General features: G+C 69.7%; 51 protein-coding genes and 3 pseudogenes (1 of these 54 running past the window's edge). 30 read left to right on the top strand and 24 right to left on the bottom strand.

Annotation, left to right across the window (positions count from 1 at the left end):
• Positions 1 to 399, bottom strand: the 5' portion of a protein-coding gene (locus tag ACFV7R_RS35440; protein ID WP_385271088.1) for a CoA transferase subunit A. The gene continues 516 nt to the left of window position 1, outside the view; 399 of the gene's 915 nt are visible here — the first part of the coding sequence; its start codon is at positions 397 to 399; its stop codon lies beyond the left edge, outside the window.
• A gap of 108 nt (positions 400 to 507) precedes the next feature.
• Positions 508 to 1305: an enoyl-CoA hydratase/isomerase family protein gene (locus ACFV7R_RS35435; protein WP_385271085.1), complete on the bottom strand. Its 798-nt coding sequence runs from the start codon at positions 1303 to 1305 to the stop codon at positions 508 to 510.
• A gap of 194 nt (positions 1306 to 1499) precedes the next feature.
• Between ACFV7R_RS35435 and meaB the strand changes: the two genes are divergently transcribed.
• The 11 genes and pseudogenes from meaB (at position 1500) to ACFV7R_RS35380 (ending at position 12393) form a co-directional block, all read left to right on the top strand.
• Positions 1500 to 2498: a methylmalonyl Co-A mutase-associated GTPase MeaB gene (gene meaB / locus ACFV7R_RS35430; protein WP_385271082.1), complete on the top strand. Its 999-nt coding sequence runs from the start codon at positions 1500 to 1502 to the stop codon at positions 2496 to 2498.
• Positions 2495 to 4162 (top strand): acyl-CoA mutase large subunit family protein, encoded by a 1668-nt coding sequence (locus ACFV7R_RS35425; RefSeq protein ID WP_385271079.1) that lies wholly within the window; start codon positions 2495 to 2497, stop codon positions 4160 to 4162. The genes meaB and ACFV7R_RS35425 overlap by 4 nt, the downstream gene beginning before the upstream one ends.
• A gap of 47 nt (positions 4163 to 4209) precedes the next feature.
• On the top strand, positions 4210 to 4617 hold the full coding sequence (locus ACFV7R_RS35420; protein ID WP_385271076.1) for a cobalamin B12-binding domain-containing protein: 408 nt from the start codon (positions 4210 to 4212) through the stop codon (positions 4615 to 4617).
• Between the two features lie 146 nt (positions 4618 to 4763).
• On the top strand, positions 4764 to 5573 hold the full coding sequence (locus tag ACFV7R_RS35415; RefSeq protein ID WP_385271073.1) for an SDR family oxidoreductase: 810 nt from the start codon (positions 4764 to 4766) through the stop codon (positions 5571 to 5573).
• Positions 5574 to 5584: 11 nt separating this feature from the next.
• Positions 5585 to 6567: pseudogene (locus ACFV7R_RS35410) on the top strand (formylglycine-generating enzyme family protein).
• Between the two features lie 120 nt (positions 6568 to 6687).
• Positions 6688 to 6969, top strand: a complete 282-nt coding sequence (locus ACFV7R_RS35405) for a sulfatase-like hydrolase/transferase (protein ID WP_385271070.1) — start codon at positions 6688 to 6690, stop codon at positions 6967 to 6969.
• On the top strand, positions 6899 to 8053 hold the full coding sequence (locus ACFV7R_RS35400) for a sulfatase-like hydrolase/transferase (protein WP_385271067.1): 1155 nt from the start codon (positions 6899 to 6901) through the stop codon (positions 8051 to 8053). Before ACFV7R_RS35405 ends, ACFV7R_RS35400 begins: the two co-directional genes overlap by 71 nt.
• Before the next feature lie 414 nt (positions 8054 to 8467).
• Complete coding sequence (locus ACFV7R_RS35395; protein ID WP_385271064.1) at positions 8468 to 9031, top strand: hypothetical protein; 564 nt, start codon at positions 8468 to 8470, stop codon at positions 9029 to 9031.
• 136 nt (positions 9032 to 9167) lie between these two features.
• A complete protein-coding gene (locus ACFV7R_RS35390) occupies positions 9168 to 10202 on the top strand; it encodes an ABC transporter substrate-binding protein (RefSeq protein ID WP_385271061.1) in 1035 nt (344 codons plus the stop codon).
• A 2-nt stretch (positions 10203 to 10204) separates the two neighbouring features.
• Positions 10205 to 11431 carry an RNA-guided endonuclease InsQ/TnpB family protein gene (locus tag ACFV7R_RS35385; protein WP_385271058.1) on the top strand — a complete coding sequence of 409 codons (1227 nt, stop codon included), beginning with the start codon at positions 10205 to 10207 and terminating at the stop codon, positions 11429 to 11431.
• A gap of 197 nt (positions 11432 to 11628) precedes the next feature.
• Positions 11629 to 12393 (top strand): SDR family NAD(P)-dependent oxidoreductase, encoded by a 765-nt coding sequence (locus ACFV7R_RS35380; RefSeq protein ID WP_385271055.1) that lies wholly within the window; start codon positions 11629 to 11631, stop codon positions 12391 to 12393.
• 81 nt (positions 12394 to 12474) lie between these two features.
• Here the strand turns inward: ACFV7R_RS35380 and ACFV7R_RS35375 are convergent, their stop codons facing one another.
• From ACFV7R_RS35375 to ACFV7R_RS35360, 4 genes are all read right to left on the bottom strand, one after another.
• Positions 12475 to 12927, bottom strand: coding sequence for a nuclear transport factor 2 family protein (locus ACFV7R_RS35375; RefSeq protein ID WP_385271052.1), 453 nt, complete (start codon positions 12925 to 12927; stop codon positions 12475 to 12477).
• 92 nt (positions 12928 to 13019) lie between these two features.
• Positions 13020 to 13559: a VOC family protein gene (locus ACFV7R_RS35370; protein ID WP_385271049.1), complete on the bottom strand. Its 540-nt coding sequence runs from the start codon at positions 13557 to 13559 to the stop codon at positions 13020 to 13022.
• Positions 13556 to 14707, bottom strand: a complete 1152-nt coding sequence (locus ACFV7R_RS35365; RefSeq protein ID WP_385271046.1) for an acyl-CoA dehydrogenase family protein — start codon at positions 14705 to 14707, stop codon at positions 13556 to 13558. The genes ACFV7R_RS35370 and ACFV7R_RS35365 overlap by 4 nt, the downstream gene beginning before the upstream one ends.
• A gap of 51 nt (positions 14708 to 14758) precedes the next feature.
• Positions 14759 to 16312 carry a class I adenylate-forming enzyme family protein gene (locus ACFV7R_RS35360; protein WP_385271044.1) on the bottom strand — a complete coding sequence of 518 codons (1554 nt, stop codon included), beginning with the start codon at positions 16310 to 16312 and terminating at the stop codon, positions 14759 to 14761.
• A gap of 119 nt (positions 16313 to 16431) precedes the next feature.
• On the opposite strand from ACFV7R_RS35360, the gene ACFV7R_RS35355 reads away from it, so the two are divergent.
• The gene (locus ACFV7R_RS35355; protein ID WP_385271041.1) at positions 16432 to 17937 is read left to right on the top strand and encodes a class I adenylate-forming enzyme family protein; all 1506 of its coding nucleotides are present in this window, start codon (positions 16432 to 16434) and stop codon (positions 17935 to 17937) included.
• Between the two features lie 173 nt (positions 17938 to 18110).
• On the opposite strand, the gene ACFV7R_RS35350 is transcribed toward ACFV7R_RS35355, so the two are convergent.
• From ACFV7R_RS35350 to ACFV7R_RS35340, 3 genes are read right to left on the bottom strand one after another with little or no spacing between them, the layout of a single operon-like run.
• Positions 18111 to 18890, bottom strand: a complete 780-nt coding sequence (locus tag ACFV7R_RS35350) for an enoyl-CoA hydratase/isomerase family protein (protein WP_385271038.1) — start codon at positions 18888 to 18890, stop codon at positions 18111 to 18113.
• 9 nt (positions 18891 to 18899) lie between these two features.
• Entirely contained in the window at positions 18900 to 19922 is a 1023-nt protein-coding gene (locus ACFV7R_RS35345) for a phosphotransferase family protein (RefSeq protein ID WP_385271035.1), read from the bottom strand.
• Positions 19919 to 20395, bottom strand: coding sequence for a hypothetical protein (locus ACFV7R_RS35340; RefSeq protein WP_385271032.1), 477 nt, complete (start codon positions 20393 to 20395; stop codon positions 19919 to 19921). The genes ACFV7R_RS35345 and ACFV7R_RS35340 overlap by 4 nt, the downstream gene beginning before the upstream one ends.
• Before the next feature lie 153 nt (positions 20396 to 20548).
• Between ACFV7R_RS35340 and ACFV7R_RS35335 the strand changes: the two genes are divergently transcribed.
• Positions 20549 to 21289 carry a hypothetical protein gene (locus tag ACFV7R_RS35335; protein ID WP_385271029.1) on the top strand — a complete coding sequence of 247 codons (741 nt, stop codon included), beginning with the start codon at positions 20549 to 20551 and terminating at the stop codon, positions 21287 to 21289.
• 5 nt (positions 21290 to 21294) lie between these two features.
• Here ACFV7R_RS35335 and ACFV7R_RS35330 read toward each other — a convergent pair whose 3' ends face one another.
• Both ACFV7R_RS35330 and ACFV7R_RS35325 read right to left on the bottom strand, forming a co-directional pair.
• Positions 21295 to 21747 carry a nuclear transport factor 2 family protein gene (locus ACFV7R_RS35330; RefSeq protein WP_385271026.1) on the bottom strand — a complete coding sequence of 151 codons (453 nt, stop codon included), beginning with the start codon at positions 21745 to 21747 and terminating at the stop codon, positions 21295 to 21297.
• A gap of 1 nt (position 21748) precedes the next feature.
• Positions 21749 to 22843, bottom strand: coding sequence for an LLM class flavin-dependent oxidoreductase (locus tag ACFV7R_RS35325; RefSeq protein WP_385271023.1), 1095 nt, complete (start codon positions 22841 to 22843; stop codon positions 21749 to 21751).
• A 92-nt stretch (positions 22844 to 22935) separates the two neighbouring features.
• On the opposite strand from ACFV7R_RS35325, the gene ACFV7R_RS35320 reads away from it, so the two are divergent.
• From ACFV7R_RS35320 to ACFV7R_RS35255, 14 genes are all read left to right on the top strand, one after another.
• A complete protein-coding gene (locus ACFV7R_RS35320; RefSeq protein ID WP_385271020.1) occupies positions 22936 to 23928 on the top strand; it encodes a hypothetical protein in 993 nt (330 codons plus the stop codon).
• Complete coding sequence (locus tag ACFV7R_RS35315) at positions 23925 to 24971, top strand: zinc-binding alcohol dehydrogenase family protein (RefSeq protein ID WP_385271017.1); 1047 nt, start codon at positions 23925 to 23927, stop codon at positions 24969 to 24971. The genes ACFV7R_RS35320 and ACFV7R_RS35315 overlap by 4 nt, the downstream gene beginning before the upstream one ends.
• A 26-nt stretch (positions 24972 to 24997) precedes the next feature.
• Positions 24998 to 26146, top strand: coding sequence for an acetyl-CoA C-acetyltransferase (locus ACFV7R_RS35310; protein ID WP_385271014.1), 1149 nt, complete (start codon positions 24998 to 25000; stop codon positions 26144 to 26146).
• Positions 26147 to 26244: 98 nt separating this feature from the next.
• Positions 26245 to 27036 (top strand): enoyl-CoA hydratase/isomerase family protein, encoded by a 792-nt coding sequence (locus tag ACFV7R_RS35305; protein WP_385271011.1) that lies wholly within the window; start codon positions 26245 to 26247, stop codon positions 27034 to 27036.
• Between the two features lie 43 nt (positions 27037 to 27079).
• Complete coding sequence (locus ACFV7R_RS35300) at positions 27080 to 27856, top strand: SDR family NAD(P)-dependent oxidoreductase (protein WP_385271008.1); 777 nt, start codon at positions 27080 to 27082, stop codon at positions 27854 to 27856.
• A 175-nt stretch (positions 27857 to 28031) separates the two neighbouring features.
• Positions 28032 to 29069, top strand: a complete 1038-nt coding sequence (locus ACFV7R_RS35295) for an ABC transporter substrate-binding protein (protein ID WP_385271005.1) — start codon at positions 28032 to 28034, stop codon at positions 29067 to 29069.
• Positions 29070 to 29109: 40 nt separating this feature from the next.
• The gene (locus ACFV7R_RS35290) at positions 29110 to 30792 is read left to right on the top strand and encodes an FAD-dependent oxidoreductase (RefSeq protein ID WP_385271002.1); all 1683 of its coding nucleotides are present in this window, start codon (positions 29110 to 29112) and stop codon (positions 30790 to 30792) included.
• Between the two features lie 79 nt (positions 30793 to 30871).
• Positions 30872 to 31915, top strand: a complete 1044-nt coding sequence (locus tag ACFV7R_RS35285) for an ABC transporter substrate-binding protein (RefSeq protein WP_385270999.1) — start codon at positions 30872 to 30874, stop codon at positions 31913 to 31915.
• Positions 31916 to 31997: 82 nt separating this feature from the next.
• Positions 31998 to 32873, top strand: coding sequence for an ABC transporter ATP-binding protein (locus ACFV7R_RS35280; RefSeq protein ID WP_385270996.1), 876 nt, complete (start codon positions 31998 to 32000; stop codon positions 32871 to 32873).
• Between the two features lie 23 nt (positions 32874 to 32896).
• Entirely contained in the window at positions 32897 to 33727 is an 831-nt protein-coding gene (locus tag ACFV7R_RS35275) for an ABC transporter permease (protein WP_385270993.1), read from the top strand.
• Between the two features lie 19 nt (positions 33728 to 33746).
• On the top strand, positions 33747 to 34919 hold the full coding sequence (locus tag ACFV7R_RS35270) for an alpha-hydroxy acid oxidase (protein WP_385270990.1): 1173 nt from the start codon (positions 33747 to 33749) through the stop codon (positions 34917 to 34919).
• Positions 34920 to 34991: 72 nt separating this feature from the next.
• On the top strand, positions 34992 to 35753 hold the full coding sequence (locus tag ACFV7R_RS35265) for an SDR family NAD(P)-dependent oxidoreductase (RefSeq protein WP_385270987.1): 762 nt from the start codon (positions 34992 to 34994) through the stop codon (positions 35751 to 35753).
• Positions 35754 to 35985: 232 nt separating this feature from the next.
• Positions 35986 to 38100 (top strand): hydantoinase/oxoprolinase family protein, encoded by a 2115-nt coding sequence (locus ACFV7R_RS35260; protein ID WP_385270985.1) that lies wholly within the window; start codon positions 35986 to 35988, stop codon positions 38098 to 38100.
• Between the two features lie 3 nt (positions 38101 to 38103).
• A complete protein-coding gene (locus tag ACFV7R_RS35255; RefSeq protein WP_385270982.1) occupies positions 38104 to 40389 on the top strand; it encodes a hydantoinase B/oxoprolinase family protein in 2286 nt (761 codons plus the stop codon).
• A gap of 40 nt (positions 40390 to 40429) precedes the next feature.
• On the opposite strand, the gene ACFV7R_RS35250 is transcribed toward ACFV7R_RS35255, so the two are convergent.
• From ACFV7R_RS35250 to ACFV7R_RS35220, 7 genes are all read right to left on the bottom strand, one after another.
• Positions 40430 to 40600: a transposase gene (locus ACFV7R_RS35250; protein WP_385271168.1), complete on the bottom strand. Its 171-nt coding sequence runs from the start codon at positions 40598 to 40600 to the stop codon at positions 40430 to 40432.
• Positions 40601 to 40754: 154 nt separating this feature from the next.
• Positions 40755 to 41225, bottom strand: a complete 471-nt coding sequence (locus tag ACFV7R_RS35245) for a hypothetical protein (protein ID WP_385270979.1) — start codon at positions 41223 to 41225, stop codon at positions 40755 to 40757.
• Between the two features lie 311 nt (positions 41226 to 41536).
• Positions 41537 to 42856: an MFS transporter gene (locus ACFV7R_RS35240; RefSeq protein WP_385270976.1), complete on the bottom strand. Its 1320-nt coding sequence runs from the start codon at positions 42854 to 42856 to the stop codon at positions 41537 to 41539.
• A gap of 87 nt (positions 42857 to 42943) precedes the next feature.
• Complete coding sequence (locus ACFV7R_RS35235; RefSeq protein WP_385270973.1) at positions 42944 to 44029, bottom strand: phosphotransferase family protein; 1086 nt, start codon at positions 44027 to 44029, stop codon at positions 42944 to 42946.
• Positions 44029 to 45264, bottom strand: a complete 1236-nt coding sequence (locus ACFV7R_RS35230) for an acyl-CoA dehydrogenase family protein (RefSeq protein WP_385270970.1) — start codon at positions 45262 to 45264, stop codon at positions 44029 to 44031. Before ACFV7R_RS35230 ends, ACFV7R_RS35235 begins: the two co-directional genes overlap by 1 nt.
• Before the next feature lie 33 nt (positions 45265 to 45297).
• Positions 45298 to 46104 (bottom strand): SDR family oxidoreductase, encoded by an 807-nt coding sequence (locus ACFV7R_RS35225; protein ID WP_385270967.1) that lies wholly within the window; start codon positions 46102 to 46104, stop codon positions 45298 to 45300.
• A 3-nt stretch (positions 46105 to 46107) separates the two neighbouring features.
• Positions 46108 to 47790 carry a class I adenylate-forming enzyme family protein gene (locus ACFV7R_RS35220; protein ID WP_385270964.1) on the bottom strand — a complete coding sequence of 561 codons (1683 nt, stop codon included), beginning with the start codon at positions 47788 to 47790 and terminating at the stop codon, positions 46108 to 46110.
• 212 nt (positions 47791 to 48002) lie between these two features.
• Between ACFV7R_RS35220 and ACFV7R_RS35215 the strand changes: the two genes are divergently transcribed.
• A complete protein-coding gene (locus tag ACFV7R_RS35215; protein ID WP_385270961.1) occupies positions 48003 to 48659 on the top strand; it encodes a TetR/AcrR family transcriptional regulator in 657 nt (218 codons plus the stop codon).
• A 281-nt stretch (positions 48660 to 48940) separates the two neighbouring features.
• On the opposite strand, the gene ACFV7R_RS35210 is transcribed toward ACFV7R_RS35215, so the two are convergent.
• Positions 48941 to 49663, bottom strand: a complete 723-nt coding sequence (locus ACFV7R_RS35210; protein ID WP_385270958.1) for an IS6 family transposase — start codon at positions 49661 to 49663, stop codon at positions 48941 to 48943.
• Positions 49664 to 49992: 329 nt separating this feature from the next.
• Positions 49993 to 51297 (bottom strand): hypothetical protein, encoded by a 1305-nt coding sequence (locus ACFV7R_RS35205; protein ID WP_385270955.1) that lies wholly within the window; start codon positions 51295 to 51297, stop codon positions 49993 to 49995.
• Between the two features lie 1247 nt (positions 51298 to 52544).
• Between ACFV7R_RS35205 and ACFV7R_RS35200 the strand changes: the two genes are divergently transcribed.
• A complete protein-coding gene (locus ACFV7R_RS35200) occupies positions 52545 to 53627 on the top strand; it encodes an IS110 family transposase (protein ID WP_385270952.1) in 1083 nt (360 codons plus the stop codon).
• A gap of 71 nt (positions 53628 to 53698) precedes the next feature.
• On the top strand, positions 53699 to 54817 hold the full coding sequence (locus ACFV7R_RS35195; protein WP_385270949.1) for a hypothetical protein: 1119 nt from the start codon (positions 53699 to 53701) through the stop codon (positions 54815 to 54817).
• Between the two features lie 62 nt (positions 54818 to 54879).
• On the opposite strand, the gene ACFV7R_RS35190 is transcribed toward ACFV7R_RS35195, so the two are convergent.
• The 4 genes and pseudogenes from ACFV7R_RS35190 to ACFV7R_RS35175 all read right to left on the bottom strand — a co-directional run.
• Entirely contained in the window at positions 54880 to 55275 is a 396-nt protein-coding gene (locus tag ACFV7R_RS35190) for a VOC family protein (RefSeq protein WP_385270946.1), read from the bottom strand.
• Between the two features lie 304 nt (positions 55276 to 55579).
• A pseudogene (locus ACFV7R_RS35185) lies at positions 55580 to 56014 on the bottom strand (LuxR C-terminal-related transcriptional regulator); the annotation flags it as partial.
• 171 nt (positions 56015 to 56185) lie between these two features.
• Complete coding sequence (locus ACFV7R_RS35180) at positions 56186 to 56755, bottom strand: YrhB domain-containing protein (protein WP_385270943.1); 570 nt, start codon at positions 56753 to 56755, stop codon at positions 56186 to 56188.
• Between the two features lie 120 nt (positions 56756 to 56875).
• Positions 56876 to 57256, bottom strand: a pseudogene (locus ACFV7R_RS35175) (transposase); the annotation flags it as partial.
• Positions 57257 to 57347 lie beyond the last annotated feature (91 nt).

The following is a 57347-nucleotide window of genomic DNA, read 5'->3' as shown; positions in this document are numbered from 1 at the left end:
GTCCGAGCCGAACGGGCCGCGGTAGGGCAGGTACGGCACGCCGCGGCCCTGCGCCTCCAGGCCGATCAGCAGGCCCAGACCGGTGTACTCGGTGAACGGCAGCGAGCCGGACTCGATCGCCTTGCGCACGTTGGGGGCCAGCCCGAACGCCTCCAAGGTGACCATGGAGAAGGACAGATGGCCCAGCGTCCCCGCGGCGGCCATCAGGTCCATGTCGGCCGAGCCGACGACGGTGATGGCGTGGATGTCCTTGCGCCCGGCGCGGATCAGCTCGCGGACGGCCGCCATCGGGTGGTTGGCGAACCAGCCGCCGCCGAAGGCCACGGAGTCGCCGTCACGGACGAGGTCTCCCAGGGCCTCAAGGGGCCTGACCTTGTCGGGCATGCTGCTCTCGTTCATGGCTTCCCCACAGCTTCTCGGTAGGACACGGTTCCTCCTCTGCGGAATGCACTCGGCAATCTACCGTTTAACGTCAAATTCGTAAAGCGCTTCGGATGGCCGGGCAGTTCAGTGCTTCAGGCCGCGGAGGCCCTTGCCCTCCATGAACCGGGAGATGCGCGTCCACACCTCGTCCTGACGGAGCATCACCTGGTCGGCGACGGCCTCGATGTCGGCGGCGCGCCGGGGGTCCAGGCGGGGGCCGCAGTCGATGGCGAGCCCCGCGAAGTACGCCGCGGGCCAGGGGAGGTCTTCGATCGCGGCGGCGACGGTCTCCAGTTCCTCGGCGAGCCGGTCGTGCTCCACCAGCCGGCTGACGATGCCGGCGCGCAGCGCCTCCTCGGCGTCCACGATGCGGGAGGTGAGGATCATGTCCTTGGCGAAGGCCTCCCCGGTCGCCCGCGCCAGCCGGCTGGTGCCCCCGACGTCGGGCACGATCCCCATGCGCATCTGCGGCATGGCGAAGACCGCCCGGTCGCTGGCGATACGGATGTCGCAGGCCAGCGCCATCTCCAGACCCGCGCCGATGGCGGGGCCGTTGATCGCGGCGACGCTCGGCTGCGGGACGCGCTCGAAGCGGTCCACGATGTTCGCCCAGCGGCGGATGAAGGACGGGTAGCGGCCCTTCTCGACCTCGAGTGAGGCGCCGATGGCGCCGAAGTCGACCCCCGCGCAGAAGGCGGGGTCTTCACCGGTGAGCGTCACGACGCGGAGGTCGTCGCGGACCTCGACGCCGGCCATGACGTGGTCGAGGTCGTCCCAGGCGGCGAAGGTGAGGGCGTTGCGTTCGGCGGGCCGGTTCAGCGTGATGGCGAGGCGGGTTCCGGAATCTGTGACCTTCAGCGTCTCGAGGTCTGCGTTCGGCATGGTCGCTCCTGGGTCGAGCCCTGCGTGTGCGAGCGGGGGCGGGTGTCGGGCGGTACTCCTCAAGCATTGCTATGTGACGTACAACGTAAGTGAACACGAGTCATGGCTGCGCCTTCGGTGGGTCTGGCATTCTCACCTACGATATGCAATGCTTACGTTCAACGTAAACAAACAACATCGTGGTGGAGTTGCCCGTGGAAGCTGTGACCGACCCGGCCGCCCACGTGGTCGCCGGCAGCGTGCTGCACGCGGGGCGGCTGATCACCCGAATCGAGAACGGGCACGCCGAGGCGCGCGCGGCCCTGCGCGAACTGGCGCCCCACTGCGGGAAGGCGCAGCTCATCGGGGTGACCGGACCGCCCGGCGCCGGCAAGAGCACACTCGTCGCGGCGCTCATCCGCGAGCTGCGCGGCCAGGGGCGGACCGTGGGCGTGATCGCCGTCGACCCGTCCAGCCCGTTCAGCGGCGGCGCGCTGCTCGGTGACCGGGACCGGATGCTCGAGGCGTCCAGCGGGGACCGCGGGGTCTTCATCAGGTCCATCGCCTCCCGGGGCGCCTCCGGCGGGCTCGCCGCCGCCGTGAACGACGCGGTCGACGTCCTGGACGCGATGGGCAAGGACATCGTCATCGTCGAGACCGTCGGCGTCGGCCAGGGCGAGTTCGACATCGCCAAGATCGCGCACACCGTCGTCCTGGTCCTGGTGCCGGGCTACGGCGACTCCCTGCAGGCGATGAAGGCCGGAATCACCGAGATCGCCGACGTCGTCGTGGTCAACAAGGGTGACACACCCGGCGCCGAGCAGACCGCCAAGGAGCTCGCCGCGCAGGGCTTCGAGCGGACCGGACCGCCCGGCACCAAGCCGTGGCAGGTCCCCGTCCTGCGGGCCTCAGCGCTGCGCGACGAGGGTGTCGCCGAGCTGGTGGCGGCCGTGGACGAGCACTACGAGTTCACCGGCTCGACCCAGTGGCGGGCCGCCGGTGAACGCGCCCGCCGCCACGCCCAGTTCGTCGCCTTCGTCGGAGACCGGCTCCGCGAGGAGCTGCTCGCCCCTGCCGGCGCCGCCCTCGACGACGAGCTGCTCGCCGACCCGTACGGAGCGGCCGAACGCTACGTCCAGGCACTCCTCAGCGCCCACCGCCGGATGGCCACCCGGCCTCGCATCGGTACGGAACCAGGATTGGAGAAGTCGTGACATCCCTGCTGAGCGCAAAGTTCGAGGCCGCGAAGGAGGCATGGGCCGCCCGCCGCGCCCGCTACGCCGACAAGCTGCGCCCCGCCAGGACGATCTCCGGCCTGCCCGTGAAGACGGTCTACACCCCCGAGGACGTGGCCGACTCCGACCTCCAGGAGATGCCCGGCGTCTACCCCTTCACCCGCGGCCTGCACCCCGACGGCTACGCGCTGACGCCGTGGATGCAGCAGATGGTCTTCGGCTACGGGACCATCGAGGAGACCCGCCAGAAGATGGAGAAGATGGTCGCCGAAGGGATGGAGGGCTACTTCGGCCACAAGGTCTTCAACACCGTCTACGACGTCCCGTGCATGTACGGCATCGACGCCGACCACCCCGAGGCCGCGGGCAATATCGGCCAGTGCGGTGTGCACATGTCCACCGGTGACGACTACGACGAGCTGGTCCGCGACTGGGACCTGAAATCCACCAACTTCTCCATGATCACCGGCGACAACTGCCTGCCCGCGCTGGCCCTGCTCGCCGCCGCCGTCGAGCGCCGCGGCGAGCCGACCGCGCTGATGCACGGCAACTCCATGAACTGGTACCCGCGCATCGCCGTCCAGGACGTCCCGTCCTGGGAGCCCAAGTGGGGCTACGCCCTGATGATCGACCTGATCAAGTGGGCCAAGGACAACGCGCCCGACTGGAACCCGGTCAACATCTTCATGTACGGCCTGTCCGAGGCAGGCGCGACCCCGGTCCAGGAACTGGCGTACGGCCTGTCCTGGGGCAAGTCGATCATCGATGCCGGACTTGAGGCGGGCCTGGGGCCCGATGACTTCATCGGCCGCCTGTCCTTCCAGATCGGCTGCACGGTGAACGTCTTCGAAGAGGTCGCCAAGTTCCGGGCGCACCGCCGGATGTGGGCCAAGCTCTGCAAGGACGCGGGTGTGAAGAAGCCGTCCAACATGTTCGCGCGCGTGCACGTCCACACCAGCGGCTACGTGCTCACCCAGCAGCAGCTGATGAACAACAACGCCCGCATCACGCTGCAGACCCTGGCCGCGGTCCTCGGCGGCGTCCAGTCGATCCACACCTGCTCGTACGACGAGGCCGTCGGGGTGCCGACCGAGGAGTCGCACCGCACCGCGCTGCGCACCCAGCAGATCCTCATGTGGGAGAGCGGCCTGCGCGACGTCGCCGACCCGCTCGGCGGCTCGTACTTCATCGAAAAGCTCACCGACGAGATGGAGGCCGAGGCCTGGAAGATCTTCGACGAGCTCGAGGCCGCCGGCGGCTTCCGCAGGGGTATCGAGACCGGCGAGATCAAGCGGAACATCGACAACGCCTCGTACGAGATGAAGAAGCTCATCAACAGCGGCGAGCTGCCGGTCGTCGGTGTCAACCGCTACGTCTCGAAGGAGCAGGAGAACTACGAGCCGTTCCGCATCGACGAGTCGATCGAGGAGAAAGCCAAGGCCCGCCTGGACGTCTACCGCGCGAAGCGCGACCAGGCCGCCGTCGACGCCGCCCTCAAGGATGTCCGGGTCGCCTGCCAGGCTCTCAAGGACGGTACGGGTCCGCTGATGCCTGCACTGGTGGAGGCGGCCCGCAAGGGCGTCACGAACGGCGAGATGATGGTGCCGATGCGCGAAGTGTTCGGCTGGTACGTCAGCGAGTGAGCCCGCACGCCGGAGCGAATCGCACATCACACAAGGAGTAGTGGACCGTGTCCGAAGAGCACATCAAGGTCCTGCTGGCCAAGAAGAAGATCGACGTCCACGGGCGCGGTTCGAAGCTGATCGCGCGGGAGCTGCGCGACGCGGGCATGGAGGTCGTCTACTTCCGCTTCGGCGTCCCGGAGGAGATCGCCGAGGCGGCGCTCCAGGAGGACGCCGACGTGGTCGCGGTCAGCATCATGACCAGCGGGCAGATGCAGATCGCCCGCGAACTCATCCCGGCGCTCAAGGAGCGCGGGATGGACCGGGTTCTGGTGATCATGGGCGGCATCATCCCGGAGGTCGACTTCGAGCCGCTGAAGGAGATCGGGGTGCACCGCAGCTTCCCGCCCGGCCTGCCGGGTGGTGTGGTGGCCGAGTACATCCGGGAGAACGTGGGCACGGCCACGCTGGCCTGACCGCGCCACCCGGCCATGAGTGCGGCATGGCCGGTCCGGGGCGGGGCAGGCCGTTGTGCGGCGGCCTGCCCCGAATTCCGCGCAGACACCAGAACGTGACAGCTGACCTCGAGCAGCAGCGAGAGGCGATCACCAGGAGGGCCAGGATGGCTGCGTTGGCGGGAGTGGACGGCAAGGGCGTCGTTGTCACCGGAGGCGGCGGCGGGCTCGGCTCCGCCATGGCCGCCGAACTGTGCCGGCTCGGCGCCCGCGTGGTCGTGAGCGGCCGCACCAAGGAGACGCTGGGCGCCACGGTCGAGGCGATCGACGCCGAGCTCGGCCCGGGCAGGGCTTTCGCGGTCACCGCGGACGTCCGCGACCCCGCATCCGTCGCGGCGATGATCGACGAGGCCACGGAGCTGCTCGGCGCGGTCGACGGCCTGGTGAACAACGCCTCCGGCCTCTTCCCGGTGCAGGCGGAGGATCTGACGCCCAACGGCTTCGACGCCGTCATCAAGATCGTGCTCAACGGGACGTGGCACTGCACCTCCGAGGCGGGCCGCCGCTGGCTCGCGGCCGGACGTGGGGGAGCGGTGGTCAACGTCCTGACCCCGTACGCCTGGATGGGCGCACCCGGCATCGTGCACAACGCGTCCGCCAAGGGCGGCGTCCTCGCCATGACGCGCACACTGGGCGCCGAGTGGTCCGGCCGCGGCGTCCGCGTCAACGCCGTCGCGCCCGGCTGGATGCCGGTGGGTGGCACGGACTTCCTCGCGGGCGACCCCGCGGTGCGGCAGCGCCTGATCGACGCCATACCGGCGGGCCGGCTGCTCAGGGCCGAGGAGACGGCACGCGCGGTGGCGTACCTCCTGTCCGACGACGCGTCCTACGTGGTCGGCGAGGTCCTGACCATCGACGGCGGCCACCACCTGTCCAAGGGCCTGTACGAGTTCACCGACGAGCTGCCCGGGAGGTAGGGGACGTGGCCATGGGCGGATGCTGTGACCCGCAGCGGCCCGGTGCGGCGGCGGGCTCCGGCCGGCGGGTTCCGGCGGTGGAGCGGCCACCCGGGAGGACGGCGGAGACCGTCCCGGGCGAGGGCATGGTGACCGTCCCGGGCGGGACGTTTCTGAGGGGGACGACCGGGACGAGGCGTTCGCGTCCGACGGGGAAGGGCCCGTGCGCGAGGTCGCACTGCGGTCGTTCCGGATCGACGCCACCGCGGTGACCAACGTTCGGTTCGCCGAGTTCATCGCTGACACCGGTCACGTCACCGACGCAGAGCGTTTCGGCTGGTCTTTCGTGTTCGCGGGATTCGTCGCCGCGGAGGCGCGGGGGTACGCCATACCCGGCGAGGTCGCCGGTGCGCCGTGGTGGCTACCGGTGCGCGGGGCCTCCTGGTGCACACCGGATGGCCCGGGATCGACCGTCGGCGGGCGTTGGGACCATCCCGTCGTACACGTTTCCTGGCGAGCCGCAGACGCCTACGCGAGGTGGGTGGGAAAGCGGCTACCGACCGAGGCCGAGTGGGAGTGCGCCGCGCGCGGGGGCCTGGAGCGCGCCCGATTCCCCTGGGGCGGCGAACTGGAGCCCGCCGGCGAGTACCGGTGCAACATCTGGAACGGTGACTTCCCGGACCACAACACTGCGGCGAACGGCTGCACCGGCACGGCTCCCGTCAATGCGTTTCGGGCGAACGGGTTCGGGCTGTACAACACCTCGGGCAACGTCTGGGAATGGTGCGCCGACTGGTGGAGCACCGGCTGGCACGTACCCGCGACCCCCGCCACGCGTACCAATCCGAAAGGCCCGCGGAAGGGCACCGAGCGGGTCATTCGCGGTGGCTCGCACCTGTGCCACCCCTCCTACTGCACCCGGTACCGGGTCTCCGCGCGGACGTCGAGTCCTCCGGACAGCACGACCGGCCATATGGGCTTCCGCTGTGCCGCCGACGCGGCCGACCTGGCCTGATCGCGGGCGGGCGCTTCCCTCCTCATTCCCGTCTTCCGAACGGCCGCACACAGCATTGACGTTCTACGTCAACCGTCCTACGGTGCCCGCTAGTCGCTCACCCCGACGGAAGGGCTGTCGATGACTGGTACAGGTCCATACGTGAGTTTTGAGGGAAAGATCGGTCGGACGTTTGCCGGGTCCGAGCCGTGGCGGCCGCCGAGGCCGCAGGCGCCCAGAGGTGCGCCGAACATCGTGGTAGTTCTCGCCGACGACCTGGGGTACTCCGACCTCGGGTGCTACGGCTCCGAAATCGCGACTCCGAACATCGACGCGATCGCCGGGCAGGGGCTTGCGCTACGCCAACTTCCATGTGACGCCGCTGTGTTCACCGACGCGGGCGGCGCTTTTGACGGGGCGTAACTCTCATGCGGTCGGCGTGGGGATGGTCAGCAATATCGACCCGGGGTTTCCGGGTTACACCTCGGAGTTGCCCGCGAACCAGCCGGTCATGGCCGAGGTCATGCGGGCCAACGGCTACAGCACGCTCATGGTGGGCAAGTGGCACCTGTGCAAGGACTCGGACCTCAATGAGGCGGGTGACAAGACCTCCTGGCCGTTGCAACGGGGGTTCGATCAGTACTACGGCTTCCTCGAGGCCATGACCAATCTCCACCACCCGCACCGGCTGTATGAGGGAAACTCGGTGGTGGACACCGACCGGTATCCGGAGGGCTACTACCTCACCGATGATCTGACGGACCGTGCGACGCGCATGATCCGTGAGGTGAAGTCGGCCAAGCCGGACAAGCCGTTCTTCATCTACTTCGCTCACGGGGCGGTTCACGCGCCGCTGCAGGTCAAGGCGGAGCACATCAGGCGGCAGCGAGGCCGCTACGCCATCGGCTGGGACGAACTGCGCGCACGGCGACTGGCCCCCCAAGTAGAGCTGGGCATCGTTCCGGAGGGCACGCGGCTGCCGCCGCGGAACTTCGAGGAGGGGCTGGATGTCCAGCCGTGGGAGTCGTACTCGCCGCGGGAGCGGGAGCTGTTCGCGCGTTACATGGAGGTCTACGCTGCGATGGTCGAGAGTATCGACCAGAGCGTGGGCCGGCTGAGGGGCCTGCTGGAGGAGATGGGGGAGTGGGAGAACACCATCTTCATCTTCACCAGTGACAACGGCGCTTCCTGTGAGGGCTTCGACAAGGGCTCGACCCAGTACCACCGCAGGCCCTCCGCGATCAGCGTGAGAGCGAGACCACGGAAGCCGACTACCAGACGCTGGACGAGGACCGCGTGGGCGGACCCACCACTTGGCCGCACTACCCGCGCGGCTGGGCGATGGCCTGCAACACCCCGTTCCGGCTCTACAAGATCACCACCTTCAGGGGCGGTCACCAGGTACCGCTGGTCCTGTCCTGGCCCGGAAAGGTCAGCGAGCCGGGCGGCATCGTCGAGCGCCAATACTTCCATGTCACGGACGTGCTATCGACGCTGCTCGACATGATCGGTATCGAGATGCCCGACCAGCGCCAGGGGCTGCCCTCCGAGGCACCGAACGGGGTGAGCTTCGCCGGCACCCTGGACGATCCCCGGACGCCCTCCCGACACACCGTGCAGTACTACGAGTGCAACGGCAACCGTGGTATCTACAAGGACGGCTGGGAGGCGGTGACCTGCAGAGAGTCCCGTGCCCCTTCCGCCTCCCGCCCTGAGCGCGACGACCTCGTTCCCCTGTCGCAGGACAGGTGGCAACTGTTCAACGTGGAGGAGGATCCCACCCAGACCGAGGACCTGGCCGAGCGGCACCCGGAGGTCCTGGAGGAGCTGAAGTCGGCGTGGGAGGAGGCGACCTGGCAGAACCAGGTCCATCCGGTCAACGAGGGCACCGGGCTGAACCATCTGCGCCGCCCACCCGCAGGTGACTCCTACTCGGAACCGGTCGTCATCCTCCCGGTACTCCGACCCTGGAGCGGCACCGCTCCAGCCAACTCATCGCGGCCCGGCCCTCACCATCACCGTCGAGGCCGACTTCGGGCCCGACACGGAGGGCGTCCTGGTCGCGCACGGTGGACAGGAGTCCGGCTACCTCCTCTACGTCCAGGACGGGATGCTGCGCTACGAGCAGAACTGGTTCGGCGAGATGCTGCGCCTGGACCCGATACCGGTCCCCTCCGGCCCGGCGACCGTCACCATCCGGGTGGAGCTGCCCGAGCCGGGCACCTGGCTGGTCGGTCTGGAGATCGACGGCAAGCGCATGGCCCAGGACGCCTTCCCGCAGTTCACCGGCCTGATGCCGTTCGCCGGGATCGACGTTGACATGGACCGCAGGTCCCCCGTGTCCTGGGAGCTGTACACCGACAAGGGCCCCTACCCCTACAGCGGCCGTATCACCAAGGTCACCTACACCCCGGGCATGCGCACCACCGAGGCCCTCGCGGAACTCATCGAGCAGGCCAAGGAACTCGGGCTCGCCCTGGAATGAGCTTCCCGGGCGGGCCGATTCCGGCCCGCCCGATCAACGCCCAAACGGCGATCAATTTCTTGACGCGATCGGTAGGAATCACCATGCGGAGTCGCACGGGCCTGGTGGGAGCGCTGCTGGCGCTGTCCTCACCACAGTGGCCTGCGGTAGCGGAACAAACGGAAAGGACCCCGCCAAGGCGGACGCATCCGGCGCCTATGAGCTCACCTTCGGGTGCGCGCCTGCCGTCTCCGGCCTGCCCCGCTGGATCGGTGAGGAAATCGGGCTGGACAAGGAGCTGGGCCTCAAGATCAGGTGTAGCAGTATCGCTAGCGGCCCAGAGGTGACGGCCGCCCTGGTCTCCGAGGAGATCAGCACCACCCAGTTGGTGCCGGCGAACGTCGTCCCGCTGCTCGACAAGGGGCAAGGCCTGGTCGCCTACGCCGGATTCAACAGGATCGAGCTGTTCCAGCCGTTGGTGCGCTCCGGATACGACCTGCCGCACAAGTCCGAGGGCTGGAAAGGTGTGATGAAGGACCTGGACGGCGCCAAGATCGGGGTGGTGGCGCGCGGAAGGGCGGCCGAGTTCCTCACCAGGGCGCTGTTCGACAGGCCGGCCTGGATGCCGACAAGCAGACCTACATCCCGACGCAGCAGTCCGGCCACCCTGGCCGCCCTGTCCTCGGGCCAGATCGACATGGCCCTGGTCACCGAGCCCACCTCCACCCAGGCGCTCCACGACGGCACCGCGGTGCAGCCCTTCCTCATCGGCGAGGACTCGGGTCCACCGCAGATGAAGTGGGGATCGACGATCCTGGTCTCCAGCCGCGCCTACGCGGAGAAGAACAAGGAGCCGCTGTGCCGGTTCAAGAAGCTGTACAGACAAGGCATCGACTACATCCGCGATCCCGCCAACCGCGACAAGGTCCTCGAAGTGCTGATCCGGGAGACCAAGATGGACGAGGAGGTCGCGGAGAGGGCGCTGGACCGGGCCATTGCGACGTATCCCGAGACCGTCGATGTGGACCCGGAACTGTGGGATCCGGTCTTCGCCTTCTACCTCTTATCTTGCGCAGTGCTCCGCCCTTCAGGGCGGAGGTGGAGCGCATCTCATGACTGCTCTGACCTGCACTGTTACGCGAACGTTCCTTCTGTGATGGGGTGTTGTCGGTGGTCGCCGGTAGTGTGTTGATCATGCAGCTCAGGTATGGGTTCCGCCTGTACCCGAACGGTCCTCAGCGCTCGGCGCTGGCCAGGTCGTTCGGGTGTGCTCGGGTGGTCTTCAACGACGCGCTTCGCGTCCGTGAGGACGCCCGCGCCGCCGGGCTGCCGTTCGTCACCTCCGGCGAGCTGTCCAAGCGGCTGACGGCGTCGAAGAAAACCCCGGAGCGGGCATGGCTCGGCGAGGTGTCCTCGGTGATCCTCCAGCAGTCCCTTCGCGACCTGGACACCGCGTACCGGAACTTCTTCGACAGCCTCAGGGGCAAGCGTCCCAAGATGGGGCCGCCTCGCTTCAAGAGCCGTAAGGACAACCGGCAGGCGATCCGCTTCACCGCGAACGCCGGATGGAAGATCATGCCGGGCGGAAAGCTGCGCCTGCCGAAGATCGGCGATATGCGGGTGAAGTGGTCCCGCACGCTGCCTTCCGTCCCGTCCACGGTGACCGTGATCAAGGACGCGGCCGGCAGGTACTTCGCGTCGTTCGTGGTCGAGACCGAGCCGTCCGAAGTCCTCCCCGAGGTAACACCCGAGGTCGGCATAGACCTGGGCCTCGGGCACTTCGCCGTCCTGAGCGACGGAACCAAGATCGACAGCCCCCGCTTCCTGCGCCGGGCTGAGAAGCGCCTCAAGCGCGCACAGCGGGCCCTGAGTCGGAAGGCGAAGGGCTCCAGCAACCGAGGAAAGGCCCGGCTCAAGGTCGCCCGCGCACACGCGAAGGTGGCCGACGCCCGACGCGAGTTCCACCACCAGCTCTCCACCAAGCTGATCCGCGAGAACCAAGCCATCGCGGTGGAAGACCTGGCGGTCAAAGGACTCGCCCGCACACGCCTGGCCAAGTCCGTCCACGACGCCGGATGGTCCGCCTTCACGGCCATGCTCGAATACAAGGCCGCACGATACGGGCGCACCCTCACCCGTATCGGCCGGTTCGAGCCCACCTCTCAGGTCTGCTCGGCCTGCGGCGTCAAGGACGGCCCCAAGCCCCTCCACATCCGCGTATGGACATGCGGAGCATGCGGGGCCGTCCTCGACCGGGACATCAATGCGGCGGTCAACGTCGCCAAGGCCGCCGGACTGGCGGTGTCAGCCTGTGGAGCGCGGGTAAGACCGGGACCCCTCCCGGCGCCGCGCGGTGAGGCAGGAACCCACCCGAAGCCATGCCAGGCAACGGCGCGGCAGGCGGGAATCGCCCTCCTTTAGGTGGGCGAGGATGTCAACACGAGATCGGTCAGGCGAAGAAGGCATACACCGGCAAGGACTACGCCCTGGACGTGTGCCGATAAGCGCGGACCGGGCCCTGCTGGCGGTCGTCCCAGAACTCCACCACCACCATATGCATCTGATGACCTGGTGCGCCGGTCGCCGCGGCGGCTGGCGCATCGTACGAGGGGAGAACCATGTCAGGTACAGGAAGGCTCACGGGCAAGGTCGCGGTCATCACGGGGGGTGCCTCCGGGCTCGGTCTGGCGACCGTCGAGAGGTTCTCCGAAGAGGGCGCCATCGTAGTGGCCGTCGACCGGGACGCCGAGGTGCTGGGGAAGGCCACCGGGGAGCTCCCGGGAGTCAGTGCCCGTGTCGCCGACGTCTCGTCCGCCGAGGAGATGAAGGAGTTGGCCGAGTCGGTGCTCCGCGAGCATGGCAAGGTGGACGTGGTGTTCGCCAACGCCGGAGTGGAGGGCGTCGGGACGGCGGGTGAGGTCAGCGAGGAGCACTGGCAGCGGGTCATCGGCGTCAATCTCACCGGAGTGTGGCTGACGTCGAAGTTCTTCCTGGCGTCCATGATGGAGACGGGAGGCGGCTCCGTCATCAACACCGCCAGCGTCGGCGGCATGGTCGGGGTGGCCAGGATCTTTCCCTACGCTGCCGCCAAGGGCGGGGTGATCGCCATGACCCGTCAGATGGCCGTCGACTACTCGCCCCACGGGATCCGGGTGAACGCGATCTGCCCGGGCACCGTGGTGACGCCTCTGGTCACCCGCAACTGGGAGCAGAAGGGGGAGGATCCGCAGGAACAGACCGAGCGGCTGGCGGCCAGGCACCTGGTCAGGCGGGCGGGTGAACCCGCGGACGTGGCCTCGGCTGCCCTGTTCCTGGCCGGTGACGACTCCTCCTGGGTGACCGGCACTACGATCACCGTCGACGGGGGGCACACCGCGGTGTGACCGGCCACCGAGCAAGCGCAGGGGCGGGGCTTCCGAGGGAAGCCCCGCCCCTGCCGTGTACGAGCCGGATAGAAGCGGTCGTCAGCTGGCCTCGGCGCGCGGGTGCGGGTACCAGCGGGCCGGGGAGCCCGGCCTGGTGCGGTGGAGGAAGTCGAAGGAGCGGCTGGCGAAACGCCAGCCGGACTCGGTCCTGACCAGGTGGTCGGTGTAGACGCCGGTGAACGCGAAGGCGTTGCCGTCGGCGTCCTCCGCGTTCTCAGTGATGTACCAGGTCGCGGTGGCCGTGTCGCCCGCGACGTCGATGTGCCCGCTGTGGGTGAGCTGGACCAGCCGCGCGAAGTTCTTCAGGAGGCTGTGCAGGACGGCGCTGATCGCCTCGCGCCCGCTCGCCACCGGGACGCCGGGGACGTGCCACTCGCCGTCGTCGGTGAAGAGGTCGGCCAGCTCCTTGGGGGCGCGCCGGTTGACCGCGTCGGTGAAGCGGGCGGTGAGATCGCGGATCTCTATCTGGCTGATGGCGTGGTCGGAGACCATGGTGCGTGCTCCTGGGTGTCGGGCGGGACCGGTGGTCGCGTCGGGTCGGTGTAGGAATCTGTTCCGGGGCTGGTCGGACTGCTCGGGCGTGCTCAGGGGCTGGGGAGCCCGCAGCCGTTGGGGGCCTTGCCGGCGAGGACGTCGTCGAGCGTGTAGTCCGTGGCACGGCCGTATCCCGGGCCGGGGCGGGCGATTTGGAGCAGGGTGCCGAAGGCCTCCCGCGGGTGGAGGAAGACCTCGTGCCAGTCGGGATCGGCCTCCGACGCTCCGTGCACCCGGTAGCCGAGTCCTTCCAGGGAGGCGATGGTCGCGGGCATGTCCGTGACCGTGAACGTGACGTGGTGCTGGCCGCCAAGCGGGTTGCGCCGCAGGAAGCTGTCGAGGAACGTCGAGCCCTCCAGCGGCTCCAGCAGCTCGACCTTGCCACCGCCTCGGAAGGTCAGCTGGAGGCCGCGGTAGCCGACCCTGGCGTTGTCGCCGCCCAGGTAGAACTCGCCACCAAGCGTGTCCCGGTAGAGCGGCAGCAGGTCCCGGATCCTGCGGGCCGCGACGGCGACGTGGTCGAACGCGGCGTCCAGCGGGAGCCCGGGGACGGCCGGGGACGAGTTCGGGTCGGTGTCCGGCGCAATCACAGGCCCCGCCTGCCGAGCTGCTTGGCGATCATGTTGCGCATGATCTGGTTGGTGCCGCCGGCGATCTCGTACAGCTTGGTCTCGCGCCAGTAGCGTTCCATGCCGTACTCCACCATGTAGCTGTAGCCGCCGAGGATCTGCATCCCGCGGGCCGCGCATCGGGTACCGGCCTCGGAGCCGTGCACCTTGGCCATGGAGGCCTCCATGGTGCAGTCCAGGCCCTGGTCGAGCTTCCACGCGGCATGCCAGGTGATCAGCCGGGAGGTCTGCACGTCCATCGCCATGTCGGCGAGCATGTGCGCGACCGCCTGGTGCTCGACGATGGGCTTGCCGAACTGGACGCGCTCCTGGGCGTACTTCAGCGCCATGTCCAGCGCCCCCTGGCCCAGCCCGGTGCCCTCGGCGCCGACGTAGATCCGCTCCGCGTCCATCAGGCCGAAGATGATGGCGCTGCCCCGGCCGAGTTCGCCGACCAGGTTCTCCTTCGGGACCCGGACGTCGTTGAGGAAGACCTCGCAGGTGTGGGTGGCCTGGCCGGCCAGCTTGCGCAGGGGCCGTACCGTCAGGCCCGCGGTGCCCTTGGGGACCAGGAGGACGGACAGGCCACTGGACGCGCTCGCGTCCGGGTCGGTGCGGACGAACGCGAAGATGTAGTCGGCGGTGTCGGCGCCGGTGGTGAACACCTTCTGGCCGTTGACGACGAAGTCGTCGCCGTCGCGCACGGCCCGGGTGGACAGGCGCGTCAGGTCCGATCCGGCCTCCGGCTCCGACAGACCCATGGCGATCCGCACGGTGCCGTCGGCGACCCGGGGGAGGATCTCCTTCCTCTGCTCGTCCGTGCCGTACTGGGCAATGCCCTTGGCGCAGAACGTGGCCGTCGGCAGCCAGGCGTAGGCGAGGGCGGCGCTCGCGCGCGCGACCTCCTCGACGGCGATGCAGATCGAGATCTGGTCGGCGCCGGTGCCGCCGTACTCCTCGCCGAAGCCCATACCGCACAGACCGAGCCCGGCGGCCTTGCGGTACAGCTCCGAGTTGAACTCCTCGTCCCGGTCGAAGCGGGCCACCTCTTCGATGGGGGCCTCCGTCTCGAAGAACTCCCGGAGGGTCGTGCGGAGCTGCTGGTGCTCCGGGCTGATGGTGAAGTCCATGCCGTCTGTCTCCTGGCGTGTCGCGTGGCTGGCGGTGAAGGGCGCGACGGCTCAGCCGCGTGCCGAGTGCTGTGCGCGGAGCTCCTTCTTGAGGATCTTCCCGGTCGCGCTGATGGGCAGTTCGTCGACGAACTCGACCGAGCGCGGCTTCTTGTAGCCGGACAGGCGCTGAGCGGCGAACTCGGTAAGCTCTTCCTCGGTCAGGGCCGACCCGGCGCGGCGGCGGACGACGGCGTGGATCGCCTCGCCCCACCTGACGTGCGGAACGCCGATGACGGCGCACTGCTCGACGTCCGGGTGGTCCTGCAGGACCCGCTCGACCTCGACGCTGAAGACGTTGATGCCCCCGGTGATGATCATGTCCTTGAGGCGGTCGACGATGGTGATGAATCCTTCGCCGTCGATGACGGCGACATCCCCGGTCTTGAACCACTCGCCCTCGCGGCTCTTCGCGGTCTCCTCCTCCATCCGGTAGTAGCCGGGGGATATGGAGTCGCCGCTCATCCATATCTCGCCGGAGGTCGTGCCGTCGTGCGGCACGTCGTTGCCGAGCGGGTCGACGACGCGGAGCTTGATCAGCGCGCATGGCTTGCCGACGGAGGACAGCTGCCGGATCTGCTGCTCGGTGCCCTCCGTGAACTGGTTCTCCGGCCGCAGTATGGCGCCGCACGAATAGCTCTCCGCCATGCCGTACAGGGGATAGATGACCTTGCCGATGATCTGCCGGGCGCGCTCGAGGACGCCGAGGACGTACGCCGATCCGCCGGAAATGATCCCGCGCAGGGAGGAGAGGTCGTACTCCTCGATGCCCGGCTGCGAGACGACCATCTGCACCATCGTCGGCACGATGATCGTGTTGGTGACCCGGTACTCCTGGACCAGCCGGGGGAACTCGATGGGGTCGAACGCGCGCGGGACCACCGTGCGGCCGCCCTTCATCAGTACCGGGTGCAGCCCGGCCGGGCCACCGGGGTTGAAGAACAGGGGAATGCACTGCAGGGCGGTGCCGCGCTCCGGAGTCGGCAGTTCGGCCGCCCAGTTGAGCATCGCTGCGATGGCGTTGCGGTGGGTGAGGATCGCGGCCTTCGGGATGCCCGTGGTGCCGCTGGTCGCGCCGAGCTGGTAGATGTCGTCCTCATCGAGGCCGACCGCGGGCGGCTGTGCGGGTGCGGCCGCGATCAGCTCCTCCAGGTCCAGGTCGAAGCCGTGGTCGCCCCCGAAGCCGATGACGTGCTTGACCGACTGGACGTCGGGTAGCCACGCGTCGGCAGCCTCGGCGAGCTCGGCGTGGACCAGGACAGCGCTCGGCTCGACGTAGGAGAGGTAGGAGGACAACTCGTACGGGGACAGGCGGATATTGGTGGCCGCGCCGATGATTCCGGATTTCGCTGTGGCGAAGAAGAACTCTATGTATTCTCCGCAGTTCGGGGCGAAGACCGAGATTCGATCCCCCTTGGCAAGCCCAAGGCCGATCAGGGCGTTGGCGAACTTGTCGGTGCGGACATCCAGGTCCGCCCATGTCCGGATGACACCTCCGGGTACCACCACTGCTTCGTTGTCGCCGAAGAACTGTGCGTTGCGGCGAACGATGTCGCTGACCAGCATTCCCGCGCTCCTCGCAGTCAGGGGGGACGTCCGCCCCCTGGTACTCCCGCCGCGGCCACTGTAGCGTGATCTAACGATGAACGTAAGATGCTGATATCAACTCTGTGTGAGGCGGCGACATGCGTTACCTCGATCTCGTTCGTGGAGCGGCGGCCCGATGCGGAGGCAGGACGGCTGTGACAGGCCACGGCCGGCGTATCTCCTTCTCCGAGCTGGACGACCGGGTGGGACGGCTGGGTGCGGCTCTCCGGGCACTGGGTCTCGCACCCGGTGACCGGGTGGCGCTGCTGGCCGCCAACGAGCCGGAGTACCTGGAGATCCAGGCCGCCTGCCTGCGCTCCGGCTTCGCCCTCGTCCCCCTGAACGTCCGTCTTACCGAACACGAACTGCGGTTCATCCTCGCCGACTGCTCCCCAGCCCTTTTGGTGGCCGGGCGCAGGGAGGAGAAGCGGGCGGCGTCCCTCGCCGCCGACACCGGCATCCCGCACCTGCTGGGACTGGGCGACCCCGGTGAGCTCCCCTCGTACGACGCCGCCCTGGACGCGGCCGCCCCCGACCCGGGAGCCGACCCGGACGACGCCGGGCTCCCCGCGACGATCCTGTACACCTCGGGCACCACCGGATCCCCCAAGGGAGCCGTCGTGGACCGCCTCGGATTCACCGCACGCGTGATGATCAACGCGGTCGAGCTCGAAGTGCGTCCCGGCGACGTGCACCAGGCCGGCCTGCCGATGTTCCACATCGCCGCGTTCCTCGCGTACGCGCACACCGTCGTCGGCGCCACCGTGGTGATGCTGCCGGAGTTCGAACCGGCCCTCGCCCTGCGCACGATGGAGGAGGAGGGCGTCACGACCACGGGCGTGGTCCCCACGATGGCCGCGATGCTGCTGGACAGCCCCGCCATCGACACGGCCGACCTCTCCGCGCTGCGTCTGATCATCTACGGTGGGTCCTCCATCGAGCCGGGTCCGCTGCGCCGCGCCATGGAACGCTTCGGCTGCGGTTTCCACCAGCAGTACGGTATGACCGAGACCGGCGGGCAGACCATACTCCGGCCCGCGGACCACGACCCGACCGACACCGAACGGCTGGCGTCCGCGGGGACCGAGGCGGTGGGCCTGGAGGTGAGGGTGGTCGACGACGAGGACGTCCCGGTTCCCCCGGGGGAGGTCGGCGAAATCGTCTGCCGCGGGCCGTCGGTGATGGAGCGCTACTGGAACCGCCCCGATGCCACCGCCGAGGCGCTGCGCGGCGGCTGGATGCACACCGGCGACATGGGCTACCGCGACAGCCGCGGTTACCTGCACATCACCGACCGGCGCAATGACATGATCATCACGGGCGGGGAGAACGTATACCCGCGCGAAGTGGAGGCCGCGTTGTCCGGACATCCCGAGCTCGGCGAAGTCGCCGTGGTCGGTCTGCCGGACCCGACCTGGGGCCAGGTGGTCACCGCCGTGGTCGTGGGACCGACACCGGACGACGACGAACTGGCCGGCTGGGCCAGGGAGCGGCTCGCCGGCTACAAGGTGCCGCGACGCTGGGTGCGGGTGGACGTGCTCCCCCGTAATGTCACCGGCAAGGTGCTCAAGCACCAGCTGCGCGCGATGCTGGCGGACGGGTAGCGCGGCCGCCGCAAGCACGTCCGCGCCGCCGCGGACCTGTCGCCACCGCCAGTGCGGGGGCGGCCGGTCCGGGCGGCGCTTGTCCTTGCGCCATGGCGTTGCTGCCAGGGCGGCCCGGTCGCCGGCGATGACCAGCCGCGTTCGTGTGGGGGCCCGCCGGTCGGTGTCCCGGCTCAGTCGCCGCGGAACTCCGGCTTGCGGCGTTCCAGGAAGGCACGGACGCCCTCCGTGAAGTCATGGGTGTCCCACAGCTCGGTCACCCGCTGCTGCTCAAGGTCAAGCTGCTCCTCCAGGCCGAGCAGTGTCGCCCGGTCGACCAGCTCGCGCACCCGCAGCAGCGCCAGCGGCGGCGTTCCGGTCAGGGTTGCCGCGAGTTGCTGGGCGGCCTCGGTTGCCGAGCCCTGTTCGGCGACCGAATCCGCGAGACCGAGGGCGATCGCCTCGTCCGCGGTGACCGGCCGGTTGCGCAGCAGCAGCGAGGCCGCACGCGCGGAGCCGAGCATCCGGGTCAGGAAGTACGAGACCCCGCCGTCCGGGGACGAGCCGATGCCCATGTAGCCGGGGATGAGCCGGGCGCCCTTGCCGAGGACGCGCAGGTCGGCGGTGAGCGCCAGGCCGAGACCGGCCCCCACTGCGGGCCCCTCGACGGCGGCGACGAGCGGGACGGGCAGGTCGCGCAGCCGCTTGATCGAGTCGTGCAGCCCGCTGACCAGCGGCTTGAGCACGGTGTGCGGGTCTGCGGCCAGCGCCTGGTCCACGAGGGACAGATCGGCCCCCGCGCAGAAGGTCGGGCCCCGTCCGGTGAGGACCAGGGCGCGGGCCCCGGACTCGACGAGGGAGGCCGCCGCGTCCCCGAGCGATTCCACCAGCTCGACCGTAAGAGCGTTCATCCGCTTCGGCCGGTTGAGCTCGATCGTGCCCACCTGGTCGGTGAGCGAGGTCTCCAGTGACACAGGTGCTCCTCAGTAGCCGATGGTGCGCAGACCGTGGTCCATGCACATGTAGGGCACGCCCATGCCGAGGCGGGCGAACGTGGCGTCCCTCGTCTGGTCCGGGCCGAACTCGCCGAGCAGTGGGAAGGACGTGCAGATGTACTCGGCGTCGATGAAGACCGAGTAGTACCTGATCCGGTCCTCGTCGATCCGTAGTCCGCTGGCCTTCTCGTAGACCTCGAACATCTCCTCGCGCCGCAGCAGCGCGTCCGCGCCCCGCCACAGTGCCGAGGCCCAGTCCTTCATCGGGTCGCCGAGGTGGGCCTGCTCCCAGTCGGTGAGCGCGACCACCTGGTCGTTGCGATAGATGAAGTTTCCGATGCCGACGTCGCCCCACACCAGCGAGGTGCGCTGCACCTCGGTCGGGACATTGCGCTTCAGCCAGGAGAACAGCGCCTCGACCACCGGCATCGGCTCGGGGCCGGCGGCGCGGTAGGCCTCTTCGTAGTGCGCCAGCTCAAGCAGGGCGCAGTCCTCCGGGCGCTGCGGTACGGCCATGAAGTCGCCCAGCCCGGCCTTCTCCCAGTCGAGCGTGTGGACGGCGGCCAGCTTCTCGGCGAGCCCCGTGCCGATCCGGCGGCGCATCTCCTCGTTGCCCGGCTTGAACAGCCGCCCGGCGGACGCCGAGCCGGCGACCGTGCGGCGCACGTAGAACGGGGCGCGGCCGATCAGAGCCTCGTCGGTCTCGTACCACAGCGCCTCGGCGACCGGGACCTGCGTCGGGGTGAGCGCGGCGAACGTGCGGTACTCCCGCTCCAGGCTGACCGGCACGACCGACCCCTCCGGATGGTCCACGCGGATGGTCAGCGCGTCGGAGAACGGCTGCCCGTCGCGCGCGCCGGTGACGTCGGCGAACCAGGTCTCCCGGGACATCCCGCCGACGTTGCGCTTCAGCGAGGTGACGTCGAGTGAGTCCGCTCCCAGCCGGTCCCGGAGGTACGCGCCGACCAGGGCGCTGTCGAGTCCGCCCGCGGCAGGCGCCTCGGCGCTCATGACGCCACCGGGCCGAAGGCCATGAACAGCGGGGCGGCCATCGGCTTGGTGCGGTCGACCTGGCGCCGTACGAGCCGGTGCACCTCGTCCCTCATCTCCCGCACGTCGGCGTTCTCACCGTGCGCGTCGGTCTCGTCGAGCCAGTGCATCACCGCGACGACGCTGCTGCGCAGCCGCTCGTTCCGCGCGGTCGCGTCACCGAGGTCATGGCCTCCCGCGCCGTCGGCGGAGGCCGGCAGCAACTCGGCGAGCTCCGCCCAGCGGAGCCCGGGGGTCCCGTCGGATCGGGCGCCCAGGGCGGCGGCCCGGCTCCCGATCCCGGCGAGGACGACGGACATGTCGGCGCTGTCCTCGTCCAGGGCGTCCAGCTCGCCGGCGAGGCGGAGCCGGAGGTGCTGGATGACGAGGTCCATCGCCGTGCCGACGTAGCGTGCCCAGCGGTCCTCGACCTTGGGGAGGATGGTGTCGTTCAAGGACAGGCGGAGGCTGGCCAGCAGCTCATCCGGGGACGGTCGCATAGGGATGCCTTCGGATCGATGCGGACAGTTCTTAAAACTTAACGTAAAACGTCAAATTAATGCAATGGTCGTTGTCTGACGCATGACGTCAATGGTCAAATATCTTCCATGGACCAGGCGACGGACAAGACGGTCTCCCACTTCCTGCCCCTGTCGACGGTGACGGCCGACGAGGCGGACCGGCACTACCTGGCGGTGCACACCCGCTTCGCCCGGCACTTCCTCCGGGAGATGGACCAGGTCGTCAGCTACCACATCGCCCGGGCCGTGGCCGAGTACGACCTCGCCGGCGGCTGGGAGCAGCGCCCGCGTGCGTTCCGCTTCATCGTCATGCGCTTCCTCCCCGGCCGCGGCCTCGAGCTCCCGGACCGGCTCCGCGAACTGGTCGTGGAGGACCACCGCAATTTCCTGCGGGACCTGCGCCCGTTCCGGGTGCGCGAGGAGGTTGTGCTCGACCGCATGTCCGGGCAGACGGCCCTGGAGAAGTACGTCTTCGAGCTCGACCGCCCGGACGGCGCCGACCCGGGCTCGGCCGCCGAGCACCTGCGCGAGCAGATGGCGGTGCTCGAGGGCGAAGCGTCGGCGGCCTTCGGTATCCGGCAGATCCTGGTCGACCACGTGGAGGCGGAGGGGGTGACGGCGCCGGTGGACGAGCCCGGACAGCGTCTGCTGCCCGAGACGCTGTCCGAGACCTCGCGCCAGGCGTTCGTCGAGCTCTACTTCGACCAGCGGGAGTGGGCGGAGGACTGGTTCGCCCGGCCGGGCGTCCGCGCCGTCCTCCAGGACCCCTACTGGAAGCCGGTCCGCGGCTACCGGGTGGAGGAGCGGTGCGGACTCGATCGCCGCTGAGGCCGTCACGCCGAGCGGGGGAGCGGCTCGTACAGCGTCGCCCGGCCGTCCTCGGGGCGGGTGCCGCGCTCCGCGGCGACGCGCAGCCTGCGCTCCTTGACCAGCCACGCGTCGCCCACTCGCACGAAACGGTCGTGGTACTGGCCCCAGACGTGCACCTCGCTCTCGTCCTCGCGGCGCACGTGGTAGGCGTACAACGCGGACCGGGCCGTGGCCGTGTCCCCGCCCGGGCCGGGGTCGACCACGATGTTGCTCACGTGGTGGCTGGTCGCCCGGTAGGCCTCGACCCGGCTGAAGAGGACGCGCAGCTCGTCCAGGCCGCGGAAGATCCGGCCGAAGCCGAAGTCGTACGTGCCGTCGGGGGCGAACAGCGCCAGGACCTCGTCCACGTCGTAGCGGTCCAGCCGGTCGCAGTAGTCCGCGAGCGACCGGGCGATCCTCTGCTCCATCGTTGCCATGTCAGGCCCCTTCCTTCGCGGCGAGTTCGCCGAGGTCGAGCAGCGGCTGGTAGGAGTCGAGCAGGGCGCGCCCGGGGCTGTCGGCAGCCCTCCCGACCTCGTAGCGCATCCCGCTGCCCACGTGGACGAACAGCAGCTCGTCCACGCTTTCCCCGTACTGCCGGATTCTGGCCAGGCACTCCTGGGGGGTGCCCGCGATGACCAGCTGCTCGACCACCTCGTCGGTGACCGCGCGCTGTGCCGCGTCGAGATCTCCGGCGCGGACGAAGCGGTCCACCTCGTCGGCGACGCGCTCGTGGCCCTGCCGGCGCAGCAGGGAGTCGTAGTGCGGGTGCGGCTTGCCCGCGTACAGGTTGACCACGGCCGCCCTGGCCGCGTCGCGGGCCCGCTCGGGGTCGTCGTCCACGGCGATCAGGGAGGCCATCATGACGCCGAAGTCCTCGCGTCCCGAGGTCCGTCGGCATTCGGCGGCGATTGCGGCGACGAACTCGGCCGACTGGACCGTGCCCAGGGCCACCCCGTCGGCGACGGAAGCCGCCACGTGGGTCATCCGGGGCGAGGTCGCGGCCAGATGGACAGGGATCGACGGGCGGACCGGGTCCACCTGGCAGGTCCAGCCGGCCATCCGGTGGATCTCGCCCTCGTAGTCGAGGCGCTCACCCCGTCTGGCCCGGATGACCAGCCGCATCAGCTCGACGTACTCGCGCATCTTGCGCAGCGGCCGCTCGACGGGCACGCCCTGGTAGCTCTCGTTGGTCACCCGGTTGCCGCTGCCGACGCCGAGCACCAGGCGGCCACCGGTCAGCTCGTCCAGGTCGACCGCGCTCATGCCCGCGATCAGGGGGGTGCGGGCGTGCGCGTTCAGGACGTACGGCCCGAGGGCGACGCGCTCGGTCCTGGCGGCCATCGCGGCCAGGGGGACGAAGCCGGAGCGCCACGCCTCGGCCACGTAGACCCCGTGAAACCCGGCGCCCTCCGCCCGCGCGGCCAGTTCGGCCATGTCGGGGACGGTCATGCCCCCGCCGCCGGTCAGCATCATGCCGATCCGCACCCTCCGGCCGGACCCGGCCGGACTGCCGCCACCGCTGTTCCGCATGGGCGCCCCACTCCCTTGGATCTGACGTGTTACGTTAAAAAACTTGCCGCTCAGTATTGCATAACATCTAACGTGAAGGGTCAAATAGAGGCATGGTCAACACGCCGATCCTCGCCGAAGACGAGTACATGCACGAGCCGACCGGCCACCCGCAGTTCAACGAGTCGGCCTACTACAACTTCGTGGACGGTGAGTCAGGTTTCGCCGTCCTGATCCGGATGGGCAACCGCGTGAACGAGGGGCACGCCGAAGTCACCGTCCTGCTCTACCTGCCGGGAGGCAAGGCGGCGATCCGCTTCGACCGCGCGGAGATCAGCAGCAACGACAAGTTCGAGGCGGCGGGCCTGAAGTTCGAGGTCGTCGAGCCGCTGCAGAAGATGAAGGTCACCTTTGACGGTACGTCATACCTGCTGAACCAGGGCACCGACCTGGCCGACCCGAAGAAGGCCTTCACCACCAGCCCGGTCGTCCCGGTCAAGCTGGAACTGCACTACGACAACGTCGTCCCGGTCTACGGCCTCGGCGGCGGCTCGGGCATCCAGGGCGCCGAGGACAGCATTGCGGTCGGCCACTATCAGGGCCCCTGCAGCGTCCGGGGCTGGGTCGACGTCGAGGGCGAGCGCCGCCAGATCAACGGCCTCGGCTTCCGCGACCACTCCTGGGGCCCGCGCAAGTGGCAGGGGCCGCACTACTGGCGCTGGATCTCCTGCATGGTCGACGAGCGGAACGGCTTCGTCGCATGGAGCCAGAAGATCGGCGACACCCGCTCGCCCGGCAACGGCATGGTGCTGCGCGACGGTGTCGTCGAACTGGTCAACAGGGTCACCGTCAAGAGCGAGTACGGCGACGCCCCGTACTACCCGACCGCGATGCGGGTCTCCATGACCACCGAGTCGGGGGAACAGGTGGAAGCGAGCGGCAGCGTCTTCCACAACGTTCCGTTGCGCAACCGCCGCAACGGCGAGGTGGCCCGGCTGGCCGAGGTCATCATGAAGATCGACTACGAGGGTGCCACCGGCTACGGCATCTGCGAGTACCACGACCGCATGACCGGCGGCGTCCCGGCGGGGATGAACGAGGTATGAGCGCCGCAAGCCGTGCGGCCGGCCCGGGCGGCCTCGTCGGCCCGGTCATGAAGGGCCTGCGCTTCGCCCGGCACGGCGGGCCCGAGGTGCTGAGCTGGGACGACGTCCCGGTCCCGGTGCCGGGCCCCGGCGAGCTGCTGGTCGAGGTGCGCGCCTTCGCGGTCAACTGGGCCGACCTGCTGGAGCGCGCGGGCAAGTACCCGGGCGCGCCCGAGCCGCCGTACGTCACCGGCCACGACCTGACCGGAGTGGTGGTCGGCGCCGGTCCGTACACCGAGGGCCCACCGCCCGGCACCCGCGTCTTCGGGGTGATCCCGCGCGGCGGCGCCGCGGCCCGGTACATCGCGGCGCCCGCCGAGCAGCTCTACCCCGTGCCCGCCGCCCTCGACGACGCCCAGGCCGCGGGCGCGGCCGGCCCCTACCTCACCGCGGACGCGGCGATCATGACGATGGGCCGGCTGCAGCAGGGCGAGGACGTCCTGATCCAGGCGGCGGCGGGTGCGTACGGCTCGGCCTGCGTGCAGCTGTGCCGCGCCTACGGGGCGGGACGCATCATCGCCACGGCGGGCTCCGACGAGAAACTGGAGCGCGTCAGGCAGTGGGGCGCCGACGTCGTCGTCAACTACACCGACACCGACTTCGCGGACGTGGTCCGGGACGTCACCGGCGGACGCGGAGTGCCGCTGGTGCTGGAGTCGGTCGGCGGAGACGTCCTCGGCCGCAGCCTGGAGTGCGTCTCGCCCGGCGGACGCCTGGTCAGCGTCGGCGCGAGCAGCGGCCGGGGCAGCAGCCGGTTCCGGCTGCACACGCTGTTCGAGCTGGGCGTCTCGGTGTCCGGCTTCACGCTCGGCAACTGGCTGCGCAGCAACCCGGAGTTGGTCCGCCCCTCTGTGGCCCGGGTCCTGGACCTGTTCGAGAACCACGGCGTCGAACCGGTGGTCGCGCGGGTCTTCCCCGCATCGGAGATCGCCGCGGCACACGAGTTCCTTGCCGGTCGGCGCTCCGTCGGCCGCACGGTCGTCACCGTGCCCCCCACCGTCTGAAGACCTTCCTGAGAGCGAGAAGACACGTGGCCGAGGCCTACATCGTCAGTGCCGTCCGTACCCCCGTGGGGCGCCGGAAGGGCAGCCTTGCCGGCGTCCACCCCGCCGACCTCGCCGGGCACGCCGTCAAGGCGGCCGTCGAGCGCGCCGGTGTGGACGCCGGCGACATCGAGGACGTCATCCTGGGCTGCGTCGACCAGCTCGGCGCCCAGTCCACCAACATCGCCCGCACCGCCTGGCTGTCCGCCGGGCTGCCCGAGCATGTCCCGGGCACCACGATCGACCGCCAGTGCGGCTCTTCCCAGCAGGCCGTCCACTTCGCCGCCCAGGGCGTCATGTCCGGCACCCAGGACCTGGTGGTGGCCGGAGGCGTCGAGGTGATGAGCCTCGTGCCGATCTCCAGCCCGGCGATCGTCGGCGCGCAGCGGGGCCTCGGCGCCCCGTACAACAGCCCCGGCTGGACCGGCCGCTACGGCACCCAGGAGGTCTCGCAGTTCCGCGGCGCCGAGCTGATCGCCGAGAAGTGGGGGATCACCCGCAAGGCGATGGAGGAGTTCGCTCTCCGCAGCCACCAGCGGGCGATCGCGGCGCAGGCCGCCGGTGCCTTTGACACCGAGATCGTCCCCTTCGGCGAGCTGAGGGCCGACGAGGGGCCGCGCCCGGACACCTCGCTGGAGAAGATGGCGGGACTCAAGACGCTGACCGAGGGCGGCCGGATCACCGCCGCCGTCTCCAGCCAGATCTCCGACGGCGCCGCCGCGCTCGTCATCGCCTCCGAGGCCGCGGTCGGGCGCCACGGCCTGACCCCGCTGGCCCGGGTGCACACGATGAGCGTGACCGGCGCCGACCCGATCCTGATGCTGACCGCGCCCATCCCGGCGACGCAGCAGGCGCTCAAGAAGGCCGGCCTGTCGATCGACGACATCGACCAGTACGAGATCAACGAGGCGTTCGCGCCCGTCGTGCTGGCCTGGCTTCAAGAGTTGGGCATCGACCCGGCGAGGACCAACCCGCTCGGCGGAGCGATCGCCCTCGGCCACCCGCTGGGCGCGACTGGCGCCCGGCTGATGACCACGCTGGTGCACAACCTGCGTCGCACGAAGGGGCGTTACGGCCTCCAGACCATGTGCGAGGGCGGCGGCATGGCCAACGCCACCATCATCGAAGCGCTCTGACCCGCCCGGGGCGTGTGCTCGGACAGCCATGCGTTGGGCTGTACAGTTGACGTTGAACGTAAGAAGAGAAATCGGTACTCACCGAGGAGTGAACAGACATGGCTGACATGGAGCGCACCGACAAGGAGACGCTGTACGTCGAGAAGTACCCGGCGGACCGCTACGCGGTCGTCACCCTGCACCGGCCCGACGTGCTCAACGCCGGCAGCCCGACGCTCTTCGGTGAACTGGCCGAGGCCATCACCTCCTTCGAGGACGACGACCGGGTCCGCGCGGTCGTCCTGACCGGCGGCAACAGCAAGGCGTTCTCCGCGGGCGCCGATCTCGGCGGGATGACCTTCGACAGCATGGGCAACTGCCGCAAGTTCATCCGCCTCGCCCACGCCCCCTTCGAGGCGATCGAGCGCCTCGGCAAGGTCGTCATCGGCGCGGTCAACGGCTACGCCTTCGGCTTCGGCACCGAGATCGCGCTCGCCTGCGATCTGGTCATCGCCTCGGACAAGGCCCGCTTCGGCCTGCGCGAGATGAACCACGGCCTGGTGCCCGCGGTGACCATCACCCGCGGCATCGACATGATCGGCCGCCGCCGGGTGGCGTGGATGGCCTACACCTCCGACGACCTCAGCGCCGAGGAGGCCCGCGAGTTCGGCTTCGTCAACAAGGTCGTCCCGCACGAGTCCCTGGTCGAGGAGTACACCGCGCTGGCCACCCGGATGGCCAAGCGAGCCCCGCTGGCTGTCGCCGCCACCAAGTGGACGCTGAACAAGCCCGCGGGCGGCCACTACCGCGAGGGCGAGAACCTCATGCCCGCGATCTTCGCCTCGGACGACGTCACCGAGGGCCGCAAGGCGTTCGAGGAGCGCCGCACCCCGCAGTTCCGGGGCGAGTGACCGGCCCGTCAGCCCACCCCACGCGCAGAGAATCGAGGCACGCATGAGTGTGTTGGACCAGTTCAGGCTCGACGGCAAGGTCGCGATCGTCACCGGCGCATCCTCCGGCCTCGGTGTCGGCTTCGCCGAGGCGCTGGCCGACGCCGGTGCCGACGTGGTGCTCGGCGCCCGTCGCGTCGGCCGCCTGGAAGAGGTCAGGGACAAGATCCGCGCGACTGGCCGGCGCTGCATCGCCGTCCCCACCGATGTCTCCAAGGCCGAGGACTGCGACGCCCTGGTCGCCGCGGCGGTCGAGCAACTCGGCGGCGCGCACGTCCTGGTGAACAATGCGGGCGTAGGCCACGCCGCCCCCGCGCACAAGGAGGACCCGGCGGACTTCAACCGTGTCATCGGCATCAACTTGACCGGGGCCTACTACATGGCCCAGGCGTTCGGCCGCGCCTGCATCAAGGCCAAGCACGGCGGTTCGATCGTCAACGTATCGTCTGCGCTGGGCATCGGCGGCGGGGACATCCCGCAGGTGGCCTACTCCTCCTCCAAGGCCGGGATGAACGGGATGACCCGAGACCTGGCCATGCAGTGGTCGGCCCGGTACGGGATCCGGGTCAACTCGCTCGCGCCGAGCTTCTTCGCCTCCGAGCTGACCGGCCCGCTCCTGGAGACCGAGGTCGGCACGAGCAAGGTGCTGGCCCGCACGCCGCTGGGCCGGGTGGGGGAGACGCACGAGCTCTACGGCGCGCTGCTGCTGCTCGCGTCGGACGCGGGCTCGTACATCACCGGGATCACTCTGCCGGTCGACGGCGGATGGACCCTGCACTGAAATCGCGCAGTCGCACGGGAGAACACCGGGCAGGCCCTCCGCGGAGTGGCCTGCCCGGCTGCTGTCCCGGGGCGGTTCGGCTACCCCAAGCGTTGTTATCTACCGTTCAACGTGAAATGCTGAACGTTACGTGATGTGGATCACGTGGAACTCGAACGGAGCATGGAGGTTCGCAGTGCGCAGAAAGCCGCAGTCCCGCATCGCCCTCGCCGCGGCCGGCCTGCTGGTCGCCGCGGTTGCCGCGTGCGGCGGTGGCGACGACACCGCGCAGACGGCATCGGCCGGGGACGGCAGGAACCAGGAGACGCTGAAGGTCATGATGTTCCCCGCCCAGGCGTACCGGCTCCCGGTGCTGGTCGGGCAGGAGCAGGGCCTCTTCGAGAAGCGCGGCATCAAGCTGGAGATCACCGAGCAGCCGACCAACCTGCAGGGGATGCAGGGCCTGGAGGCCACCAGCTCCGACATCGGCCAGGTCTCGGTGAGCACGCTCGCCCAGGGCTACCAGGCCGGAACCGAGGGCGCGTACTTCTGCGGCGCTCTCGACGTCATCCAGACCACGTTGATGGCGGCGAAGAACTCCAAGCTCCCCTCCACCGGCGAAGGTGCCTCCTGGCAGGAGGTGCTGAGGGCCCTGGAGGGCAAGAAGATCGGCATCCAGACCCCGGTCGGATCGGGCGTGCAACTGCTCTTCGCCGCCGCCCTCAAGGAGGCCGGGGTCACCGACGTGACGTATGTGAACATCGGCACGGCCCCCAGCGCGGTCGTCGCCGCCCTCGGCAACGGGAGCGTCGACGCGGCGCAGATCTCCCCGACGGGAACGCAGTTCATGCTGGACGCGGACTCCGGCAAGCCGCTGGTGTACCTGCCGGACGGCCCCGAGACGTACAAGAGCCTGTACGGCAGCGGCTGGGTGGCGCCGACGGAGTTCCTCAAGGGGCGGCCCGAGGCGGCGAAGGCGTTCTGCGACGTCATGGGGGAGGCCCTGGAGTTCATCCAGGACCCCGCCAACACCGAGGCCAGCGCGTCGATCCTCGCCGAGGACACCGGGGTGACCCCGGAGGTCGCCCAGTTGGTGGTGGAGCAGACCTACGACGACCACTCCACCGAGCTCGACAAGGCCAGGCTGGAGAGGACGTTCGACACCTATGTCGACCTCGGCATTCTCAAGGCCCAGCCGGAGCCGTCCTACGACACCCTTGTGGTCTCCCCGTAAGCCCGGCCAGTCACTCTCTCAACGAACAGGAGACTTCGGCATGCCTTCAACCCCGGACGGCAGGAACGTCATCGTCGTCGGCGCGGGCCTCTCCGGGATCGCGACCGCCATTGGAGCGGCCCTGCGCGGGTGCTCCGTCACCGTCCTCGAAGCGGCCGGCCTCGTGGGCGGGGCCGCGGCCTACTCCGGCGGCCAGGTCTGGGTCGGCGACAACCACGTGGCCCGGCGCGAAGGCATCGAGGACGACAGCCGCGAACTGACCGAACGGTATGTGCGCGACATCGCGCACGCCGCGCCGGAAGCGCTCGACCCGCGCGCGATGGACCACTGGCTGACCGTGGCGCCCGAGGCGATGCGCTACTGGGAGGACATCGGCGCCATCCGCTGGACGGTGATCCCGGGCCTGGCCGACTACCACGCCGAGGCGGACGGCGCCCTCGGAGCCGGGCGCTACCTCACCAACCAGGTCATCGACGGCCGGGCCCTCGGCGACTGGCGGCAGCGCATCCGGGTGAGCCCGTACTTCCCCGTGGGGACCACATACGCGGAGATGTTCGTCGAGGGCCGCAGGGTCAGCGGCGACGACAGCGGCGACCGCCGCGCCCGCGACGAGGAGGCGCAGGGCTTCGGCCTCACCCGCGAGGCGGCGCAGACCGCCGGGCCGGCCGGCGGGGACGAGCCCGACCCCCTGACATTCGGCACCGGAGTGTTTGCGAGCTTCCTGGCCCGGGCGCTCCAGGAGAAGTCGATCGAGATCCTCACCTCCCATCCCGTGACCGGACTGCTCCGAGACGATGAGGGCCGTGTCAGCGGCGTACGGGCGCGGGGCGGGCACGGTCCGGTGGAGCTGCACGGCCATGTGGTGCTCGCCACGAGCAGCTACGACTGGAACCCCGGCCTGGTCCGGGAGTTGCTCGGGCTCGGTCCCGACGACTTCGGCAGCATCGCGCCGGACAGTCTGCGCGGCGACGGCATCACGCTCGCTCGCTCCGTCGGCGGCGCGGTGGCGAAGATCCCGCCCACCAGCGTTCCGATGCTGCCCGGCTGGGAGTCGGCGCTGGGGGCCGGTTTCGCCTACGGGCCGGAGTTCGCCAAGCCCCACGCCATCATCGTGGACCGCACCGGACGCCGCTTCTGCAACGACTCGTACTGGGTCGACATCGTCGCCAAGGCCCTCGACCCGGACGACCCGCACCTGCCGTTCTTCCTCGTCTGGGACGAGCAGCACCACCGCAAGTACGGCCTGGGCGCCGTCCAGCCAGGCGGCGACTACCCGGAGGGCACGGTCACCTCCGCTCCCACCCTTCGCGAGCTGGGGCAGGCCCTGGGAATCGACGGCGTCCAGTTGGAGAAGACCGCCGCCTCGTTCAGCGAGCACGCCGAGCGCGGCGAGGACCCCGACTTCGACCGCGGGTCCCTGGACTACGTCCTGCGCTTCTACGGCGACGCCGCCCACACCCCGAACCCGGTGCTCGGCCCCGTCTGCGAGCCGCCGTTCCACGGGCTGCGGCTGCGCTTCCTCGGCACCGGCATCGGGTCCAGCGGGGTGCGCATCGACGAGACCGGCCATGTGTTGGACGAACAGGGGGACATCATTCCCGGGTTGCACGCAGTGGGATCGGTCGCCGCTCTGACTGCCGCGGGCAGCGGGTACAACAGTGGGTTCGCTCTGAGCCGCGGTCTGACGCTGGCCTACACCGTCGCGCAGGAGTTGGGCGCATGAGTATTGTTATCTTCCGTTGAACGTGAAATTGTAGGTCATCAATCGATCACGGTCCGCGGGCACCGAGTGGAGGTTCGCAGTGCGTAGGAAGTTCCGATCCCGCGTCGCTCTCGCGTCGGCCGGCGTGCTGGCGACTGCCGCGCTTGCCGCATGCGGCGACGACGGGGGCGGCGGCGCTCAGGTGTCGGCCGACGGCCGGGGCGCGGAGACCGTCCGCGTGATGATGTTCCCGGCCCAGTCCTACCGGCTACCGGTGAAGATCGCCGAGCAGGAGGGCTACTTCGAGGATCGCGGCATCGAGCTGGAGGTCACCGAGCAGCCGGCCAATCTGCAGGGCATGCAGGGGCTTGAGGCGACCAAGTCGGACGTCGGGCAAGTGACGGTCGGCACGCTAGCCCAGGGCTGGCAGGCCGGCTCCAAGGGCGCCTTCTTCTGCGGCGGCATCGACGTCCTGCAGACCACCCTGATGGCGCCCAAGGGTTCCGACCTGCCCTCGGTGAAGGAGGGCGCCTCCTGGCAGGAGGTGCTGAAGGCCCTGGAGGGCAAGAAGATCGGCATCCAGACGCCCGTCGGATCGGGTCTCCAGCTGATCTTCGCCGCGGCGCTCGAAGAGGCGGGCGTCAAGGACGTCACGTACGTGAACCTCGGCGGCGGCAGCAGCGCCGCGATCGCGGCACTCGGCAACGGCAGCGTCGATGTGGCCCAGGTCAACCCGACTGGCACGCAGTTCATCGAGGATGCCGGGTCCGGCAAGGAACTGCTCTACATGCCGGACGGCCCGTCGGCCTACAAGGACTACTACGGCAGCGCCTGGGTGGCCCCGACCACGTTCCTGGAGGAGCGGCCCGAGGCAGCCCGGGCCTTCTGCGACGCCATCGGCGAGGCGCTGGCCTTCATCAAGGACCCGGCCAACGCCGAGGCCAGCCAGAACATGCTGGTCAAGGACGCCGGTGTGACACCGCCGGTCGCCAAGCTCACTATCGAGCAGGCATACGGCGACTACACCACCAAGCTGGACAAGGGCAGGCTCGAGAAGACCCTCGACGCCTACGTCGAGCTCGGCATCCTCAAGGCCCAGCCCGACCCGACCTACGAGTCCCTGGTGGTGGAACCCAAGGGCTGACGGGCAGGCGGGTGCGGCGCCGGGCCGCGCCGAAGGGCCCACCGGTATGACGATTGCAGCCAAGACTGAACGGAGGTCGACCATGACGGTCGAACCCACCGCCGCACCCGGAACTTCACCGCTGATCTCCTTCAAGGACGTCAGCCAGGTGTTCCGGCTGCAGGGGCAGCGGGCCGCGAACGGCTCGGCCACAGGCAGCCGCGAGCTCATGGCACTCCAGGGCATTGACATCGAGATCCAGGCCGGCCAGTTCGTCGCGCTCGTGGGCGCGAGTGGCTGCGGCAAGACGACGTTGCTCAACATGCTCGCAGGCCTGGTGGCCCCCACGCGAGGTGAGGTCAGCCTGGCGGGCAGGACGCCGGAGCTGCCGAACATGGACATCGGCTACATGTTCGCCCGGGATGCGCTGTTGCCGTGGCGCAGTGCTCGTAAAAACGTCGAGCTGCCGCTGGAGACCCGCGGCTGGGACCGCAAGAAGCGCGAGGACCGGGCCCGGGAGATGCTCGACCTGGTCGGGCTCAAGGGCCGCGAGTCCCAGTACCGGCTGCAGCTCTCGCAGGGCATGCGGCAGCGGGTCGCGCTGGCCCGGACGCTGGCCGCGGACCCCTCGATCCTGCTCATGGACGAGCCGTTCGCCGCGCTGGATGCCCGAACCAAGCTCACCCTGCAGGCGGAGTTCCTGCGGATCTGGGAGCAGCACCAGGGCAGCGACAAGCGCAAGACGGTCATCTTCGTCACGCATGACCTCCAGGAGGCCGTGCTGCTGGCCGACCGGGTGATCGTCATGCTGCCGAACCCGGGCCGAATCGCCGAGGACCGCGTCATCGACCTGCCCCGCCCGCGCGCTGAGCATTTGAGTGAGATTCAGTTCACGGATGAGTTCAAGCGCACTACCCATGACCTGTTCGAGCGGCTCGAGGGCGCCATAGGCGACCGGGCCGGCCAGGTCGCGAGCTGAAGGGCCTGACCGTGACCATGACCATGACCACCGAGAGGCCGGCCGCGACGGTCGCGGGCCCGGCCGAGAAGAAGACTTCCAAGCGTCCCGGGCTGGTGCAGTCGAAGGCGTTCATCTACGCCGCGCGGATGCTGCTGTGCGTCGGCTTCCTGGCCCTGTGGGAGACCGCGTCCCGCCAGGGCTGGGTCGACGAGACGCTCTTCGGGCGGCCCAGCGGCGTCTGGCAGGCGGTGGTGGACTACCTGCCGTCGGAGAAGGCCCTGACGTCGCTGAAGGACACCGGTGCGGCGGTTGCTGTCTCGTTTGTGATCGGTTCGGTGTCGGGTACGGTCGCCGGCCTCGTCCTGGGGCTGAGCCCCACGCTGAACGCGATCGTCGGCCCGTTCCTGGCGCCGGTCAACAGCATTCCCCGTATCGCTCTCGCGCCGTTGTTCATCGCCTGGTTCGGGCTGACCCTCACCGCGAAGGTGGTCCTGGCGGTCAGCATCGTGTTCTTCATCCTGGCCGAGAACGCACGCTCCGCGGTGCGGTCGGTGGACGCGGACCTGATGACCATGGCGCGCGTGGTCGGTCTCAAGCGGTCCACACTGCTGCTCAAGGTGGTGCTGCCGTCGGCAGTGCCGACGATGATGGCAGGGCTCCGGCTGACCTTCACGTACGCCCTGCTGGGTGTCGTGGCGTCCGAGATGGTCGCGGCCACCGGCGGCCTGGGGCAGGACATCGTGCTGTACTCGTCCTCATACCAGATCAACACGGTCTTCGCGATCCTGGTTGAGCTGATGGCCGTCGCGATCGTCATGAACTGGCTGTTCACACTGCTGGAGCGGTGGCTGCTGAGGTGGCAGCAGACCTGACGGCGGGGGTGCGGCGGACATGGCCAAGAAATTCCGATTCCGGCTCGCCGGGCGCACCGCGCCGCTGAGTGTGGAGGGCTGGCGGAAGCGGGCGCGCGGCCGGGTTCCCGAGATGGTGTGGGCGTACATCGAGAACGGTGCCGACGACGAGCGGACGCTGCGCGAGAACCGGGCGGCCTACGAGGAGTGGTACCTGCACCAGCGGGTGCTCACCACGACCTCGGACGTCGACCTCAGGGTGAAGGTCGCGGGCACCTCGCTCGACCTGCCCGTCGTCCTCGCGCCCACCGGCCTCGCGGGCGCCGCCCACTGGCACGGCGACCTCGGCGCGGCAAAGGCGGCCGAAGACGCCGGGACGCGGCTGGTGCTCAGCAGCGCGTCAGCGTATTCGATCGAAGAGGTCGCGCAGGGGACCGCCGAACATCACTGGTTCCAGCTGTATCCGTGGCGGGACCGCGGCCTGATGGCGTCGCTGATGGACCGGGCCCAAGACAGCGGCTTCGCCGCGCTGTTCGTGACCGTCGACGTACCCGTCTACGGCAACCGGCTCCGGGAGCGGCGCACGGGAATGGCGCTCCCGCCGACGCTCACCCCGGCCCGGGTCCTGAACGCCGCGACCCGGCCGCGCTGGACCTACGGCTACCTGCGACACCGGCGTACAACGCTGCGCAACCTCGAACCGGACTCCGGGAGCCGGGGCGGCTTCGAATCCGTCGAGATCCAGTCGGCCAACCTCACCGCGGACATCGGCTGGGCCGACCTGGAGTGGATCCGGTCGCGCTGGACAGGGCCGCTGCTGGTCAAGGGGGTCATGCACCCCGACGACGCCCAGCGAGTCGTGGACCTGGGCGCGGACGGCGTCGTTGTGTCCAACCACGGCGGGCGCCAGCTGAATGCGGTGCAGCCCACCCTGCGGGCCCTGCCCGCGATCGCCGAGCGGATCGGGGACCGGGCTGAGGTGCTGGTCGACGGCGGGATCAGGACCGGCTCGGACGTCATCATCGCCCTCGCGCTCGGTGCGGACGCCTGCCTGGTCGGCCGTCCTCTCGTCTACGGGCTGGCCGGCGGGGGCGCCGAGGGGGTCGCCGACGTGCTGCGGATCTTCAGGGAGGAGATGGTCCGCGGCATGACGATGATGGGGAGGGCCCGGGTGGGCGAGCTGAGCCGGGCGGACATCGCGCCCCGGCGCTGACGGCCCCCGGGGCCGCTGTTCCGTCGGCGTGGAACGAGGAGAACCAGGATTCCGAACGTGGAGGGACACAGCATGCACAGGTTGGACGGGCGGACAGCGCTCATCACGGGAGGCGCCCAGGGGCAGGGGGAGGCCGAGGTCCGGCGGTTCGTCGAGGCCGGCGCCCATGTCCTGATCGCCGACGTGCTGGAGGACAAGGGACGGGAGTTGGCCCGTGAACTGGGGGAGCGGGCGCGCTTCGTCCGGCTTGACGTGGGCGTCGAGAAGGACTGGGCGTCCGCGATCGGGACCCTGGACTCCGGATGGCCACCGCTGCGGATCCTGGTCAACAACGCCGGCGTGCACTGGCAGCGGGGGATCGAGTCCGAGTCGGCTGACGACTTCGCCAGGATGCTGCAGGTGAACCTGGTCGGCGCCCTCCTCGGGATACGGGCGGTCACCGAGCCGATGCGGGCGGCGGGCGGCGGCTCGATCGTGAACATCTGCTCGGTGCTGGCTCTCGTCGGCGGGCGGGGTGCGAGCGCCTACAGCGCATCGAAGTGGGGGCTGCGGGGGCTTTCCAAGAGCGCGGCGCTGGAGTTGGGGCGGTACGGGATCCGGGTGAACGCGATCCATCCCGGCTATATCGATTCGCCGATGCTGCACGCGGTGGCCGGGCCGGGCAGGAGCGACGACTTCTACGACTTCCTGCCTCTGCAGCGGATCGGCACGCCCGTTGAGGTCGCCGATCTCGCGGTTTACCTGGCCAGCGACGGCAGCACCTACCTGACCGGTGGGGACTTCACGGTCGACGGCGGGATGACCGCGGGGTTCGGTCCGCGCACGCAGTCCTGACCGGGGCCTGTGCCCTGGTGCTCCGCGCCGCGGTCCCCGGCGCCACCGCGCGGGTGTCTCGGGCGCCTCGTGGGCGATTTCTGATTATCGACGATAAACGTCAATGATGCCAGCCAGTTATAGGGGTGTCACGGAGCCCGGTGGCCTGGCCTGCCGGGAAGCGGTGGGGCTGCCTGGGTTCTTGTACGACGTCTGGTCCATGGTCCGAACCGACCGTCAGGGAGAGCCGTATATGCGTATCGGAGTGGATATCGGAGGGACGTTCACCGACCTCGTCCTCGAGGACGACACGGGGTCCAGGCGAACCTGGAAGGCCTCGAGCACGCCGCCGGACTTCGGCGCGGGCGTACTCGCCGCGCTGGAGCTGGCCGCCGCCGACCTGGAGATGAGCCGCGGGGAACTGCTCGAGGCGACCGGCCACTTCGTCCACGGCACCACCGTCACCACCAACGTGGTGCTGACCCGCACCGGCGAGCGGGTCGGGCTGGTGACCACCCGCGGCTTCGCCGACACCTACCCCCTGGCCCGGCAGTACCGCGGCCAGGAGCAGGATCCGTCCAAGGTCACCCACCCGGTGCCGCTGGTCGCTGCCAGCGATACCGTCGAGGTCACCGAGCGGGTCGACTACGCGGGCCGGGTAGTGGCCCCGCTCAACGAGGACGACCTCAAGCAGGGGGTCCAGCACCTCCTGGACCAGGGCGTCCGCTCGTTCGCCGTCTGCTTCCTGTGGTCCTTCCGCAACGCGGAGCACGAGCGGCGGGCCAAGGAGCTCATCCTGGCGATGGCCCCGGACGCGTATGTGTCCATCTCGGCGGAGTCCTGCCCCATCCTCGGCGAGTACGAGCGCACCAGCACCACCGCGATCAACGCCTACGCGGGCCCGGCCCTCAAGCGCTACGCCGAGCGGCTCGACCAGGATCTGCGCGACGGCGGGCTCGGCCACCCCATCCTGCTGATGAAGTCCGACGGCGGTGCCGCCAGCATTGCCGGCGCGGTCACCGCCGCCGCTCAGACGGTGTACTCCGGGCCGGCGGCAGGAGTTGTCGCTGCCCACCACCTGGGCGAGCGGCTCGGAGAGCAGAACCTCATCACCTTCGACATGGGCGGCACCAGCACCGACGTCGCCCTCATCCACCAGGGCCGGATCCAGACCACCTCCCTGCAGCGGCTCGACCGGCAGGCTCTGGCCATCCCGATGATCGATGTCACGTCCGTCGGGGCGGGGGGCGGCTCGCTCGGCTGGGTGGGCGTGGATGGTGCGCTGCGGACCGGGCCGCGCAGCGCGGGCGCCGTCCCGGGCCCGGCGTGCTACGGGGCAGGCGGCACGGAGGCGTCGGTGACCGACGCCAATGTGGTGCTGGGCCTGATCGACCCCGGCTACTTCCTCGGCGGCCGCGTCGCCCTGGACCGCGCCTCGGCCGAGCGGGCGGTCGCCGAGCTCGGCGAGGGGGCCGGGCTGTCCCAGGTCGCCACCGCGCACGGCATGTTCCGGGTCGTCAACTCCGTGATGGCCGACGCCATCCGGCTGCGCACCGTCTTCGCCGGCCTGGACCCGCGCAACTTCGCGCTGGTGTCCTTCGGCGGAGCGGGCGGCCTGCACTGCGCCGCCGTCGCCGCCGACCTGGGCATCCGCAAGGTCATCGTACCGACGATGGCGTCCGTCTTCTCTGCGGCCGGGCTGATCAGCAGCGACCTGGTCTACAGCTACACCAAGACGGCCACGGTCCCGGTGGCCGCCGGGGGCGTGCTGGTCGACGAGGCGCTCAAGAGCGTCAACGGCATCCTGGCCGAGCTGGACGGCCGGGCCCGCGCGGACCTGGCCCAGCACGATGTCCCGGAGGCGGACCGGATCGTGCAGTACGGGCTGGAGATGTCCTATCTCGGGCAGATCCTCAACTTCCAGATCGACGCCCCGGCCCGCCCGCTCGGCCACGACGACATCGCCGCCTTGGTCGCTGAGTTCGACGAGCGGTACCGCGCCGTCTACGGTCCCGGCGCCGCTTCCCCGGAAAGCGGCTACACGCTGAAGAACTACAGCGTCACCGGCATCGGCCGGATCCGCCGCCCTGCCGCCGCGGCGCCGGGCAACGGCACCAGCGGCGGCTTCGCCCGCAAGGGTTCCCGGCTTGCGGCCGCGGACCTCGGCAGCGCGGAGCTGTCAGAGATCGCCGTCTACGACGGCACCGCCTCCACCCCGGGAGCCCGGGCCGAGGAGCCGGCGCTGATCGAGTATCCGGACACCAACGTCCTGGTCCCGACCGGATTCACCGCCGCCGTCGACGCCTACGGCAACGTCGTTCTCGAGCAGGCCGGACCGAAGCAGTCGCAGGACAAGCGGGAGGACTGACCCATGACGATCTCCACCGCCCGTACCACCACCGAAAGCAGTGGCAGCCGGGGCACCGGCGTCTCCGGGGACTGGGACCCGGTCCTGTCGCAGATCATCTACAACTACGAGCTCACCCTGAACCGCGAGATGGGCCGCGCGGTGGTCAACCTCTCCGGCTCGCCGCTGTTCGTCGGCGCGTCCGACTTCGCCTGCGGCTGCCTGGACGCCGAGGGCAACATCCTTACCAGCATCGCCTGGTCCCTGCAGATGGGCTACGCGGTCTCCAACACCGTCCGTGCGTCGCTGCGCCGCTACGGCGACGACATCCACCCCGGCGACATGATCTTCTGCAACGACCCCTACGGCGGCGGCGGGCTGCACTCCTCCGACGTGGTCGTGGTGGCCCCGGTCTTCACCGACGGCGAGCTGTCGGCCTGGGTCGGGGTGTCCGCGCACGTCACGGACGTCGGCGGCGCCGTGCCCGGCGGGTTCTCCGTGGAGCCGATGGAGTGCTTCGGGGAGAACATCCGCTTCACCCCGGTGAAGTTCTACGAACGCGGCGAATACCGCGGTGACCTCGTCGATGCGTTCCTCACCAACGTCCGGCTGCCCGAGCGGACCGGGATCGACCTCAAGGCGCTGATGGGCGCCACGTGGATCGGCCGGGAGCGGATGGAGGCCCTGTTCGCCCAGCACGGTGCCGCCCGGGTCCGCGCGGTGCACGCCGGGCAGATCCAGCAGTCGGACAACGCGATGCGTGAGCGCCTCGCCGCCCTCCCCGACGGCGTGTACGAGGGCGCGGCGCACATGGAGCACGACGGCGTCGAGGACCGGGTCTACACGATCCGGATGCAGGTGGTGAAGGAGGGCGAGCGGATCACGTTCGACTACACCGGCACCGATTCGCAGGCCCCCGGCATCCTCAACAGCGCTGAGGTCGGCTCCACCGGCAACGTGGTCGCCGCGCTTGCGACCGTACTGGCCCCCGACATCCCGTTCAACGAGGGCCTGATGCACCCGGTGACGATCGAGTCCCCACGCGGGACCCTGGTCAACGCGATCAAGCCCGCCCCGATCTCCGGAGCGACGATCTACGGCGCCTGGTTCGGCACCGACGCCATCCTGGAGGCGCTCAACTACATGATCGCCGGGCACGAAGAGCACCAGCAGCGGCGGACCGGGCCGTGGGGCAGCTGGACGTTCGCCTGGCTGCACTGCACCAACCAGTACGGCGAACCGTGGTTCTTCAACGTTTTCACCGCCGGTTCCGGAGGGGCCTCGGCGATGCCGTTCCGCGACGGGGAGCCGGCGATGATGGGCGTGCAGACTGTCGGCTCGTTCACCGCGAACATCGAGGACTACGAGTTGCAGAGCCCGGTCCTGTTCCTGCAGCGGGCCTTCGCCCCGGACACCGGGGGCGCCGGACGCCACCGTGGCGGGCTCGCCCTGGAATCGCTGTGCGTGCCGTGGGACACCCCGAAGTGGGACACCGTGGTCTTCCACAACCGACTCAGCACCCCCTCCTCGGCCGTCTCCGGCGGCCAGTCCGGTGCCGGGTCCTCGTTGCGGTTCGCCCGCGGCATCCTCGGTGACGTCCGCGACCGGTGGCGCCGTGGCGAGCCGCTGCCCGTGCGCGCGTACGCGGAGCGGGCCGAGCACACCCCGACCCGTGCCAAGGGCCTGGTCATCCACGCGGATGACGGTTACTACATGCGGGCCACCGGAGGACCGGGCTACGGCGATCCGCTGGACCGGCCGGTGGAGGAGGTCGCGGAGGACCTGCGCCGCGGGTTCGTCTCCCCCGCAACCGCCCGCGACGCCTACGGCGCGGTGCTCGCCCCCGGCGGCGCCCCGGACACTGCGGCCACCGTCCGCCGCCGCATGGAGTTGAAGCGGCAGCGCGCCGCCCTCCCGGTCACCGCCGAGGCACTGCCCGCACTGCGGGCGCAGAACCCGCCCGCCCCGGGCGGCTCGGCGGACCGCGAAACGCCCCAAGTGCTGGGCGAATACCTGGAGGTGGCGGAGAACGGCGTCCAGTGCCGCACCTGCGGGCACGTGTTCTGCGACGCGCGGGACAACTGGAAGTGGCACGCCGCCTTCCGGCAGGCCGAGATCGGCCCGGGCGCCATCCACAGCCCCATCCGCGAGCGGGCCGACCTGTACTACCGGCAGTACTTCTGCCCCGGCTGCGGAGTCCAGGCCGAGACCGAGGTCGCCCTGCCGGACGAGCCCCCGCGCTGGAACTTCCGCCCGCTGTCGGTCTGGCGCGCCCAGCGGGAGGCAGAGGCGGCCGCGTCCCTCACCTGAGTCACCGGCCCTCCCCTCCGGCCCTGCGGGAGCGGGCGACTCAGCTGCCCAAGGCGGCCTCCTTCACCCCCAAGTCCCGCGGGACCTCAGCAATCGGTTTTCCGGTCTCGGTGACGAACCGCACGGCCCCCTCGCGAAACTCGGCGTCGTGCCGACCGGGTCGCCTCGCTGAGCCATGGCATCCATGACGAGGCGGAACTTGCCTTCGCAGAGCGCCGATTGGTTGCTCTCATGGTCGAGCTGCTCGAATACGAGCGGCATGCGAGCGAGGTGGGAGCGTACAGCGTTGAGACCGCGTTCTGGGCGGCGCGCGTCGGGCGGGGCCGGAAGCTCCCGTCCCAGGCGTGCGAGCGGGGACAAAGCCATCACCACTGAGCTGTGTTCAACCTGAACGTGCAGGCCACGGGGGTGGCGTGGGCGGGTGAGGCGGTGCTCGTGCTGGTCGTCGGCGCTTGTCTGTGGTGAAGACCGTCTGTCAGCGGGCGATCTCGTGCTGGTTGAGGACCACCAGCGCCCACACCAGCCGGGATGCCCGCACGGCGCTGCGTGGGTATCAGCGACCCGTCGAGCAGCACAACGCTGCCACCCGAACGGGCGATTCGCGCCAGGACCTGCTCCAGCCTGGGAGCCCGCGCGGCCAAGAGCCCGATCATCTCCTTCAGCCACCGATCCACGGTGGTGCGCGAGACGCTGTTGCCGCCGGCGAGATCGGCGAGGCGCTGGTCATGCCGCGGCGCGGCCAGCACGATCACCTCGATCCTCCCGGCCGGCAGCGCCCGCCACCGCGACGTGATCCGCTTCAGATGCGCCCGCAGCAGGCCGGTCAGGAACCGCAACGTCGCCGTGGACAGCCACAGCCGGCACTGGTGGACAAGCTCGGGGCCACCGGCCTGGCCGCCGCGGCCCCAGGGCGCCGCCCCAGGCCCACCACGCCCTGACACAGCATCAAGCAACCACGGACTCAACAAGTTGACAACGCCCGTCGACCGTCCGGCGACCGTGGAGACCCACGTGATGGGCCCGGGGCACGACGGTGGCGGTGAACAGCCGGTGGAACGAGGCTCGGACGAGCCGGTCTGGGTCGAACTCGATGCGCCGCAATCTACCGGCGCCCGGGTACCGGCCGGCCGCCGCCGTGGGGCGCGCCTCAGGCGTCCTTCAGCTCGATGCCCTTGGTTTCCTTCATCAGGTAGACGGCGATGCCGGTGCAGACGCACAGCACCATGATGTAGATCTCGGACAGTTGCGCCATCTTCAGGTCGATGAAGAGCTGGTTGAGGTACGGGGCGGTGCCGCCGAAGAGGGCGACGGAGATGGAGTAGGCGAAGCCGATGCCCTGGGTGCGCACCTTCGTCGGGAAGGTCTCCGACATGGTGGCCGACAGCAGTGCGCCCGGGATGGCCACGACGACGAGCGCCACCGTGGCGGCGACGAAGAGCGTCCAGCCCGCCGAGCCGATCATCCCGGTGAGCGGCATGTGCAGCACCGTCATCAACACCGCGAAGGTGATCATCATCGGCCGGCGGCCGACCTGGTCGGAGACGTATCCCCACAGCGGCAGCGACGCCAGCGCGATGCACTGGGCCGCGACCGAGCACCAGTAGGCGACGTCGGCGTCCATGCCCTGCTGGGTGATGGCGTAGGTGGAGACGTACGAGGTCCAGGTGTAGTGGGCCGAGGTGATGCCGGAGGTCATCAGGATGACGAGCAGCACCGATCGGGTCACCTGCTTGCGGGAGACCGGCCGGTCGGCGTCCTGCGCACCCGACTGCTCGTCCGCGAACACCTCGCTCTCGTCCATGCCGCGCCGCAGATACAGCGCCGCCAGCGCGAGGAGCGCGCCGAGGAAGAACGGGATGCGCCAGCCCCAGTCGGTGACCGCGCTCTCCGCCAGCGTGGAGGTGACCACGCCGCCCACGGTGTAGGCGACAACGGAGCCGCCGAAGATGGCGACGAAGACGATGCTGCCCCACATGCCGCGCCGGTGGCTGGGCGCGATCTCCGCCACATAGGTGTTGGCGGTGGCGGACTCGCCGCCGTGCGCGAACCCCTGCACCACCCGGGCCAGCAGCAGGATCAGCGAGGCCCAGGCGCCGATGGAGGCGTACGACGGCAGGAAGCCGATGACGAGGCTGCCGCCGGCCATCATCAGCATGGTGGTGACCAGCACGAACTTGCGCCCGCGCCGGTCGGCGACGCGGCCGAAGACGACGCCGCCGAGCGGCCGCATGAGGAAGCCGACCGCGAAGACCGCGAGGGTGGACAGCAGCGCCGACACCGAGTCGTCGGAGTTGAACATGGCGGCGGCGATGAACGGCGTGAAGACGGCGTAGGCGCTCCACTCGTACCACTCGAGGACGTTGCCGACCGTGCTGGCGATGAGGGACTTGCGCTTGGCGCGCAGGGAGAGTCCGGTCTGGGCTCTGGATTGGGGCGGTGTTCCGAGCCTTGTCTGTGCGTCGCTCACGGGAGCTCCTTTGCTCTCAACGGGCAGGGGAAGGGCGGTGCGTTACAGGGGACCGGGGGGTGAGGCGCGGCGTGAGGGGCGCCGCGGTCAGCGGGCGGCGTGGGCGGCGGCCGTCTCCAGTAGATGGGGCACCCCCGCCTCCAGCGACGGCCCGAAGGTGCGGTCGTGCGGGCGCTCCCCGCGCAGCCACCGTGTGTAGATGGCCTCGCAGAAGATCGCCGCCTTCCACAGCGCGAGCGTCTGGTACCAGGGGAGGGGGGTGAGGTCGAGGTGGTCCATGCGGGCGTGGTAGCGCCGGGCCAGCTCGGCGCGGGTCGGGTAGCCCTCCTCACGCGTGACTGGGGTGAGTTCGAGCGGGGTGACGGGCTGCCCCGCCTCGGCGTACGTGGCGGTGAGATAGCCGAGGTCGGCCAGCGGGTCGCCGAGTGTGGCCATCTCCCAGTCGAGGACGGCCAGCAGCCGGGGCGCGCCGTCGGGCGCGAACATCAGGTTGCCCATGCGGTAGTCGCCGTGCACCACCGCGGCGGCCTGGCTGCCCGGCAGGTTGCGCCCGAGCCAGTCGGCGAGCCGGGCCACTGCCGGCAGGTTGCGGGTGGTGTTGACCTCCCACAGGCCCGCGAAGCGCTCCACCTGCCGGGCCAGATAGCCCTCGGGCCGCCCGAAGGCGGCGAGTTCGCCCCGGGTCACGTCGATGCGGTGCAGGTCGACGAGGGTGTCGACGACCGCCAGGCCGGTGGCCCGGCGCCGCTTGGGGGTGTCGAGGTGGGCGGGGACGGCGTTGGTGATGACGGTGCCGTCAAGATGTTCCATCAGATAGAAGGGCACTCCGAGCACCGAGTAGTCCTCGCAGACGGCGAGGATCTCCGGCACCGGCGCTCCGTGGCCGCGCAGGGCCTCCTGGATGCGGGCCTCGCGGACCATGTCGTGGGTGGACTTGGGCAGCGGCGGGCGTGGCCCGCGGCGCAGTACGACGGAGGCGTCGCCGCGCCGGATCAGATACGTGACGTTGGAGTGCCCGTCGCCGATGCGCCGCCAGGTGAGGGGGCCGCGGCCGATGCCGTGCTTGTCGAGGAAGTCGGTGACCTCGTCGACGATGAGCAGCGGCGGGGAGGCCAGCCGGTCAGCGGCTGCCCGGTCGGCGACGACCTCGATGCCGTCAGGGATGGTGTGCATCAGGCGTCCTCGTCCCGGACGACGGCGGTGCCCCGGTAGCGTTCTCCGGCCTCTACCTCGGCGCGGCGCCGCTTGGCGGCGCGGCGGGCGATGGCCCACTTGTGAGTCTCGGTGGAGCCGTCGTAGATGCGGAACGGGCGAACCTCGTTGAGGTACTGGGCCAGCGGCAGCCCGTCGGAGACGCCGTCGCCGCCGCACAGCTGCACCGCTCGGTCGATGACCCGGAAGATCGCCTCCGAGCAGTGCACCTTGGCGACCGAGGACAGCGCGGAGCCGGCCGTGGGGTCGCTCGCCAGCAGCGCGGCTGTCTTGGTGATGATCGCGTCGGAGGTCTCGATGTCGATGACGGACTCGGCGATGAGGTTCTGCGCCAGGCCGAGCGAGGCCATCGGAGCGCCGAACAGCTCCCGCCGCTCGGCCCGGTCGAGGGCGATGTCGAGGGCGCGCCGGGCCAGCCCCAGCCAGCGCATGCAGTGGGTGAGCCGGGCCGGTCCGAGCCGCACCTGCGCGTACCGGAAACCCTGGCCGACCTCGCCGAGGACGGCGTCGTCAGGAACGAAGCAGTCCTCCAGGTGGACGTGCGGGTGGCCGCCGTCGATGTAGCGGTCGACGGTGTGGATGGGGGCGCCGACGCGGATGCCGGGGTTGGTCATGTCGACGAGGAACATGGTGGCGCCGTCGGGCGCGTCCCCGACCGCGGCGGTGCGGGCCATCACGATGCAGAAGCTGGCCCGGATGGCCCCGCTGATGAACCGCTTGTGCCCGTTGATCACCCAGCCGCCCCCGGCCGGTACGGCGGTGGTGCGCAGCGCCGCCGGGTCGGAGCCGGCGCCCGGGTGCGGCTCGGTCATGCCGAAGCAGGAGCGGATCTCGCCGGCGGCGAGCGGGGCGAGGTAGCGCTTCTTCTGCTCCTCGGTGGCGATGAGGTGGAGCATGTGCATGTTGCCCTCGTCGGGGGCCATGCAGTTGAGCACGCTGGGGCCGATGGGCGAGTAGCCCGCCTCCTGCAGGATCGGTGACCAGTGCTCGATGGGCAGGCCCTGGCCCCCGTACTCGGTCGGCACATGCGGGGCGAAGACCCCGGCCTCTTTGGCGGCGGCCTGCAGCCGGTCGCGGGTGGCCTTCTCCAGGCGCTCTCCGGGGACGGGCTCGGCGTCGATGACGGCCTCGCGGATGAAGCGGCGGGTGCGCTCGCGCAGCTCCTCGACCTCGGGCGGCAGGTGGCTGGAGGGCATGCTGGGGTCCTTTCTCTGGTCGGGTGCCACAAGTCAGGCGGTGCCGCCGGCGACCGCGAGGCCGCCGTCGACGGTGAGGACGTGGCCGGTGACCCAGGAGGCGTCGTCGGAGACGAGATAGGCGACGGCGGAGGCCACGTCGGCGGGGGCGCCGAGCCGCCGCATCGGGTAGCCGGCGGCGACCTCCTCCTCCCTGCCCTGGTAGAGCGCCTGGGCGAAGCGGGTTTTGACCACGGCCGGGGCGACGGCGTTGACGCGGACGTCCGGGCCGAGTTCGGCGGCCAGGGTGCGGGTGAGGTGGGAGACGGCGGCCTTGCTCACGCCGTACAGGCCGATGCCGGGGGCAGGGGTGTCGCCGGTGACGGAGGAGAGGTTGACGACGGTGCCACGGCGCTCGGCGAAGCGCAGCTCCGGGTGGGCGAGGGCGGCCTGCACCCAGGCGAGCGTGGCGAGGACGTTGACCTCCAGCACCTTGCGGGCGACGTCGAGGCCGATCTCGCTGACGGGGCCGTACGCGGGGTTGATGCCGGCGTTGTTGACCAGGATGTCGAGGCCGCCGAACTCCCGCGCCACGGTGTCGAGGACCTCGGCGCGGTGCCCGGGGTCGTCCGCCTTGCCGGCCACGGTGAGCACGCTGGCGGCGGGCAGCGTCTCAGCGGCCTCGCGCAGCGGCTCGGGCTTGCGGGCGGTGATGCACACCCGCGCGCCCTCGGCCACCAGGCGTTCGGCGATGGCGAGGCCGATGCCGCGGCTGGCGCCGGTCACGACGGCGGTGCGCCCGGCGAGGCGGCGCTGTGCCTGCCCCGTGTCCTGGTCTTGGTCGGTGTGGTGGTGCCGCACCGGTCAGCCTTTCGTCGTGGTGGCCGGGAGGTCACGGCCCGCCCGGCGCAGTTCGGCGCGGCGGATCTTGCCGCTCTGGGTCTTGGGGAGGTCGGCACGGATGTGCACCTCGGTGGGGCGCTTGTACGCGGCCAGCCGGTCGCGGGTGAAGGCGATCAGCTCATCCGGGGTGGCAGTGGCACCGGCCTTGAGCGAGACGTACGCGACGACGGTCTCGCCACGGTAGTCGTCCGGCTGCCCGACCACGGCGGCCTCGTGCACCGCCGGGTGCTCGTAGAGGGCGTCCTCGACCTCGCGCGGCCAGACCTTGTAACCGGAGGCATTGATCTGGTCCTTGAGCCGGTCGACGAGAAAGACCCACCCCCGCTCGTCGATGATCGCGCCGTCACCGGTGCGCAGCCGGCCGCCGGGCATGGTCTGCTCGGTGGCGGCGGGCTGCCGCCAGTAGCCGGGCACCACCTGTGGGCCGCTCAGTTCGAGCTCACCCTGCTCGCCGGGGGGCAGCGGATTGCCACCCGCGTCGACGACGCGGGCGGTGAGGTTGGGCAGCGGGACGCCGATGGAGAGGGTGCCGCCGGCCTGGTGCACCGGCGCGGTGGCGCCGGGCGGCACAGCGATGACGGCGGAGCTGGTCTCGGTCATGCCGTAGACGTTGTGGATGTAGACGCCGAATCGGTCCCGGAACCGTTCGACGGTGGCGGGCGGGATGGGGGCGCCGCCCGAGAAGAAGTGCTTGGCGGTGGCGAAGTGCTCCGGCCCGGCGTGCTCCACCGCATACAGCGCGTTGTACGCGGTGATCGAGCCGACCATGAAGGTGACCCGGTGCTCGGCGAGCGCGTCCAGCGCCACCTCGGGGTGGAAGCGGCCGGTGAAGACCAGGGTGGTCCGGGTGATCAGTGAGATGGCCGCGTTCACCACCGCCCCCGTGATGTGGAAGAGCGGGGCCAGCGCGTACACCACGTCGCCGTCGGCCAGATCGACCCAGGCGGCGTTGGTGAGCGCCACGTTGAGGACGTTGCCGTGGGTGTTCATGGCACCCTTGGGCGGGCCGGTGGTGCCGGAGGTGTACGTCAGCAGGGCCACGTCGTCACGGGTGAGGTCCACCGGCTCGGGGCGGCGACCAGCGAACGCGCGGAGCAGGGCGGCGAGGTCGCCGTCGGGGGCGGGAGCGGGGCGCTCGGTCGAGGGGAAGACGCGCGGGTCGTCGCGGGTCTGGAAGTCCAGCGCCGATGTGCTGATCATCCAGCGCACCGGGCTGCCGGCGAGGGTCTCGCGGGTCTCCTCGACGTCGGTGTCCGCACAGACGATGCCGACGGCCCCGGCATCGTCGATCAGGCGGCGCAGCTCGTGGCGGCGGTACATCGGGTTGAGGAGGAGCGCGGCGGCGCCCAGCTTCCACAGGGCCAGCAGCACCAGGGCGTACTGCGGGATGTTCTGCAGATAGACGCCGACCCGGTCGCCGCGCCGGGTGCCACGGGCGGCGAAGGCGGCGGCCAGCGCGTCGGAGGCGGCGTCCACCTCCTCGGCCGTCAGCGCGCCGTCGAAGTAGCGCAGGGCGACGGCGTCGGGGGCGCGCGCCACCCGGGCCCGCCACGCGGCCACCAGGGAGCCGTGGCCGACCGTCATCTCCGTCGGGACCGCGGCCGGGTACAGCTCCCGCCACGGACGCGCCTCGGGCACCGACATCTCCCGCTCCCTCCACCCGCTCCGGCGGCTCCGGGTACACTGGACAATGCACCGACCGATCGCTCGCTCGGTATTGTAGGTGAGGATCTACAGGGCGCGGCAGCGTGTCAAGGGGTCGCGCCGCGATCACCCGGCGGAGCGGGCGGGGCGGCAATGCATACTGACGTACCGAACTGACGCACTGACGCGAGCGCACGTGGGCGAGGAGAGCAGTGACCAAAGCCGACACCGCGACCGGCGGAGCTGCCGTGACCGGCGATGACGACGCCGGCGCCGCGGCGGACTGGAGGCTCTACACGAGCAGCGGCCTGCCGCCCATCCTGCGGGCCGCGCTGGCCTGCTTCGTGGAGCAGGGCTACCACGGCACCACGATCCGGGAGGTGGCCGCGCGGGCCGACCTGTCGGTGCCGGGGGTGTACCACCACTACCCGTCGAAGCAGGCGCTGCTGGTCGGGATCGTCACCCGGGCGATGGCGGAGCTGTGGGAGCGCAGCACGGCGGCGCTGGAGGAGGCCGGGCCGGACGTCGGGCGGCGGCTGGACCTGCTGGTGGAATGCCTGGTGCTGTTCCACGCTCACCGGCGGGACCTGGCGTTCATCGCGGCGAGTGAGATCCGCAGCCTGCTCGGCGACGACCGCACCACCTACATCGAGGCCCGCGACCGGCAGCAGCGGCTGATGGACGCAGTGATCGAGGAGGGCGTGGCGCGAGGGGCGTTCACGACGGCGTACCCGCGCGAGGTCAGCCGGGCGATCGTCACGATGTGCACTGCGGTGGCTCAGTGGTACCGCGCAGGCGGCGAACTCGCACCCCCGGAACTGGCCGCCCGCTACCGCACCATGACCCGCATGACGGTCGGCGCGGCCTGACCCACTCCCGACGCACACTGGCAAACCCACAGATCATCACTCGCCGTGGACGACGATGTCCTCGCGGGCGGTGGGGGCACGGCGGGACGCCGACGGCGAAGGTGCACGGGTATCACCGCCGGACGGTGACGGACGCGCCGGGCGCGGGCTTTGTCAACTTGATCACACAGAGGCCGCCCGCTCGACTTGGCAATGCCCGCAAGAGGCGTTGTCACGTTGTTGAGGGTGTGAGGTGTCTGAGGTCGCGTCAGCGCGGGTCGGGCCGGGTGGCAGTCTTGGGGTCAGGCCCTGGTGGGCTGGCCGACGACGCCGGTGATCTGGTCCCAGAGGGTGAAGCGGATGGTCATCTCGAGGCGGTGTTCGGTGGCGGTCATCAGGTGGCGTGAGGGTCGGAAGTGGGGTGAGATGCCGCTGAAGGCGGACAGGAACCGTTGGGCTGCGCCGGCGCTGCAAAATCCCTTCCTCGCGCGTTCGCGCTGCCGGGTGGGCTGGTGGGAGTTCTCGGCCCGGTTGTTCAGGCCCTTGTGGGAGCGGTGCCCGACCGAGGGCATCACCTCGCGGTGGGCGGCACCGTAGGACCGGAGCTTGTCGGTCACGATCACGCGGGGCACCGACCGGGTCTTCTTCATCAGCCTCCGGAAGAAACGCCTGGCCGCATCCTTGTCGCGACGGCTCTGGACCAGGATGTCCAGGACGTTGCCGTCCTGGTCCACCGCGCGCCACAGGTACTTCCGCTTGCCGTTGATCTTGACGAAGACCTCGTCCAGACGCCCTTCATCGCCTGGCCCGGGGCGGCGTCGGCACAGCGCGTCGGCGCAGGACCGCCCGAATTTCCGGCACCACCGGCGGACCGTCTCATAGGAGACGACGACGCCGCGCTCGAGCATCAGCTCCTCGACCCCGCGGAAGCCGAGCGGGAACCGGAAGTACAGCCCCACGCAGTGGGAGATGATCCCCACCGGGTACCGGTGGCCCTTGGTGCGACGGCCGCGTGCCCGCCACACACGACCCCCTCCCGAGGGTTATCAACTTGGAGACCATCTCACGCCGTTAGCCAACGTGACAGTGCCTGTGAAAGCGCACCCAGACATCCCGATATGGGTCACGGAGCTTGTACCCAACCGGAGGACAATTGGGCCAACGCTGCTGCCACAGCTCCGTCAAAGCCGCCTGTGCGCCTCCGGACACCCGCCGCACTCGTCCTCTCGCGTATGAACCTACCGATGACCATGTTGGCTGGTGGCCAGTTGGTGCCAGCTGTGGCTGCAGCCGTTGGCGCAGAAGGAGTACCGGGGCCGGGCGTTGACCGCCCGGTCCCAGACGGATCAGCTGCCTACGGGATGATCTCCACTGTTACGGTGGCTTTGCCGGGTGCGTGCGTCTCGTCGCCCGCGTAGGTGACGACGTACTCGGCATAGCTCATGTAGTCGGCCGGCAGGTCGGTGAAGGCGAAACTGCCGTCGGGCTTGACCTTCACCGTTGCGATGGGCTCGTTGTACCGCGTGACGGTGACTACCTTGTTTTTCGGGAACGGCACCAGGGAAGTGAGCTTCCCACTAACCGTCACCGGCTGGCCGTGGGGGCAGGTCTCAGGCGCGGTGAGGACGATGTTGCTGTTCGCCTTGTGCACATCGGTGATGATGTCGAGGATGACCTCGCCAGCGTACGTGAAACGGGTGCCGAACAGGCGACTGCCGTCCGGCGCCCAGGCCACTCCCCGGTCCCGCAGCTCCGCATAGCCGTACTTCAGCGAAACCGTGCGGAACGGGGTGGTCTCACCGGGCCGGTAGATGAAGATGTCCCATTCCCCGGAGGCCACGACACCCGCGGCCACGGTGCCGTCGGCGGCGATGGAGACGGCGTTGGGGTAGGCCCCCGTGTCGTACGGAGCTTCCTCTGCCAGGTCTGACAGCGCCCACCGCTGGTGGTAGTAGGTGCTGCCGTTCGCGGTGATTGCGCTGCGACCGTCCGGCGTGATGGCCAGGTCCTCGACGTCGCCGACGCCGTCGGTGTAGGCAATCTCCTCGGCGGTGCCGGACGCCACGTCGTACACCCGCATCCCCGCCCCACCTGCGCTTTCCGCGGCGACCAGCCGGTCGGGCGCGCCCGGTGACGAGGCGAGCCGGGGTTTCCCGTACCACACTGGGTTGTCGTCCAGATCGACGGCCGGTGCGGTCTCAGCGACGGTGATGGACCCGATGCCGGCGTCGAAGACGGTCGCCTGGTAAGAGAACCACAACCGCCCCCCGGCGAGGGCGAGATTCTCCGGCTCGGTGTCCGTCCCGGTAGGAAAGCGACGGGTTTCGGTCAGGGTGGTGGTGTCGATCTCCGCGATGGCGTCGGCCTCAGGGAGGGCGACATACAGGTGGGACTCATCGGCCGTGAGTGTCATGCCGCGGGCCCCGTCGAGCCCTTCGACGGTCTTGATCACCTGTCCGTTGTGGTCGGTGGCCACCACGGCGTCCTGACCGGGGGCAGAGACGTAGACGTGCTGGCTGTCGGCGAGGGTCTGCCAGTGCGAGGTCACCGGGAGCACGATGCTGTCCAGGGCCTGGGCCGGGCTCGGGCTGGCGAGCAGGGTCACTGACGCGGTGATGGTGGCGAGTGCCGTTCCCCCCGCGAATCTTCGTATGCGCAAGTGCGTAATCTCCCCTTGATACGCGTCGACCGCTCCGTGCGATCGAGAGGCCAACCCTAGGGCCTGGCGCTGACAACGACCCGACGATTTCCTGGCGTTGCAGGGTGGGAGCGGCGATCATGGGCAACCCCTGTCGAGGACAGCTGCGGTGTGGCAGCCGCTGCCGCGTTCACCTCCGCCTCGGCGTTCTCCTTGGGCGTTTGGCACTCTGGGTAGAGCAGCCCGACCAGGCCCCCTGTTGAGCTCGGAGTTCCAGTGCGCGGCGCCGTCGGCTACCGCCCAGCGGGCGCGGGTGCGGCAGTAGCCGTGGCCCAGCGGGCGGACTTTGGTCGCGAATGCAGTTCTGGTGGTACGAGACCGGGAGAATTCGCCAATGTCCGGTGGAACGCACAAGGACCGCAACTGCAACACCCGGCTTGCGCCCTCCACCGCCCATGGGGCCACTACGCCACCGCCCCCGAGCGGTAGGGGAGCCTCTTACTGAGACCGCGCACTCCTCATGCCGCCTGGCATGACCGGCGTGGCATTTGCAGGGCCCAGGAATTCAGTGAACGTTCACCACCAGGGTTGCTGTGGGTCGCTCGGAACGGAGGCCCCAACATGGCATGCCCTTGCGGGACACTCGTGGCCGCCTTCGTCGCGGACCTTCTGGGACTACACGAACTGCACTCGACCCTCTCCGCGTGTACACCCACACAGCCGACGCGCCGACGTGACCTCGACCCGCTGGATGCCGCCGCGATACCTCGCGGCCAGTCGGCAGGCTCAGGTCACCAGCTACGGGGAACGATCACCGGCACGCGGGAAGCGATCTTCATGTGGTGCAGCCATGATGGCGAGCTCTGGGCCCAAGGGATCACGAAGGCGACCAGGTCATTCCGGTCAACAGGATCGGCCGACCGCCAGGGGAGCAGTCATACCGGTCCCGGAGGCCGGGCGTCGTGTTGCGGGGCCGCCAAGAAGGTACAAGAAGGTAATTGTGATAGTCGAGATGCGGCCCGGGTTGGGCTGCTGCCAGGCTCGGCGCCGACGTTCCGGCATGACCCACAAGGTAATTGGCGGCTCGTCAGAGCTTGCCGTGCCCCCGAGATGTCTGCCGGACGTCGGCGTCGGCCTGGCCCACCCCGTTGGCTTGATCAGCAGCTTGTCCGCCATCTCGACGTGACTCATCACAGTTCTGCCACGCGGTGACTCCACCCAGGCCGACACCGACCACGGCTGTCCAGCCCCTGAAGGAGAACAACCGCATGACCATGCTCGCAGAACAGGTCGACGGCGTCATCGGCGTCGACACCCACCGCGACACCCTCGCCGCCGCATCCGTGTCCCCGATCGGGGCCGTCCTGGCCACCACGGATTGCCCGGCGAACGCCCGCGGCTACCGTCACCTCCTGGACTTCGCCCGACAGCATGTCCCCGGCCGCCGCTGCTGGGCGCTGGAGGGCGTCGGCAGCTTCGGCGCCGGGCTGGCCGCCTTCCTCGACCAGGCCGGCGAACAGGTCGTCGAGGTGCTGCGGCCCAAGCGACCCGCCGTTCGCGGCGGACGCAAGACCGACATGCTCGACGCCATCCGGGCAGCCAAGGAAGCCCTCGCCAGCGAGCATCTGATCCAGCCCCGTCTCCGTGGAGAACGTGAGGCTCTTCGAGTCCTGCTCGCCACCCGCCACGGAGCGGTCCTGGCCTCCACGGCCGCGATCAACCAGCTCAAGGCACTGATCGTGTCCGCACCCGACGACCTCCGATCCGAGCTACGAAAGCTCAAGCGCCCCGCCCAGGTCACCCATTGCGCTCAACTTCGAGATCGCCCGACGCACGGCGTCGAGCACCGGATGACCGCACGGGCCCTGCGTTCCACGGCCCAGCGCATCCAGGCCCTGCAGGCCGAGGCCAAGGCACTGGAGTACGAGATCCTCAGCCTGGTACGCCAGTTGGCGCCTGAACTCCTCGATCTACTCGGCGTCGGGCCGATAACCGCCGCTCAGGTGCTGGTCAGCTGGTCGCACCCTGGCCGATTCCGGTCCGAGGCAGCGCTCGCCTCCTTTGCCGGCGTCTCGCCGATCCCGGCCTCCTCAGGACTGACCAACCGGCACCGAATCAACCGCAGCGGCGACCGACAGCTCAACCGGGCACTGCACACCATCACGCTGATCCGGATGCGGCTGGACCCGGCCACGAAGACGTACGTCACCCGCAGGGTCGCCGAGGGCAAGACCTCCCGCGACGCCCAGCGGTGCCTCAAGCGTGCTATCTGCCGTCAATTTTTCAAGATCCTCGAACGCTCCAACCACGACAGCGGAGCGAACCTCGAAGATCTTCCCCAAGCAGCTTGACTCGATATAGCAGCCTCGGGGACTGCCTCGCTGGCTGCGGCCCTTCACGCGCAGCTATACGCTGCGGACCTGTGACCGGAATCGATCTTGCCAATGGGATAGTCGGGGCCATCTTCGGCATCATCTTCGCCATACTGTTCCAACAACCGCTCCAGAACGCCTGGTTCAGGATCCGTCGCCGATCCGCCACCGCCGTACGCAGCCTGACGTACCGTCAGGACAACGCCTTGGTCTCCACATGGTCGACCTTCTCGATCGGGCCACTCCACACCTCGGCGCTCGTCGTCGAGGGCGACGGTGTGCAGGCCATCGCGCCGGAGGCGGTCCGGGTCCAGGTACTGGACGGCGAGGTGGTTCTTCCCGAGGAGATGGTGCCGTGGCGGGCAGAGATCGAGGCGGCGGAGGAGCAGGCGGAGGCATCCGGTACCCGGGTGCGCATCTGGAACGGCCCCCGGTACGCCGTGGAGGGCCTGGAGATCTCCCGCACCGCGCTCGAAGAACATGCAGACGTCCGACTGCGGCTGCGCCCCACCGACTACTTCACCTTCCTCGCGGCACAGCAGCTCGATCGCAGGCTCCCCGACGGAACCACCCCGCGCGGGCGCTACCTCGACCCTGACCACCCCCTGGACGCCCCCGCCTTCCTGCAATGCAGCTTCGGCGTGAACGTGGCCGTGGTCACCGCCGACCACCTGCTCGTCGTCAGCCAGCGAGCCGAAAACGTGCGCTCCGGGCCGGGGTTGTGGGGCTCCTCCGTGAACGAGGGACTCTCCCGGCACATCGACTCGGCCGGCCGCAACGCGCCCGACTTGCATGACGTCGCGCGCCGCGGCATGCGCGAGGAGCTCTCCCTGGAGCCGCACGACTACACACTCACGATGCTGGCCTTCGTCCTGGACGTGGAACGGCGGCAGTGGAGCGCCCACTTCACCGCGCACCTCACTGATCTGACCGGCGACGCCCTGCGGTCTCGCATCTCGCGCGGCGTGGCTGACCGGTGGGAGCACCAGAGCATCGAGTACGTGCCGTTCCGCCCGGCAGACGTGGTTCGCTACCTGCTGCGCCCGGACCGCGTCCGTCGATGGGCCCCGGTCACCCCGGCTCTGTTCCACTTGGCCCTGGTGCACACCCACGGTCGCAGCGCCGTGGAACGCGCCGAGGCCCAGGCCGTCCGCCGCCTGCACTACTGAATGCCATGAAACCGGGGAGGCCCCCCGGTTTCATGGCATTCAGTAACCCTGGGATCGATCATCTAGTTGGGCGGTGCCAGGGTGCGCAGGACGTCGAACTCGTTGCCCTCGGGGTCGGCCATGACCACCCAGCTTCGGTCTGGGCCTTGGCCCACATCCGTCTTGGTGGCGCCGAGGCCGAGCAGTCTGGTCACCTCGTCGTCGGTGCTGCCGTCGATCGGGCTGACGTCGAGGTGGAGCCGGTTCTTCACGGTCTTGCCCTCGGGCACCTGGATGAACAGCAGGGTGGGCGGCATCTGGCGGGCCCGGACCTCCTCGACGGTCGGCTCCCAGGAGCCGATCTCGACCTTGCCCTCGCTCCGGTCGATCACCTTGAAGTCCAGGACCTCGCACCAAAAGGCCGCGAGTCTCTCCGGATCGTGGCAGTCGACAACCAACTCGGTGAACCTATTTGTCATGTCTCTCTCAGATGGTGCGGACGGGGCTCAGCCTATGGGGCCGCGCCGCCCGCCCGGCAAGTCCGGGATCGCTACGACCACTGACCCTTGGAATCGATCATCCAGGGTGACGGGAGCGACGACTGGAGGTCGGGAGAGGCCGGCCCGCAACCGTCCGGCCGAACAATGCGGGTCAGGGATGAGCGCCGGCGCCGACCATCCCGGGGACATTCCCGGGGTCGCCCCCGAGGCGGCCGGGGTGCCCGCGCCCCTACCGTCCGTCTCCTGGTACCGCGGTACCACCGGGCTCGCGCTGCCGCAGCGCCTACGGCTTGGTGCTGACCAGTCCGGTGTCGTAGGCCGTGATCACGGCCTGGATGCGGTCGCGGGCGCCGATCTTGGCGAGGACCCGGCTGACGTGCTTCTTCACCGTGGACTCGGTGAGCACGAGGTGTTCGGCGATCTCGGCGTTGTTCCAGCCCTGACCGATGGCGGTCAGCACCTCGCGTTCGCGGTCGCTGAGCGCCCGCAGCCGGGGGTCCTCGGGTGCGGCGGTGTCGGAGGGCGCGAGGACCTGGTGGGCGTACGTGTCGAGCAGGCGGCGGGTCAGGCTCGGGGCCACGACGGCGTCGTCGGTGGCCACCGCATGGATACCGGCCACGATCTCCTCCGGGCGGGCGTCCTTGAGCAGGAAACCGCTGGCGCCGGCGCGCGGGCCCTCGTACGCGTACTCGTCGAGGTCGAAGACGGACAGCGTGAGCTCGTAGGCGCTGAATCGGGCCCTCACCTCCACAAGCCCAGCACAGCCGTCGAACCCGGCATTGTGGTTGACTTCAGCGAAACCGACATCAGATAACCGAATCGATCGCTGTCCTCCGGCCAACTGTGGAGCTCGGAGTGGCTTCCCAATGGAGAAGTCAACCCTCGCGAGTCACGTCGGCTGGCTGGAGTTTCCCTGCCGGATGGTCTGCACGGCGAGCACCGGGTTGATGGGTTCAACGAGTTGCTCGACGGCGACCGACACAAGGTGGGCTGGGGCATCGCCGTCCAGCAACGTGCTCACGTACTCGAGGGCCTGCGCCGGGGATAGCACCGGCAGCCTCTGACGTAGGGTGCGCCCGGCATGCATGCGCCCGCGCGCGGCGGCGACTTCGCGTAGCTCATCGTGTAGATCGTGTACTGCGGTCCGGATGGCCAGCCCGCGGATGCGAGCACGGTAGTCGGCCTCCCACTCCCCGCCCAAGGCGGAGACAACTCCGATCTGGTGCAGCCCTCCGTCGACGCGGTCGACCAGATACGGTCCATTGCCGGCCAGCATGGCACCGGGGTTCCGCGTGCGCACGAACTCCTCGGACTGCCAGTAGACGATCCACACCAGCTCGTGCTCCTCGACATCCACCACGGTCACGCGCGTCAAGTCCACGCCGCGAGCCGAGCACTTCTGGTACTCGCGGTCCAGCTCTTCCTCGACGATGCGAACCGCGGCTTCTCGCTCAATCACGCGTGCAGCATCCCCTACGGCCCCTCCGCCGACGAGTAGTTTTTCGTGCTCCCAGCGAGCGGGGTGAGCGCCAGTGAACTGCGCGAACGTCTCCGGACATGTCGCCTCTGGAGCCGACGGCTAACCGGTGGGCTGGGGTGGTGCAATTTCGTAGAGGCGTCGGTCCCGGATCAGGGCCCACAGCACGTTGATTCTGCGGCGGGCGAGGGCGATCACGGCCTGGGTATGGCGTTTGCCTTCAGCCCGCTTGCGGTCGTAAAAGGTCCTGGAGTTGGGGTCGTAGCGGACGCTCATCAGGGCGGACATGTAGAAGACTCGCTGGAGACCCCGATGATAGTGACGGGGTCGGTGCAGGTTGCCGTTCCGCTTCCCGGAATCGTGCGGGGCCGGAGCGAGGCCGGCGAAAGCCGCGAGCGCGTCCGGGTTCGCGAAGTCCGCGGGGTCGCTGCCGATCGCGGCGAGGAACTCGGCGCCCAGCAGCGGACCGATGCCGGGCATGCTAGTGGCTCGTCACGCAGCCTTGGCCGGGTAATGAGTCCATGATCGGATCGGTGAGTCGGGGGCGAAGGTGGTCTTCGGTTCGGCGCGCGTG

This window comes from Streptomyces sp. NPDC059866 (assembly GCF_042731325.1).
In the GTDB taxonomy this organism is placed as follows: domain Bacteria; phylum Actinomycetota; class Actinomycetes; order Streptomycetales; family Streptomycetaceae; genus Streptomyces; species Streptomyces flavusporus.
This window is presented reverse-complemented; position numbering and strand designations above follow the sequence as displayed.

Excerpts from the sequence above, each read along its gene's own strand:
- ACFV7R_RS35325 (WP_385271023.1), bottom strand. The coding sequence starts at position 22,843 with ATGCGGAACAGCGGTGGCGGCAGTCCGGCCGGGTCCGGCCGGAGGGTG.
- ACFV7R_RS35375 (WP_385271052.1), bottom strand. The coding sequence starts at position 12,927 with ATGGTCTCCGACCACGCCATCAGCCAGATAGAGATCCGCGATCTCACC.
- ACFV7R_RS35385 (WP_385271058.1), top strand. The coding sequence starts at position 10,205 with ATGCAGCTCAGGTATGGGTTCCGCCTGTACCCGAACGGTCCTCAGCGC.
- ACFV7R_RS35305 (WP_385271011.1), top strand. The coding sequence starts at position 26,245 with ATGGCTGACATGGAGCGCACCGACAAGGAGACGCTGTACGTCGAGAAG.
- ACFV7R_RS35235 (WP_385270973.1), bottom strand. The coding sequence starts at position 44,029 with ATGCACACCATCCCTGACGGCATCGAGGTCGTCGCCGACCGGGCAGCC.
- ACFV7R_RS35300 (WP_385271008.1), top strand. The coding sequence starts at position 27,080 with ATGAGTGTGTTGGACCAGTTCAGGCTCGACGGCAAGGTCGCGATCGTC.
- ACFV7R_RS35280 (WP_385270996.1), top strand. The coding sequence starts at position 31,998 with ATGACGGTCGAACCCACCGCCGCACCCGGAACTTCACCGCTGATCTCC.
- ACFV7R_RS35320 (WP_385271020.1), top strand. The coding sequence starts at position 22,936 with ATGGTCAACACGCCGATCCTCGCCGAAGACGAGTACATGCACGAGCCG.
- ACFV7R_RS35265 (WP_385270987.1), top strand. The coding sequence starts at position 34,992 with ATGCACAGGTTGGACGGGCGGACAGCGCTCATCACGGGAGGCGCCCAG.
- ACFV7R_RS35405 (WP_385271070.1), top strand. The coding sequence starts at position 6,688 with ATGACTGGTACAGGTCCATACGTGAGTTTTGAGGGAAAGATCGGTCGG.
- ACFV7R_RS35360 (WP_385271044.1), bottom strand. The coding sequence starts at position 16,312 with ATGCTGGTCAGCGACATCGTTCGCCGCAACGCACAGTTCTTCGGCGAC.
- ACFV7R_RS35190 (WP_385270946.1), bottom strand. The coding sequence starts at position 55,275 with ATGACAAATAGGTTCACCGAGTTGGTTGTCGACTGCCACGATCCGGAG.
- ACFV7R_RS35275 (WP_385270993.1), top strand. The coding sequence starts at position 32,897 with ATGACCACCGAGAGGCCGGCCGCGACGGTCGCGGGCCCGGCCGAGAAG.
- ACFV7R_RS35315 (WP_385271017.1), top strand. The coding sequence starts at position 23,925 with ATGAGCGCCGCAAGCCGTGCGGCCGGCCCGGGCGGCCTCGTCGGCCCG.
- ACFV7R_RS35335 (WP_385271029.1), top strand. The coding sequence starts at position 20,549 with ATGGACCAGGCGACGGACAAGACGGTCTCCCACTTCCTGCCCCTGTCG.
- ACFV7R_RS35355 (WP_385271041.1), top strand. The coding sequence starts at position 16,432 with ATGCGTTACCTCGATCTCGTTCGTGGAGCGGCGGCCCGATGCGGAGGC.
- ACFV7R_RS35200 (WP_385270952.1), top strand. The coding sequence starts at position 52,545 with ATGACCATGCTCGCAGAACAGGTCGACGGCGTCATCGGCGTCGACACC.
- ACFV7R_RS35415 (WP_385271073.1), top strand. The coding sequence starts at position 4,764 with ATGGCTGCGTTGGCGGGAGTGGACGGCAAGGGCGTCGTTGTCACCGGA.
- ACFV7R_RS35365 (WP_385271046.1), bottom strand. The coding sequence starts at position 14,707 with ATGGACTTCACCATCAGCCCGGAGCACCAGCAGCTCCGCACGACCCTC.
- ACFV7R_RS35380 (WP_385271055.1), top strand. The coding sequence starts at position 11,629 with ATGTCAGGTACAGGAAGGCTCACGGGCAAGGTCGCGGTCATCACGGGG.
- ACFV7R_RS35345 (WP_385271035.1), bottom strand. The coding sequence starts at position 19,922 with ATGAGCGCCGAGGCGCCTGCCGCGGGCGGACTCGACAGCGCCCTGGTC.
- ACFV7R_RS35220 (WP_385270964.1), bottom strand. The coding sequence starts at position 47,790 with ATGTCGGTGCCCGAGGCGCGTCCGTGGCGGGAGCTGTACCCGGCCGCG.
- ACFV7R_RS35330 (WP_385271026.1), bottom strand. The coding sequence starts at position 21,747 with ATGGCAACGATGGAGCAGAGGATCGCCCGGTCGCTCGCGGACTACTGC.
- ACFV7R_RS35260 (WP_385270985.1), top strand. The coding sequence starts at position 35,986 with ATGCGTATCGGAGTGGATATCGGAGGGACGTTCACCGACCTCGTCCTC.
- ACFV7R_RS35255 (WP_385270982.1), top strand. The coding sequence starts at position 38,104 with ATGACGATCTCCACCGCCCGTACCACCACCGAAAGCAGTGGCAGCCGG.
- ACFV7R_RS35270 (WP_385270990.1), top strand. The coding sequence starts at position 33,747 with ATGGCCAAGAAATTCCGATTCCGGCTCGCCGGGCGCACCGCGCCGCTG.
- ACFV7R_RS35290 (WP_385271002.1), top strand. The coding sequence starts at position 29,110 with ATGCCTTCAACCCCGGACGGCAGGAACGTCATCGTCGTCGGCGCGGGC.
- ACFV7R_RS35435 (WP_385271085.1), bottom strand. The coding sequence starts at position 1,305 with ATGCCGAACGCAGACCTCGAGACGCTGAAGGTCACAGATTCCGGAACC.
- ACFV7R_RS35230 (WP_385270970.1), bottom strand. The coding sequence starts at position 45,264 with ATGCCCTCCAGCCACCTGCCGCCCGAGGTCGAGGAGCTGCGCGAGCGC.